At 68.0% G+C, this 40,762-nt stretch carries 32 protein-coding genes and 12 pseudogenes; 22 read left to right on the forward strand and 22 right to left on the reverse strand.

The genetic code is table 11. From position 1 onward, the window contains the following. Both ACFPZJ_RS38200 and ACFPZJ_RS38205 read right to left on the reverse strand, forming a co-directional pair. Positions 1 to 379, reverse strand: a 379-nt coding sequence (locus tag ACFPZJ_RS38200; protein WP_381031481.1) for a universal stress protein, incomplete at its 3' end; no start/stop codon positions are given. A 601-nt stretch (positions 380 to 980) separates the two neighbouring features. Beyond that, positions 981 to 1,634, reverse strand: a complete 654-nt coding sequence (locus ACFPZJ_RS38205) for a CBS domain-containing protein (protein ID WP_381031483.1) — start codon at positions 1,632 to 1,634, stop codon at positions 981 to 983. A 657-nt stretch (positions 1,635 to 2,291) separates the two neighbouring features. Between ACFPZJ_RS38205 and ACFPZJ_RS38210 the strand changes: the two genes are divergently transcribed. Next, the gene (locus ACFPZJ_RS38210; protein ID WP_381031485.1) at positions 2,292 to 3,305 is read left to right on the forward strand and encodes a TerC/Alx family metal homeostasis membrane protein; all 1,014 of its coding nucleotides are present in this window, start codon (positions 2,292 to 2,294) and stop codon (positions 3,303 to 3,305) included. Between the two features lie 136 nt (positions 3,306 to 3,441). On the opposite strand, the gene ACFPZJ_RS38215 is transcribed toward ACFPZJ_RS38210, so the two are convergent. Together ACFPZJ_RS38215 and ACFPZJ_RS38220 are read right to left on the reverse strand one after the other, a co-directional pair. Beyond that, positions 3,442 to 3,951: a gluconokinase gene (locus ACFPZJ_RS38215; protein ID WP_381031487.1), complete on the reverse strand. Its 510-nt coding sequence runs from the start codon at positions 3,949 to 3,951 to the stop codon at positions 3,442 to 3,444. A gap of 28 nt (positions 3,952 to 3,979) precedes the next feature. Beyond that, a complete protein-coding gene (locus ACFPZJ_RS38220; protein ID WP_381031489.1) occupies positions 3,980 to 5,026 on the reverse strand; it encodes a glucose 1-dehydrogenase in 1,047 nt (348 codons plus the stop codon). 264 nt (positions 5,027 to 5,290) lie between these two features. On the opposite strand from ACFPZJ_RS38220, the pseudogene ACFPZJ_RS38225 reads away from it, so the two are divergent. The 3 genes and pseudogenes from ACFPZJ_RS38225 to ACFPZJ_RS38235 form a co-directional block, all read left to right on the forward strand. Beyond that, a pseudogene (locus ACFPZJ_RS38225) lies at positions 5,291 to 6,259 on the forward strand (ISL3 family transposase); the annotation flags it as partial. After that, entirely contained in the window at positions 6,166 to 6,585 is a 420-nt protein-coding gene (locus ACFPZJ_RS38230) for a GAP family protein (RefSeq protein ID WP_381031491.1), read from the forward strand. The pseudogene ACFPZJ_RS38225 and the gene ACFPZJ_RS38230, both read left to right, overlap by 94 nt. Positions 6,586 to 7,159: 574 nt before the next feature. Further along, a pseudogene (locus tag ACFPZJ_RS38235) lies at positions 7,160 to 7,252 on the forward strand (bifunctional riboflavin kinase/FAD synthetase); the annotation flags it as partial. Positions 7,253 to 8,249: 997 nt separating this feature from the next. Here ACFPZJ_RS38235 and ACFPZJ_RS38240 read toward each other — a convergent pair. From ACFPZJ_RS38240 to ACFPZJ_RS38255, 4 genes are all read right to left on the reverse strand, one after another. Beyond that, a complete protein-coding gene (locus ACFPZJ_RS38240) occupies positions 8,250 to 8,522 on the reverse strand; it encodes a hypothetical protein (RefSeq protein ID WP_381031493.1) in 273 nt (90 codons plus the stop codon). Between the two features lie 82 nt (positions 8,523 to 8,604). Beyond that, entirely contained in the window at positions 8,605 to 8,865 is a 261-nt protein-coding gene (locus ACFPZJ_RS38245; protein WP_381031538.1) for a hypothetical protein, read from the reverse strand. A gap of 106 nt (positions 8,866 to 8,971) precedes the next feature. Beyond that, on the reverse strand, positions 8,972 to 9,196 hold the full coding sequence (locus ACFPZJ_RS38250; RefSeq protein ID WP_381031495.1) for a hypothetical protein: 225 nt from the start codon (positions 9,194 to 9,196) through the stop codon (positions 8,972 to 8,974). Between the two features lie 4 nt (positions 9,197 to 9,200). Then, on the reverse strand, positions 9,201 to 9,743 hold the full coding sequence (locus ACFPZJ_RS38255) for a DUF5994 family protein (protein ID WP_381031497.1): 543 nt from the start codon (positions 9,741 to 9,743) through the stop codon (positions 9,201 to 9,203). A 279-nt stretch (positions 9,744 to 10,022) separates the two neighbouring features. Between ACFPZJ_RS38255 and ACFPZJ_RS38260 the strand changes: the two genes are divergently transcribed. Next, positions 10,023 to 10,553: a DUF5994 family protein gene (locus tag ACFPZJ_RS38260; RefSeq protein ID WP_381031499.1), complete on the forward strand. Its 531-nt coding sequence runs from the start codon at positions 10,023 to 10,025 to the stop codon at positions 10,551 to 10,553. Positions 10,554 to 11,108: 555 nt separating this feature from the next. Here ACFPZJ_RS38260 and ACFPZJ_RS38265 read toward each other — a convergent pair. Continuing rightward, positions 11,109 to 11,354, reverse strand: a complete 246-nt coding sequence (locus ACFPZJ_RS38265; protein WP_381031501.1) for a hypothetical protein — start codon at positions 11,352 to 11,354, stop codon at positions 11,109 to 11,111. Between the two features lie 251 nt (positions 11,355 to 11,605). Between ACFPZJ_RS38265 and ACFPZJ_RS38270 the strand changes: the two are divergent. Continuing rightward, positions 11,606 to 11,830 (forward strand): annotated as a pseudogene (locus ACFPZJ_RS38270) (transposase); the annotation flags it as partial. Between the two features lie 347 nt (positions 11,831 to 12,177). Further along, positions 12,178 to 12,819 carry a permease prefix domain 1-containing protein gene (locus ACFPZJ_RS38275; protein WP_381031503.1) on the forward strand — a complete coding sequence of 214 codons (642 nt, stop codon included), beginning with the start codon at positions 12,178 to 12,180 and terminating at the stop codon, positions 12,817 to 12,819. Positions 12,820 to 12,885: 66 nt separating this feature from the next. On the opposite strand, the gene ACFPZJ_RS38280 is transcribed toward ACFPZJ_RS38275, so the two are convergent. After that, positions 12,886 to 13,206, reverse strand: a complete 321-nt coding sequence (locus ACFPZJ_RS38280; RefSeq protein ID WP_381031505.1) for a PadR family transcriptional regulator — start codon at positions 13,204 to 13,206, stop codon at positions 12,886 to 12,888. A gap of 110 nt (positions 13,207 to 13,316) precedes the next feature. On the opposite strand from ACFPZJ_RS38280, the gene ACFPZJ_RS38285 reads away from it, so the two are divergent. The 4 genes and pseudogenes from ACFPZJ_RS38285 (at position 13,317) to ACFPZJ_RS38300 (ending at position 17,174) form a co-directional block, all read left to right on the forward strand. Beyond that, on the forward strand, positions 13,317 to 13,730 hold the full coding sequence (locus tag ACFPZJ_RS38285; protein ID WP_381031507.1) for a hypothetical protein: 414 nt from the start codon (positions 13,317 to 13,319) through the stop codon (positions 13,728 to 13,730). After that, on the forward strand, positions 13,727 to 15,241 hold the full coding sequence (locus ACFPZJ_RS38290; protein WP_381031509.1) for a multicopper oxidase family protein: 1,515 nt from the start codon (positions 13,727 to 13,729) through the stop codon (positions 15,239 to 15,241). The genes ACFPZJ_RS38285 and ACFPZJ_RS38290 overlap by 4 nt, the downstream gene beginning before the upstream one ends. An 86-nt stretch (positions 15,242 to 15,327) precedes the next feature. Beyond that, a pseudogene (locus tag ACFPZJ_RS38295) lies at positions 15,328 to 16,111 on the forward strand (IS5 family transposase). Positions 16,112 to 16,739: 628 nt separating this feature from the next. Continuing rightward, complete coding sequence (locus tag ACFPZJ_RS38300; protein WP_381031511.1) at positions 16,740 to 17,174, forward strand: hypothetical protein; 435 nt, start codon at positions 16,740 to 16,742, stop codon at positions 17,172 to 17,174. Positions 17,175 to 17,599: 425 nt separating this feature from the next. Here the strand turns inward: ACFPZJ_RS38300 and ACFPZJ_RS38305 are convergent. Further along, a pseudogene (locus tag ACFPZJ_RS38305) lies at positions 17,600 to 17,793 on the reverse strand (diadenosine tetraphosphate hydrolase); the annotation flags it as partial. Between the two features lie 41 nt (positions 17,794 to 17,834). Here ACFPZJ_RS38305 and ACFPZJ_RS38310 point away from each other — a divergent pair. Beyond that, positions 17,835 to 18,178 (forward strand): annotated as a pseudogene (locus ACFPZJ_RS38310) (transposase); the annotation flags it as partial. Continuing rightward, a pseudogene (locus tag ACFPZJ_RS38315) lies at positions 18,170 to 18,481 on the forward strand (transposase); the annotation flags it as partial. The pseudogenes ACFPZJ_RS38310 and ACFPZJ_RS38315, both read left to right, overlap by 9 nt. 190 nt (positions 18,482 to 18,671) lie before the next feature. On the opposite strand, the gene ACFPZJ_RS38320 reads toward ACFPZJ_RS38315, so the two are convergent. Further along, a complete protein-coding gene (locus ACFPZJ_RS38320; RefSeq protein WP_381031513.1) occupies positions 18,672 to 20,141 on the reverse strand; it encodes a non-reducing end alpha-L-arabinofuranosidase family hydrolase in 1,470 nt (489 codons plus the stop codon). A gap of 837 nt (positions 20,142 to 20,978) precedes the next feature. Between ACFPZJ_RS38320 and ACFPZJ_RS38325 the strand changes: the two genes are divergently transcribed. Both ACFPZJ_RS38325 and ACFPZJ_RS38330 read left to right on the forward strand, forming a co-directional pair. Next, entirely contained in the window at positions 20,979 to 22,409 is a 1,431-nt protein-coding gene (locus ACFPZJ_RS38325; protein WP_381031515.1) for an endo-1,4-beta-xylanase, read from the forward strand. 126 nt (positions 22,410 to 22,535) lie between these two features. Then, a complete protein-coding gene (locus ACFPZJ_RS38330; RefSeq protein WP_381031516.1) occupies positions 22,536 to 23,810 on the forward strand; it encodes an RICIN domain-containing protein in 1,275 nt (424 codons plus the stop codon). Positions 23,811 to 23,998: 188 nt separating this feature from the next. Here the strand turns inward: ACFPZJ_RS38330 and ACFPZJ_RS38335 are convergent. Then, positions 23,999 to 24,926: pseudogene (locus ACFPZJ_RS38335) on the reverse strand (beta-galactosidase trimerization domain-containing protein); the annotation flags it as partial. On the opposite strand from ACFPZJ_RS38335, the pseudogene ACFPZJ_RS38340 reads away from it, so the two are divergent. Further along, positions 24,921 to 25,115 (forward strand): annotated as a pseudogene (locus ACFPZJ_RS38340) (GTP-binding protein); the annotation flags it as partial. The pseudogenes ACFPZJ_RS38335 and ACFPZJ_RS38340 sit on opposite strands and share 6 nt — an antisense overlap. 656 nt (positions 25,116 to 25,771) lie before the next feature. On the opposite strand, the gene ACFPZJ_RS38345 reads toward ACFPZJ_RS38340, so the two are convergent. After that, positions 25,772 to 26,601, reverse strand: a protein-coding gene (locus ACFPZJ_RS38345; protein ID WP_381031542.1) for an IS5 family transposase whose coding sequence is annotated in 2 segments (ribosomal slippage) — positions 25,772 to 26,277 and positions 26,277 to 26,601 — 831 coding nt in all. Because the reading frame shifts where the segments join, the coding sequence is not laid out codon by codon here. A 191-nt stretch (positions 26,602 to 26,792) separates the two neighbouring features. Here ACFPZJ_RS38345 and ACFPZJ_RS38350 point away from each other — a divergent pair. Both ACFPZJ_RS38350 and ACFPZJ_RS38355 read left to right on the forward strand, forming a co-directional pair. Continuing rightward, positions 26,793 to 27,747: pseudogene (locus ACFPZJ_RS38350) on the forward strand (IS481 family transposase). Between the two features lie 818 nt (positions 27,748 to 28,565). After that, a complete protein-coding gene (locus tag ACFPZJ_RS38355) occupies positions 28,566 to 28,907 on the forward strand; it encodes an SH3 domain-containing protein (RefSeq protein ID WP_381031517.1) in 342 nt (113 codons plus the stop codon). Positions 28,908 to 29,250: 343 nt separating this feature from the next. Here ACFPZJ_RS38355 and ACFPZJ_RS38360 read toward each other — a convergent pair whose 3' ends face one another. Both ACFPZJ_RS38360 and ACFPZJ_RS38365 read right to left on the reverse strand, forming a co-directional pair. Further along, a complete protein-coding gene (locus tag ACFPZJ_RS38360) occupies positions 29,251 to 29,667 on the reverse strand; it encodes a DUF4259 domain-containing protein (RefSeq protein WP_381031519.1) in 417 nt (138 codons plus the stop codon). A gap of 61 nt (positions 29,668 to 29,728) precedes the next feature. Next, a complete protein-coding gene (locus tag ACFPZJ_RS38365; protein ID WP_381031521.1) occupies positions 29,729 to 31,330 on the reverse strand; it encodes an ISL3 family transposase in 1,602 nt (533 codons plus the stop codon). 174 nt (positions 31,331 to 31,504) lie between these two features. On the opposite strand from ACFPZJ_RS38365, the gene ACFPZJ_RS38370 reads away from it, so the two are divergent. Next, on the forward strand, positions 31,505 to 31,909 hold the full coding sequence (locus tag ACFPZJ_RS38370; RefSeq protein ID WP_381031523.1) for a hypothetical protein: 405 nt from the start codon (positions 31,505 to 31,507) through the stop codon (positions 31,907 to 31,909). A 160-nt stretch (positions 31,910 to 32,069) separates the two neighbouring features. Here the strand turns inward: ACFPZJ_RS38370 and ACFPZJ_RS38375 are convergent, their stop codons facing one another. Beyond that, complete coding sequence (locus ACFPZJ_RS38375) at positions 32,070 to 32,699, reverse strand: hypothetical protein (RefSeq protein WP_381031525.1); 630 nt, start codon at positions 32,697 to 32,699, stop codon at positions 32,070 to 32,072. A 176-nt stretch (positions 32,700 to 32,875) separates the two neighbouring features. Here ACFPZJ_RS38375 and ACFPZJ_RS38380 point away from each other — a divergent pair, with 176 nt between their 5' ends. After that, positions 32,876 to 33,022, forward strand: a complete 147-nt coding sequence (locus ACFPZJ_RS38380) for a P-loop NTPase family protein (RefSeq protein ID WP_381031527.1) — start codon at positions 32,876 to 32,878, stop codon at positions 33,020 to 33,022. A gap of 576 nt (positions 33,023 to 33,598) precedes the next feature. Here ACFPZJ_RS38380 and ACFPZJ_RS38385 read toward each other — a convergent pair. Continuing rightward, positions 33,599 to 34,240: pseudogene (locus tag ACFPZJ_RS38385) on the reverse strand (ATP-binding protein); the annotation flags it as partial. Between the two features lie 498 nt (positions 34,241 to 34,738). Here ACFPZJ_RS38385 and ACFPZJ_RS38390 point away from each other — a divergent pair. Further along, positions 34,739 to 35,023: a hypothetical protein gene (locus tag ACFPZJ_RS38390; protein ID WP_381031528.1), complete on the forward strand. Its 285-nt coding sequence runs from the start codon at positions 34,739 to 34,741 to the stop codon at positions 35,021 to 35,023. A gap of 807 nt (positions 35,024 to 35,830) precedes the next feature. Here ACFPZJ_RS38390 and ACFPZJ_RS38395 read toward each other — a convergent pair. Both ACFPZJ_RS38395 and ACFPZJ_RS38400 read right to left on the reverse strand, forming a co-directional pair. Then, positions 35,831 to 36,592 (reverse strand): DUF4253 domain-containing protein, encoded by a 762-nt coding sequence (locus ACFPZJ_RS38395; RefSeq protein WP_381031530.1) that lies wholly within the window; start codon positions 36,590 to 36,592, stop codon positions 35,831 to 35,833. A gap of 531 nt (positions 36,593 to 37,123) precedes the next feature. Next, positions 37,124 to 37,549, reverse strand: coding sequence for a DUF4259 domain-containing protein (locus ACFPZJ_RS38400; protein ID WP_381031532.1), 426 nt, complete (start codon positions 37,547 to 37,549; stop codon positions 37,124 to 37,126). Between the two features lie 481 nt (positions 37,550 to 38,030). Between ACFPZJ_RS38400 and ACFPZJ_RS38405 the strand changes: the two genes are divergently transcribed. After that, positions 38,031 to 39,179: a site-specific integrase gene (locus tag ACFPZJ_RS38405; RefSeq protein ID WP_381031534.1), complete on the forward strand. Its 1,149-nt coding sequence runs from the start codon at positions 38,031 to 38,033 to the stop codon at positions 39,177 to 39,179. Here the strand turns inward: ACFPZJ_RS38405 and ACFPZJ_RS38410 are convergent. Both ACFPZJ_RS38410 and ACFPZJ_RS38415 read right to left on the reverse strand, forming a co-directional pair. Beyond that, positions 39,149 to 39,745, reverse strand: coding sequence for a hypothetical protein (locus ACFPZJ_RS38410; RefSeq protein WP_381031536.1), 597 nt, complete (start codon positions 39,743 to 39,745; stop codon positions 39,149 to 39,151). The genes ACFPZJ_RS38405 and ACFPZJ_RS38410 overlap by 31 nt on opposite strands. Before the next feature lie 899 nt (positions 39,746 to 40,644). After that, positions 40,645 to 40,762: pseudogene (locus ACFPZJ_RS38415) on the reverse strand (IS5/IS1182 family transposase); the annotation flags it as partial.

The following is a 40,762-nucleotide window of genomic DNA, read 5'->3' on the forward strand; positions in this document are numbered from 1 at the left end:
CCGCTGTCGACCCCAGCAACAGCTGCGTGAAACCACTCGTCCCGCGGTGGCCCACCACGAGGAGCTGCGCGCTGCGCGACTCCGCCTCCAGCGCAGTCACCGTCTCACCGGCGATAACACCGTGACTCGTCTCCACGTCGGGAGCCGTGGTCCGGGCCCGGGCGATGGCCTCGGCGAGGAGATGCTCGACGCTCTCGCGCACACTCCCCACCGGCGGGCCGAGTGGCGAGGCGCCGCGCGGGACGTGCATGGCGGGCCAGACGAAGGCATGCACGATATGCAGCTCCGCGTTGCGCATCAGGGCCTCGCGCGCGGCGGTCTCCACGGCGGCCAGAGCAGCGGCTGATCCGTCCACCCCGACCACTACTGTGCCGGGCATCGCTTCGCCTCCCGTCAACGGCCGCGCGCAGCGGCCCCTGCACCCTCAGCTTGACCCCCGAGGCGTTGTCCGTGCCACCACCCGCCGGTGCATCGCTGCATACTCCGACGGTGCAGCCGGCAGCCCACGCGATCCCCGCATGGCAGCAGAAAGGGAAGCGAGGCACGGGTGAGCTGGTCTCGCAAGCGAGTGAGTAACGTTGGGCGATGGCTCTGGGCAGTACTTGGCGATCAGACACCACGCCGGGGGACGTCGAGACGGCGGCAGCCGCCTTCATCAGGGCGGCTGCGGCGTAGTAACGGGGCCCAGCCGGTCCGGCGTAGAAGGATTCGACGTTGAGCAGCAAGGCAGAGAGCGCCGAGCCCCGCAGAGGGGTGCGCGCAGGGAGGCTTCGGCTCGGCACCGCAGCGGGACGGCTCACTTCGGCCAGGGACGGACCTGGGCACTGGCCACGCCGATCGCCGCCCTCACCGCCCGTTCACGTGGATGGACAGCCCTTGCCGTCGCCGAACCGCAGCTGTACCACGGGGCCAGCCGGGGCGAGCTCGGGCCCCGGCCGCGAGCACACCACCTCGTCCGGCAGGTCCTGGACGCGCAACAGCTACTCGTCTAGCCCCGCCGGGGCGGCGGCGAGGTGGGCGTCCACGGCGACGACACCGTCTACGCCCTGGCAGAGGCCCACGACCACCGGGCCCAGACGCGGTTCCGGGACGTGACCTCGCAGGGTGACGACCCCCTCCTGGACGTCGACCACGACGGTGTCGTTGTCCAGGCCGAGGATCCGCGCCAGGACGTCTTGCTCGATCTCGCCGCGGATCTCGGCGTCGGAGCGGATGAAGGCGTCGAGCAGGTCGCTGCGGGTGACGATGCCGGTGAGGAGCCCGTTGTCGTCGACCACTGGCAGCTGCTTGACGTGCCGTCGGCGGAGTTCCCGAGCGGCCTGCGGGATCGTCCAGTCGGCGCGGGCGGTGAAGACGGGGCTGCTCATGAGTGCACCCGCCGTCCGGGCCCGAGCCTTGCCCCAGGCGCGCTCGTCGTCCCCGTCCTTTCCCTGCGGATCGGGCATACCGGTCTCGTGCCGCAGCACGTCGGACGCGGACACGACGCCGACGGGGACGCCGTCATCGTCGACGACGGGGGCCGCGACGATGTCGTTCGCGTCCAGCAGGGCGGCGACCTCCTGGAACGGCGTATCGGGGCGGAGGGTGACGACCTCCTCGGTCATCACGTCACCGACCGTGCGGCGGCGAAGCATGGCATCGGCCTCCCGCTGTGCGACGGGGGCGGCCGTGGTCGGGCCGCCTGGGCGGACAACTCGCGGGGCGCCGGACTCCGCGGCTGCCGGCTCGTCCACGCAGTCTCCCCTACCCATGACAGCACCGCGCAGCTCCGGCGACCAGTGACGTTCGGCCTCGCGGGGAGGACCGGGTGCTGATCACTCCGACGGCGTTCGGCCAAAGAACGACCGTCCACATGGGCAACGTCCCTTGGCCTCTCGGGCTCGGGACCGGCGAACGTGCCCATCCGCAGGTACGTCGACAGCTTTCACAAACTTCGGCGGGGTACGCCGTCCTGCTGAACTCCGGCTTCCGCACCTCGGTCCGTCCGCCACCGGCGGCGCGCCTTTGGACCGCACGCTGCCGGAAACCCTGCCGCGCCCGTTCATCAAAGGATTCCTATTCAGCGGGGGCCCGCGAGCCCGCGGGGCGGTGGCCGAGCGCCGGTCCTGCACGGTCGCACACCGGGGCGGCGTCGCCGGAAGCAGCCCCGTGGCGGATTGGGACGCCGTTGGCGCGCAGGACCTCGCGGAGCGAGCCGCGTCTATCGCCGCGGTACACCGCCATGCCAGCGGTGGCTGGCGTCGCCGGGCGGGAAGCGATGTCCTTGAGTCCCGTGGTGCGGAGGTTTTGGGATGTCGGTTACCGCAGTCGGCTGGGTGCTGACCATCGCTGTGATTGTGGCGCTGCTCGCCGTCGATTTGGTGGTGGGTACGGTGCGCCCGCACGTCGTGGGGTTCCGGGAAGCCGCCTTGTGGTCGATTTTCTACATTGCGGTCGCGGTGGTCTTCGGTGTGGTCTTCGCCCAGGTGGTGGGGTGGGAGTACGGCGCGCAGTACTTCGCCGGCTATGTCGTGGAGAAGAGCCTGTCCGTCGACAATCTCTTCGTCTTCGTGATCATCATGTCGACGTTCGCGGTGCCGCGTGAGCATCAGCAGCGTGTACTGAGCTTCGGCATCATCGCCGCCCTCGTGCTGCGGGCTGTTTTCATCGCTCTGGGTGCGGCCCTGCTGTCGCTGTTCTCCTTCATGTTCCTCCTCTTCGGCCTGCTGCTGTTGTGGACGGCGGTGCAGCTGTACCGGCACCGTGACCAGGACCCCGATGTGGAGAACAACGTGCTGGTGCGGTCCTGCCGACGGCTCCTGCCCGTCACCGAGACCTATGAGGGCGGGCGGCTGGTGACCCGTGTCAGCGGAAGACGCGCGGTGACGCCGTTGTTCGTGGTGTTCATCGCCATCGGCGGCACGGACATCCTGTTCGCCCTGGACTCGATCCCCGCGGTTTTCGGCGTGACCGAGGAGCCCTACATCGTCTTCGTGGCGAACGCGTTCGCCCTGCTGGGCCTGCGGGCGCTGTACTTCCTGGTCACCGGGCTGCTGGATCGCCTGGTGTACCTGTCGCCGGGGCTAGCAGTCATCCTCGCGTTCATCGGCGTGAAGCTCATCCTGCACTGGGGCCATGGCATCGAATCCCGCATCCCGGAAATCACCACCGCCGTGTCGTTGGCCGTCATCGGTACCGTGCTCACGGTCACCACCGTGGCCAGCCTGATCAAGTCCAGGCGCGATCCCACAGCCCGAGCACACGCCGGTGCCGTGGTGGGCAGCCGACCCAGGCGTGCCGGAGACGGCAGCCACACCGACGGGTGAGGTACGGCTTTGCCGCACCCGCTCTGCGCCGGCATCGGGGCACCGAGGACCCGCAGGAAAACGGTGGCGCTTGAGACCGCGCCCCGACGCGACAGCGCTGCACCGGGGCTCCGGTGCTCGCCGGTTCGTCGGCAGCTCACAAGGAGGTGACGGCGGCGTGAGCGAGGTCAGCGGTCTGCCGTGGGGTCCCGTCGATCGGGATGGCCGCGCCCGCTTCGTCGTCGGCCAGCGGTTCAAGGTCGGCAAACTGCGTACGGAGCAGGTCGGGCGGCATGAAGTGGCCCCGTCGTTCGGTGATCCGTGCGGCGATCAGCTCCGGGGAGCCATCGAGGTGAACAAACACCAGGCGTGGCACCGTGGAAGCCAGCCGGTCACGGTAGCGCCGCTTCAGCGCCGAGCATGTCACCACTCCGCCGCTGTCCGCGTGGTCGGCCAGCCATTGTGCGATCTTGTCCAGCCAGGGGCGGCGGTCTTCGTCATCGAGCGGGTGGCCGGCTCGCATCTTCGCCACGTTGGGTGCGGGGTGAAAGTCGTCCCCCTCGGCGTAAGGAACACCGAGGCGCTGTGCCAGCAGCTGGCCCACCGTGGTCTTTCCCGAGCCCGACACGCCCATGACCACGACCAAGGGAGCGGTGTTGTGAGACATCCAGGGGCCTTCCTTCGGATCTCGTCGCCTACAGTTCGATGACCACCTTGACGTCGTCCGGTTGTGGGCTGAACGCCTCCAGCGCGCGCTCCAGCGGCACCCGCCGGGTGATCATGCGCTCAAGCCACGACAGGTCGGCCTTCGCCAGCGCATCGGCGGCCTGGCGGTAGTGACGCAGGTTGGCGTTGACCGAGCCCACCACCGCGTCGTTCTGCAGCACGATCTCCCTGTTGATGGCCCCCGCGTCCACCGTCATCCTGCGGCCCGCGGGCGACACCCCGGTCAGGCACACCACCCCGTAGGACCCGGTGCCCGTCAGCGAGGCCAGGACGGGCTCGTTCGCGCCAGTGGCTTCGATAATGACATCCGGGCAGACGGCGGAGATGACCTGCTCGATGTCCTCCGCGTGGTAAGTGGCGCCCAAGTCCCGTACGAGACGGGGCTTGGGCCCTTCGGTGACCCGGTCGAGCACGTGCATCTCCAGTCCGCGCTGTGTGCCCAGGAGGGCGGCCAGCAGGCCGATGGGCCCGGCGCCGGTCACCAGGGCGCGATGGGGCTCGAACCACGAACGGGCACCGATACGCGCGACCTGTTCCCATGCCTTTGCCACCACGGTGGTCGGCTCCACGAGTACGCCGACGTGCTGGAGGTGCGGCTCCAGCTTCACCGCGTAGTCGGCTTCCACGCACCACGTCTGCGCCCCGTAGCCGTCGATCTGTTTGATGCCGCGTTCGGTGTAGCGGCCGTTGCGGCACATGTCGAACTCTCCGCGTGCGCAGGCACCGCATGGTTCCGGGTCCGGTCGGCGCACCACCCCGGCCACCAGGTCACCGGCCGAGAAGCCGCTGCCGGGCGGTGCCTGCCTGACCCGCCCGAGGGACTCATGCCCCAGCACCAGCCGCTCACGGCCCGCAGGGGCCCAGCCGTACTCGCCCCGGACGATCTCCTTGTCCGTTCCGCACACCCCCACTGCCAGTCCCTGGACCAGCAGCTCGCCGGCTGCCGGGACGGGGTCGGGCACATCCCGCACCTCGACGGATTCCTTCTCACCAGGCCGCACGGTCAGTGCACGCATCGCCAACTCGTCCCTCTCGTCATGCGGCGCCTCAGGTGGGCGCGCCTCTGCTCCAGCTGGCCGTGATGGACGGGTGCCCTCGTTACCCGGTGTGCTGCATCGCTGTGACTCCCAACGCAGTCAAAGCCTCGCCGGGAAACGGCGGTGTACTGCCCCTGAGCAGCTTCCACGGCCTTCTGCGCGAGCGCATCTGTGCGGGGGGCCTGTCCGATCCTCGGCTCTGTCCCGTAATCGTGGTAACGAAGGGTGACGGTCATCGTTTGCATGCGAGACGTCAACGAGCTTGTGGGCGTGGTGTCTTCGGGACTCGCGTCGCTGGTCGTCGAGGATGTTGCGGACGAGGGCGAGTTCATCCGGGTGCGGGCCCGGACCCGGGACGATCCGGTGCAGTGCCCGGTGTGCGGGCAGCCGACGGGGCGGGTGCACGGCATCCACCGACGTAAGATCGCGGACGTGCCGACGGACGGCAGGCGGGTCGTGGTGTCGGTGCAGGTCCGGCGCCTGGTCTGCCCGGTCCTGGGCTGCCCCCGGCAGACGTTCCGTGAACAGGTCCCCGGCCTGATCGAACGCTATCAGCGGCGCACACGCCGGCTCGCTGACCAGCTCGGCTCTGTGGTGAAGGAGTTAGCGGGCCGGGCGGGCGCCCGCCTCTCCCGTGTCCTGGCTTCGGCGATATTCCGCTCGACCGCCCTGCGGCTTCTGGCCCGCCTGCCTTTGCCCGTGGTGCGGGTGCCACGCGTCCTCGGTGTCGATAACTTCGCGCTCAAGCGCCGCCACCGCTACGCGACTGTCCTGATCGATGCCGAAACCGGCGAACGCATCGACGAACTTCCGAGTCGCGCTGCTGACGCTCTGGAACGGTGGCTACGCGAGCACCCCGGCGTCGAGATCGTCTGCCGCGACGGCTCCGGCGCATACGGGGAGGCCGTGCGCCGGGCCCTGCCAGCTGCGGTGCAGGTCAGCGACCGCTGGCACCTGTGGAAGAACCTGTGGGAGAAGACGCTGGCCGAGGTCCGCTCCCACAGCGCCTGCTGGGCGACGTCGAACACGCCCCGCCCGGCCGGCGTCCACGAGCAGACCACCCGCGAACGCTGGCACGAGATCCACGACCTCCTCGGCAAGGGCGTCGGCCTGCTCGAATGCGCCCGCCGCATGAACCTGTCCCTCAACACCGTCAAGCGCTACGCGCGCACCCGCGAACCCGAGGCCCTGCGTCGGGCGCCCCGTTACCGGCCGTGGGCCTCGCCTTGGCGGCCACGGCGCTGGAGGTCGTCACCATGGTGCCCTACCTGGCGGCCGTGGGCTTACTCGCCAACGCCGATCTGGCCTGGCAGGTCATCGGCGGGGCGCTGGCCGGCTATTGCGTCGTGATGATCCTCCCGGCGGTCCTCCTCGGAGCCGTCCGGATCGCCGCGCACGACCGGGCCGAGCCAGTGCTGCAGCGGATCAACGACTGGTTCACCCGCAACAGCGCCAAGGCGCTCGGCTGGACCGTCGGGGGGATCGGCATCGGAACGGCCCTCAACGCCGTGCTCGCCCTTCTCGCCGAACCCGCCTGAACCCGCGTCAGACTCGAGCATCTCCGCTACTTCAACTTCCGGAACACGCCTCAGTCAGACGAACCCCGCGGTAGTCCGGCTCGGTCAAGCCGTGCGCGCTGATGCGGGGGAGGGGCCTTGGATGCCATCAAGGAGTTCCCCGAACGTGATCTTTTCGTCGGTGGGCCCGTAGGCGAGAACCTTGAGCAGGGCGTTCCAGCGATCCGGCTGGGTGCCGCACCGGGCGAGCAGGTGGGGCAGGGCGTGGCCGGGTTCGGTGAGGACTTGGTCGGCGGGCAGCTGGCGTGGGTGCGGCAGGATCCGCGTGAAGTCTGCCGCCAGGTGACTGGCGCACGGCAGAGAGCCATCACCGCCCTCGACACCACGTTGCTGGCACCGAGGGCCGGGGCAGCATCGTCCGGGCTACCTTCGTCCGTACAGGCGCTTCGGACGGTCGGCTGGTCCGTCTCCGTGCTCAAAAGGGATCACCGACAACCCCCGCGCCGTCGCCGACGCGGTGCAGCTGTGGCACCGCGCGCGTCTCGAGGATCGCGGCCGGCTGCGGACCCTCCAGTGCCGTGGACGCGGTCCTCACCTGCCCTTGACCCTGGCGTTCTCGCATCTGTCCCCGGCCGACTTCGCCGTCAAGGTCCTGGTCGAAAGGCTCCACGCCAAAGCCGTCGTCGAGGGGACGTCCGCTTCGGCCACAAAGCCGCGGCGACGTCGCCTACCTCGCTGTCCTTTGTCATCCAATCGAGTGAGAGCGAACCAAGTCATTTCGGCTTCTGTGACAGTGAACCTAGTCGTGCGGGGTGAGCACGTTGGGGGTGTTGGCCGTAACTGGGACAGACGAGGCCGTGCCGTACGTCGAGCCGTGCGTGGACGCCGCAGGTAGGCTTCGGCGGCGTCCCCTGCTGGACTGCGCGACGGCCAGGTTCGAGGACGTGGTTCCGGTACGGCCGTTTCGGAGGACGCAATGACTCGTGCCGGCCCGCCCTCTACCTGACCGGACCTTCATCTTCTTCTCGCTGTTCGTCAGGCATGTCCAGGATGGCCTCTCGGGTGTAGTGAGGGCTCCCTGGGGGTGGGGCCGCGCCAGGGGCCATGAGTTCGGCGAGGAGCCCGCTCAGGTCATCCGTGGATAGCGCCAGGCCCAGGGTTTGCACGATGCGCAGAGCGCAGTCCCGGATGGACTGAGCGCTCTTTTCGGGCGCCGCCGCGCTCCTGATCTCGTCACACACTCGGCTGAACTGCTCAGCGCTGATCGTTGGCCGACTAACCGGTTGCGCCATGGTGCGCTCCTCCTCGGAGAACGGGCCGGTCCACCCGCTCTTCCAGGAAGCGCTGAGCACACCCCAACGGCAACTGGAGAGAGCCAGCGCGCAGGCGCTCGATCAGAGGCGCTCAGAAGCGCCACGTCAGCCTCCAGGCGTCAACGACTGGCCCTTCGGGGCAACGACGTCGCAGCTGCGTCACTCGCGGAGATCGGCCGAGTGGATCACACCTTCTCCCTGTGCCGGTGACGCAACGGTCCCGGCGTATACACACCGGGTCCGCCCTTCCGGGTCGTTGCACGTGAGAGTGCACCGGCCCACTCACCAGAGTATGCCCAGGGTGCCATTTCGCTTATAGGGGAGGACATGGCCGCCATGCGGCCAGCCGCCGCCCTGAGCGCGGGTCGGCGGTCAGTTACTGTCCATCTCCTGGGTCTCCATGAACTGGATCCCCTTGTGCGTCAGTGTGACCATCGCGGGTGTGTTTCCTCGCGCCCAGTCGACCTGGACCAGTCCCTCGTCCGCCAGGTACGTGCAGGCGGCGGCCAGGTCATCCTCGGGCATGGCGAGGTCCTCGCGCAGCTGCGCCCCGGTGAGGCCGAGCAGGCGATTGCCTTCGATGGCCTCGTACAGGGTCTTCATGATCGCCTTGCGGTAGTGCTCCCGCTCGTGCAGTGTCGCCATGGTCGCCCGCCTCTCGTGCCGGCACCGAGGGAAACCCGTACGTCTGGGGCGGTGTCCTCCTGCCCCGCTGAGGCCCCTTCCCTCAGATTTCGTCCGGCTCTGTGTGATCGTCCCGGGAGGAACGGCTGGTCAACAGCCAGGAGCGCACCGGCTCCGCCGTGCGTCTGGTGTCCACGGTGAGGTGGAGGCGTGTTCCGCCGTCGGCACCCGCGGGGTAGCTGCGCGCCTCGGTGGCGGCGAAACAACGGCGGAGAACCTCCGCAACATGGCGAGCCGCCTCCGGGTCCGCGGCGACGATACGGACCTCCGCATGCCCGGCTGACGGCAGTTCCGGTGACTTCATGGCGACCTCTTGCTCCATCAGGGAGACGTGCATCAGGGGCGACGTGCCGATGGGTGTGACGGCCGTCCCCTCACACCCACCCCCGGCTGGAAGTAGGTCTGCGGCATCAGCGGCTCCCCTCTCGGTGCTCACGGCGTGTGCTGTCGGCCGGAGGGCCGTTCGGCGCGGTGGCGCGTGGGCTCTTACGGGTCCGCCGACGGATTCCCGGCAGGGCATCGCTGTAGTGGAACGCCCGGATCCTTTCGTCATGCTGCATTCTGAGCCGGTGGATCAGGAACATGCCCGCAATGATCAAGAAGATGATCACGGCGACGGTGACGGCTGCCTCCACGTCCTCACCTCCTCAGGGCGGAACTGAAGATCCCGATCGCGGCTCCGCCGTCGGTCTCCCATTCCTCTTCCCGGCTTTGAGTGTCCGTCGCGTCGTGGCTGACGGCCTCGTCGGCCATCAGACCGCTGGCCGTGCGGATGCCTCTCGGAACGGTTGCTGCTGCCATCAGCCGGGCGGCGGCGGCCGGGTCCGTCTCCGGAGGGATCACCAGCAGGTCCAGGCGGCCCACCGTGTAGGAGAAAAGGATCACTTTGTTCGGGTCCTGCTCGGCGGCGAACCAGCCGACACGCACCGTGTGCCCCGTGACGGGGACCTTGCGCGGGATGACGGGCCAATGGGCCGGGTTCACGGTGACGTGGGTGATCCGGCCCCAGCATGCGTCCAGCGCGTCTGTGAGCGTGGGGATCTCGCGGAGGAGATCACGGGAGCGGGGCCACCAGGCACCGTCCAGGAGACCTGAAGCCGAGCGGGTCGGGGCCAGGGACAGCCGGGCCGGCGCCGTAGGCAAGCGCTCTTCGATGATCGTGGGTTCGATGGTCGCGGTCATGACGCGGACCTGTCCCCGGGCCTCCTCTCGGAGGCCGGTGTTGTTGTTCGCCGGGAACGACACCGACATGGCGGCCGGTGTGCGAAGTACTCCCGGTTCTTTCACTCTACGCCGCTCCGAGGCCCCTGAGCGTGCGCGTGAGCAGGCGCTTTACCGAGAGGCAGCGAGTCCGGAACCACCAGCGAACGCAGCCGGTGCGGCGGCGCACGACTTACGGTGAGAGGAGGAGGGTCTCGCGTTCGGCGGTGACACCGAAGCCCGCAGACAGGCGGACACGCCATGAACGAATCCGACACCCCTCGCGCCCCCGGGCTCCTGCCGGACGCGATCCATCGGGCCGCAAAACCCGGGACGGTTCGTCTGCGGCTGGAGACGACACAATCCCGGGAAGGCAACCTCGACGGCGCGTGGTGGCCGCGTTCCCGCGACATCGGCGCGGAGTTGCCCGACCTCATCCGCGTACTGACCGGGCACCTCGGCCCCATCACACGCGTCGGCCTGGACGCCACCGCATGGGATGAACTTCCCACGCGCCTGGTCATCGACGACCAAGTCGTCCACATCGACTCCTTCCCGGTCGGTGACGACACCGTCCTGATCACTCGGGGCGACCAGGACCACTTCTCCCTTCTCGTGGTCCCGCCGCACGCGACACCCGACGCCGCCCTTGCCGCGATGGCCAGGGCCGTCCGAGCCGACAACGTGACCCATGCCGCACAGATCCTCATCGACACCGGCACCCATCAGGCACATCCGATCCCCGCGGAGGACCCTCGGACCGGCGAGAAACGCCAGGAGCCCGAAGAGTGACCTCTGGCGGTCCGGGCGCCCGTGGGGCTGTCTCTGCTGGGCGGGCGACCCCGACTTCAAGGCGATCGAAGCGGTAATCGGCGCGCTCCTCACGCTTTCCGACGTGATCGGGCTTTCCAGCGGGGGTCCGACAGTGATCGTCGACCAGCCGGGCGACTTGGGCCGTGAGATGGTCGCAAACCAGCGCCCGGTCCGCAGCCCGCTTGGGCTGGTGGGCGGCCTCATTCGCGGTACGGCCGATCCGCAGCGCATGAACGCCGTAAATGACACCGGCCAGCGCGGACACCGCGCGAGGCCATCAGCCCATCAGGACACGTCTGTCATGGCACAGCAGGCTACCGGAGGCTTAAGACGGCCACGGGCCGCACAGCAAGGCGCGACTAGGTTCGCTGTCAAATGACTCGATTGAATGGCGAGGGACACTCGCCGAGCACGGCACGACGTACGACTTCGACGTCGTCGACCCGGGGCTGCGGCGTTGCGCAGTGGCGGGTTATTCGACCCCAGGGGCCCGGGGAATCCCCGGGCCAGTAAGAACGGCCTGGCCCGGGCGGTTCAGCTGTGCCTGGTCTCCTGGGCGTCGCCGCGGGCCGGCGCCTCTGTGGTGCTCTCGCCCACCGGCTCAGCAGCGGCAGCAGCACGGCGCTTGCTCCACTTGTCATAGGCCACGGTCCCGGCGATGGCGCCGCTGGTGAGGGCGCTGCCGATGATGAAGCCCTGGCCGCGGTAGAAGTACCGCAGCGCGACGGGACCGCCGCGCTTGGCTGCTTCCTTGGCCAGTTCCGCATAGGCCCACGCCATGGTGCTACCTCAGTTCGTGTCGCTCGCTCAGAGACGGGTCGATGATCGCAGATGGGCGCGCCGCGGGTGGAGCGTTCGCGGATGCTCGTCCGGGCGCGCGCCGCTCCTCAGCCGAGGCCCGGCCCCCGCGCCCGCATGAAACGTGCCGTCCGACAGGTGATCAAGCAAGCAGAAAGTGTCTCTGACCAGCGAGAATGGATTGCTGAGGTCCTTTTGGCCGGAGGTACTTTCCAGGCGAAGCAGCCTATCGGGTCCAGACCGCTCTCGATCTGCTGGCCTGGATGCCCATGCTCGCCCTGACCGGCAAGGCCCGCCTCTGGGAACCGCGCCGCCTGCGGTTGCGCCTGTTCTCCGCAGCCGGCCAACTCGTCAGCACCGGCCGGCGCCGCATCCTCCGCCTCGCCCGCCACTGGCCCTGGACCGGCGAGCTCATAGGCGCCCTCGAACGTCTGCCACTCCTACCGAACCCCGGCTGATCAGTGGATTGACCCGTCCCCTCGAGAGAACGTTCCAGCCCGGAGCAGTGGAACCCGGCGTCCACGTGAGATGACACCCGGGCCCACGGCCTGCCCGACCGCGGTCACCGGCAACGAAATGGGCCGCCGACTCCGTCGGCGGCCCATCACAAAAGATCGAGGCTAAAGGTGATCAAACGGGATTCTCTCCGAGAGCGCACCACCGGTGGGTCGGACTGGTCCCGGACCCGGAGGCTGTGACCTGTGCCGGTCCCGCTCGGGGAACCAAGGTCGGATGGACCCCGGGGGCTGAGGATCCGGGGCATCCCTGATGCGGTCGGGAGGTCGCAACGGGCACAATGCACGCCATGGCAGATCCACGTCCGGACTACCTCGCGCGCCTCGACGCCGCGCTCGTCGGCCCTGGGCGCATCCGTCGCGGCCTGGTGCGCGAGGCGGCGGATCATTTGGATGACGCCACCGAGGCGCTCGTCGCAGCCGGTCACGACGAGGAGTCCGCCGCACGCCGGGCGGTCGTTGACTTCGGCTCGGTGGCGGACATCGCGGCATCGTTCCAGACGACGCTGGCCGTGGCCGCTTCCCGGCGTACGGCGTGGCTCCTTCTGTTCGTTCTCGGCTACCAACCACTCCTCTGGGACTCCGGTCTCAACCTGGCTTCGAACACCGCCGGGGCCCGCTCCGACACATGGGTGTTCCGCCTGCTTGACGACACGATCGAGGCAGGCAGTTGGATCGTCCTGGGCGGCGCGCTGCTCGTCCTCGTGGCCACCGGGGGCGGCAGCCCATGGTGGTTCGATGGCCGGGCCACAGCAAGATTCACTGGCGCCTTCGCACTCGCCGCTACGACGTTCGTGCCCTTGACCAGTGTCGCGATGATCGTTACTGCCGACGGCGCTGATGCCGGACTCTGGATGCTGGCGCTCACCCTGGTGGTGTTGCCGCTCGCCGGTGTCGCGGTATCTGCGCGGCATACCCTGGCGGCCAGCTGATACGTCCGTGACAGCGCGCCGGGCCGTGCTGATGCGACGCGGGTCGGCATACGCCTGTGCTGGGGGCTAGCCCGGGCGGAGCACGGCCTCGACGACACTGGCAAGGCCACGCCAGGCGGCACGTTCAGCCCGCAGGGCCCTGCGGCCGGCAGGGGTCAAGCTGTAAGTGCGGCGCTTGCGCCCACTGACCGTGCTCCACGTGCTGACGAGCAGTCCAGCGGCCTCCAGGCGCCGCAGCGCCGGGTACAGCGTCCCGGTGGCGAGATCGAGCGCGCCGTCGCTGCGCGCCGCTAGGGCCTCGGAAATGGCATAACCATGCAGGCCACCACCCTCCAAGATCGCGAGGATCAGCGCGTCCAGGTGCCCTCGTAGCGCATCAGCCTTCATGGCAGCAGCGTACGGGCTTGGTTCAACAAGTAGACAGCCTACATGTAGAGTGTTTATCTATTACTCGTTGAAATACCGATGAGCACAACGGATGCGATGGGGGACGATCGGTGGCGACCACGACTCTTTGGCTGCTCAGGGCGACTTTGTTGCTCCACGCTGCCCTGGCGCTCGCGCAGCCGGTGTCGGCCGGCGGCTATCTGTCCGGCAACTTCGACATCCTGGCGACGCACAGCAGCATCGGCGTCCTGCTGGTACCGGCCACTGCGGTATGGGGCGCCGCGGCGCTCGGGCACGTAGCGGCGAACCGTGGGGCCGGGTGGCCGATGCTCCTCTTCGTCCCGGTCGTCTTCATGGCCGAGGGGATCCAGATCGGCATGGGACACCAGCGCAACCTGGCCGTGCACATCCCCCTTGGAGTGTTGATCGTACTGACGGCGGTGCTGCTCGCCGCCTGGTCCTTCACGTCCTGGGCGCGCCCGCAGCGGCGTATGAGGCGGGTCGCACCGGGAGAGGAACGATGACGACTTCACGCCGGAGGTTCCTGGGCCTCGCTGCCGGAGCGGGCGCAGCCGTGGCCGGCTGTTCGATATCCCCGTCGACCTCGACCGGCCAGCTTTTGCCCAGCAGGATTGCGCTGCCCCGGCCGTTCACCGTGCCGTTGCCTTCGATGCCAGTACTCCGGCCGTCGACGACCGATGGGCGCGACGTGTTCGATCTCGTGCAGCGCCCGACGACGCTTGAGGTACTGCCCGGAGCCCGAACCGACCTGCTGACGTACGGAGGCACCTTTCCCGGCCCGCTGCTGGAGACGCGCAGCGGCCGGCTTGCGGTGGTGCGGCACCGCAACGCACTCGACGTACCGGTTTCGGTACACCTGCACGGGGGCCACACGCCCAGCGCGAGCGACGGCTACCCCACCGACCTGGTGCGCCCCGGCGAGAGCCGCGACTACGTCTACCCGATGAGGCAGCGGGCGGCCATGCTCTGGTACCACGACCACCGCATGGACTTCACCGGCGAGCAGGTGTATCGCGGCCTTCTGGGAGTGCACCTGGTGCGCGATGATGAGGAAGACGTTCTGCCGCTGCCCCACAGCGACCGCGAGATTGTACTGGCGATCGTGGACCGCTCCTTCGACGAGCACGGTCAGCTCCACTACCCGTCCCCTGACGCGGGCGCGGGAGAGCATGCCCACCATCACGTCGACGCCCCGGGCGTCGACGACGGCCACATCGAGGGGGTCCTCGGCGACGTGATGCTTGTGAACGGGGCTGCTTGGCCGGTACTGGAGGTGGACGCCGCGCGCTACCGACTGCGGTTGCTCAACGGCTGCAGTTCCCGACGCCTCGACCTGGCGCTCGACCCGCCGCCCACTGCCGGCGCGATGTTCACGCAGGTCGGCTCCGACGGTGGGTTGCTCGCCACGTCGGTCAAGCACGAGCACCTGGTGATGGCGCAGGCGGAACGGTTCGACGTCCTCGTGGACTTCTCTAAGTATCCCGTCGGCACCCAGGTCACACTGCGCAACCGGTTCGGCTCCGGCCCGATGGGCGCCGTGATGCGGTTCGTGGTTGCACGGCGCTCCGGCGACGACAGCGCCCCAGCGGATCGACTGCCCGATCGGTTGTCGGAAATCGAGCCGCTCGACACCACCGGCGCCCGGGTACGCGAGTGGTCGTTCACCCGTGGCGAGGTGCACGGCAAGTCAGGCTGGGTGATCAACGGTCGACCCTTCGACCCGGAAGTCATGGCAGCCACGGTGCCACTCGGCGAGACGGAGATCTGGCGTTTCCGCACCGACCTGCACCATCCCGTGCACGTGCACCTGGACCCCTTCCAGATCATCGGGCGTGGGACCTCCCAGGGCCCAGGACCGTTCGACCACGGCTGGAAGGACACTGTCGACGTCCGGCCTGCCGAGCATGTCGACGTCGCAGTGCGGTTCACCGACTACGCGGGCCGCTACGTCATCCACTGCCACAATCTTGAACACGAAGACCGCATGATGATGGCTGCGTTCGCCACCGTCTGATCTTCTCCGCGAGGGGCAGGCATGGCTAAGACGTCGTCTCATTTGGCGTGCTGGGTAGTCCGCACTGTGTGGTGATAGTCGAGCGTATGGTGCCGGACGAGCTGGGGGAGTTGTTCCAGCGGGTGGTCCCACTCGCGCCATCGCGGCCACAGGGCGGCGGCCGGCGCCGGTACGGGGATCGCGAGGTGCTGGCTGCGATCATCTTCGTCGCCACCACGGGCTGCACTGGCGGCAGTTGCCGCCGGTCTTCGGCCCATCGGGGCCAACCACACACCGCCGCTTCACCGAATGGACCGCTGCCCGGGTCTGGGCGAAGCTGCACCGCCTCATCCTCGACGAACTGGGCTCGCGCGGAGACCTGGACTGGTCGCGCTGCGCAATCGACTCGGTGAACATGCGGGCCATGAAAGGGGGGAGCTGACAGGTCCGAATCCTGTCGACCAGGGCAAGAACGGCTCGAAGATCCACTTGATCACAGAGCGGACCGGTTTCCCCTCTCCGTCGGCATCTCAGGCGCCAACCTGCACGACAGCCAGGCACTCGAACCGCTGGTGCGCGGCATCCCGCCGATCCGCTCCCGCCGCGGCCCGCGCAGGCGCCGCCCTGCCAAGCTCCATGCCGACAAGGGCTACGACTACGACCACCTGCGGAAGTGGCTGCGCACCCGCAACATAACGCCGCGCATCGCCCGCAAGGGCATCGAGTCCTCAACCCGGCTGGGCCGGCACCGCTGGACGATCGAGCGCACCATGGCCTGGCTGGGCGGCTGCCGCCGCCTGCACCGCCGCTACGAACGCAAGGCCGAGCACTTCCCGGCCTTTAACGGCCCTCGCCTGCACCCGCATCTGCTACCGCCGACCCGCCAAATGAGATGACCTCTAAAGCGCGGAGCTTGCGGAGTTGGTGCCAGGTAGCGAAGTGCTGAAGCATGCGGGCGTCGGCGGTGGTGGCGATCCGCCGGGAGAGCCATCGTTCGAACAGAAGGAGCCGCCGGTCGAGGTGAGGCAGGACGCCGCTGTCCATGAGGAGGTCGCGCAGATAGGCGGCGGTCCGCCAGTTCGGCAGGGCCTGGATGGCGTCGTGCGTGAGCGGCACGGTTTCCGGTGGAGAGGTCTCGCAGCAGAGCCGGAACCTGCGGGTTGCGGAGCCAGCGCCCTGGTGGGCGGCTGGCCGAGCGTCGGCGACGAACCGGCTTGAGGTGCTCCCGCAGTTAATGGGCTGTCATCTGCGGCAGGACCAGGCGTCACCTGCTGAGACGCGCTCCGGAGTACGCGTGAAGCAGCCCCGTTATCTGCGGCATCGCAGCGACCAGCCGTTGCCGCACGTTCCGGCGCGGTTGTTCCTCGACCCCGCGGCCGGAAGGACCGCAGAGGCCGGGATCACCCGGCGTTGCGCGGCGGTCACACTGTCACCCGTTTGGCGGTATCCGAGTGGCATGCAAAGACGGATCGCGACGCGATGGAGGAGACGGACCGATCGAGGTGCGAAGGAGAATCACATGGGTGCGAGCCTCTTGCTCCAACAGCTCTCGGGTGCCTGGGAGGAAGCACTCAAGGCGAGTGCCGAGGGACAGAAAGGTGAGTACACGCCGCTCCCAGTAATGAGTCCTAGTGGTCAGCGACCCATCGCCGATGTGATGGTCGGTACTTGGAGCGACGGTTTCGACCGAAGCTACATCATGTTGGGCGGCGGAGATACGTACCCCACCGACATCTGCTACGTGCACGACCTGATCGACACGATCGCCAGCAAGCTGGACGATGTGTTCAGCAAGGAACTCGGCGACGGCCTTCACGACAGGGACACGGTTGTGGCGTACGCCCCGCGCAAAGGTGACGACCCGACTTTCAAGGTCACTGGCATGAGGGCTGTTCAGGACGCCTACGGTGTGTGGTCCATCAACATCCAAGGGGATCCTTGGGGGAAGAGCTAGCGGGCTACGGCTCGACCCGGCCGTTCTGCTCGGAATGGGCGCACCCGGGCGCCTGGCGAAGGCGCGGGCGGTAGGCGGGCCCTTCGTGCACCGTCTCCACCCGCGCGTTGATCATCCGAGAGCCGTTTTTCGGCAAGACCTACGCCGACTACGCGGCCGCTCTGGTCGGGACGGGGGCCGCGCGGTGGCCCGCCGGGGAGAACGCAAGGTCCGTGTCCGCGCCGTTGGAGACACCGCGACCCGTAACTGTCCGCACTGCCGGCAGCCGGTCACCATCGGCGCGCTTCTGGCGACCCCCGAAGTCGCCCGCCCCTCCGTTCCCACCGCCGTCCCCGACATCGTTCCGCTGCGAAGGACTCCGTGACGCCTACCGATCCTCACTGATCACCGGGCCCGCCGACCTGACGGTCGGCGGGCCAACACCATCAGGCCACCGAACGCAACCTGTCCAGCTCGCTGCCGAGCGCATCCCGCGGCACGTCGTGCTGCGGACCGATCCTGAACCGCTCGTCACTCCACCGCTCACGCGGATACAGCCACGCCGCTACCCACTCGGATCGCTCCCACTCGAACGCGGCCAGACATGGGCATGCAACGGGTCCGTGTTCCCGGGGATCTCTTACAGGTCATCTCAATTGGCGTGTTCGATGGTCTGCCAGGGTGGGGATTGTTGAGCGGCTGGTGCGGGATGAGCTGTGGGAGTTGTTTCAGCGGGTGGTGCCGGAGGCGCCGACCCGCGGCGGTCGGCGTCGGCACGGTGACCGGGAAGTGCTGGCAGCGATCGTGTTCGTAGCCACGTCGGGCTGCACGTGGCAGCAGTTGCCTTCAGCCTCGTTCTAGCCGTCGGGAGCGACAGCGCACCGGCGCTTCACCAGTGGTCGAAGGCCCGGGTGTGGGCCAAGCTCCACCGCCTGGTCCTCGACGAGCTCGGCTCCCCAGGCGAGCTCGACTGGTCCCGCTGCGCCGTCGACTCGGTGAACATGCGGGCGCCCGGCGGCCCGATCGTGGTGGTCCGGGACAATCTCAACACCCATCTGGCGGCCGGGCTGAAACGGTACGAGGCCGACCACGACTGGCTCACCGCCGTCCGCCTCCCGCCCTATGCGCCCGACCTGAACCCCGTCGAGGCTTTCTGGTCACTGGTACACAGAGCTATGGCCAGCACCGCCTTCGGCACACCCGACCACCTCGACCGTGTGCTCCGCCGGGAGTTACGCAGGATCCAGCTCCTGCCACGCCTGATCGACGGCTGCCTCACTGTCACCGTCCTGGCCGTCCTGGCTATGAACCCACCCACCCCATCCTGAAAACCTCAGTAGCAAGCGCCATCGGCAGCGGCACCGCGTTACAGGATGGCCCTCGGGCTGGTGAGCGCTGCGCGCCCCCGCGCTCCGTCGCCGTATGAGCGCTGACGCTGTCGCCTGACCCGCGCGGGCTCGGCCTTCCGCCGAGCCCGCCACGCCGGCCCCATACCGGAGCCGGACTCGTGTCACTTCGTCAGCGCTGCAGTGTCAGCAGACCCGGCCGGTAGGGCAGGAGGCCGTAGTCGACGCCGTCGGAGTTGGGGCTGCGTCCCTGGTAGAGGAACTGCAGGTTGCAGGGATCGACGGTCATGGTCTGATCTGCGCTGGTGCGGAGCAGTTCGCCATGGCTGATGTCGTTGGTCCAGGTGGCGCCGCTGTTGGCCTTGCCGGCGAAGGGGTTGTTCTCGGTCGCGGCCTGGGGTGTCCATGAGCCGCTCAGACTGGTGGCCGTGAACGAGCGGAAGTAGCGGCCCTGCGAGCCGATCGCCTCGACGATCATGAGGTAGCGGTTCTGGCCCTGCAGCTTGTAGACCTGCGGGGCTTCGAACAGGTTGTTCCTCGTATCGCTCATGACCACTGTCGAGGTCGAGCCGAAACTGCCCGGGAAGTTCCCGATCGGCATGCTGGCCCGGTAGATCTTGCCGTTGTCCCCGGCGAAGAACAGGTACATGTTCGTCCCGTCACCGATGAGTGCCTGGTCGATGGGTCCTGTTCCGGAGTCGACGATGCTTCCGGAGAAGAGCACCTGCTCCGATGACCAGCCGTTCGGGTTGGTGGGGTCGCTCGACGTCCGGTAGGAGAAGGCGGTCCTCCCCCACTGGTAGGCGAGCACCCAGATGTTCTTCGGCGCGAAGTAGAAGAGCGTGGGCGCCACGGTGGATGTCGACATCGTGTTCTGGCGGGCCGAGGCCATCTCCGACCAATCGGTGAACAGGCCGAAGTTCATCGAACCCCAACTCGTCCCCGTGTCGTGCGTCGTCGCGTAGACGAGCTGCTTGCCGTTGTAGGGGGCGACGGTGAAGTCCTTGAGCGAGACCCACCCCGACTTGGGCTGCGCCAGCGCGCCCGTCGATGACCAGCGGTATGTCGACGGAAGATTGCACGTGCCGGGGTTGCCGGCGCCGACCTGGACGAGCTGCCACTGCTGGTTGTTGCCACCCCAGTCGTCGTACTGGACGATGTTCGCGTTGTCGGCGGTGGAGCCGCCCTGTACTTCGAGGGCCTTGTTGCTGTGGCGGGCGATCAGCCTCACGTAGCCACCTGAGCTGTCGGCCAGCCGCCACTGCTGGTTGGTGGCGTTTAGGTCGGTCCACTGGACGATCGGGCCGCCGTTGGCGGTGGACCCGTTCTGGACGTCCAGCACCTTGCCGGAGTGGCGGGACTTGATGCGGTAGTAACCGTTGCCGGCGTCGACGAACTGCCACTGCTGCTGGTTCTGATCGTTCCTGGTCCACTGGGTGATGCGCGCGCCGTCGTTGGTCGCCAGGTTGTAGACGTGCAGGGCCTTGCCGCTGTTGCGGTTGACCAGCACATACGAGGCGTTGGGGTCTACGGTCGCCGCGTCGGCTGGCTGGGCGCCGAGGAAGGTAGCCACGAGCAGCAAGGGCGCAAGGACGGCGAGTAAGCGTCTTGGACGGACCGGGGACGGGGGGCGAAACCACATCAGAGGGCCTCCTTTGAGGGCGGGAGCGAGGTGATCCCGATGAACCGGGGAGCGGATGTGCCGAGGGGGCAGGGGAATCTCGAATGTTTCGAAGAATTCCTCGGATGCTTCGACGCCACAAGCTAGGAATACGGGGCGCTCTGGTCAAGGCCTGCCGCCGATCTGTCCACAAACAACGCAACGCCCTCTGGGCTTGGCAAGCTGTCGCGCCGACCGGAACCACTCCAGGAGTTTGCGGATACAGCTCGCCAGTCCAGGGTGGTATCCGCCCACGTCGGCGCCGGGGGTTCGCCTTCCGACCCGCCGGGATTGCAGAAAGTTTCGGGCTGGGAATCGAAACTTCTTCTGCAAAGAGTATTGACGATCCATCGTCAATACCTCAATCATCCCTGTCTGAGAAACCGGGGATAGTTCGAGATATCGAACGAGGTCGGCCCTGAGCAATCTGTGCTGCACGGCAGATCCACGCACGGCTGCACGACAGATCCCGCACCAAGGCATCTGCGCCACCCTGTTTCGTTCCGGTGAGGTTCGCACCAGCGCGTCCTGGCTCTTCGCGCAGTTGGAGAGGTACGCGACGCTGCGTGGCGGTCCCCCGGCTGAGCCGCGATGGAGTACCCCCATGCCTGTGTCGAAACACCGCCGCCGCCCGCGTCCCCGAGGGCCGACCGGGTGCCGTCCGTGCCGGTTGAGATCGTCCCGGCCCCATGACCGCGGTGTCCGGTGATTCCGTGCTGCCCGGGTTCCGGCCCGCCCCGTCCGTCTGCCGAGTGGGAGCGGACGACGCGTTCCCCTGCGCTTCAGTCCTTCCGTGATTTCTACCTTGGAGGCACAGTCATGGGCTCGTATGCCCTTCCCAGATCCGTTATCCGCCGGAAGATCCGCGGCCTGCTGTTGGCGCTGGTCGTCGGTGTCCTGGGTACGGTCGCCGCACTGGTCGCGCCGCCGACCGCACACGCCGCTGAGAACACGCTCGGCGCCGCGGCGGCGCAGAGCGGCCGCTACTTCGGCACCGCCATCGCCTCAGGCAGGCTGGGCGACTCGGCGTACACGACGATCGCGGGCCGTGAATTCAACTCGGTGACGGCCGAGAACGAGATGAAGATCGACGCCACCGAACCGCAGCGGGGCCAGTTCAACTTCACCGCCGGTGACCGCGTCTACAACTGGGCGGTGCAGAACGGCAAGCAGGTGCGCGGCCACACCCTGGCCTGGCACTCCCAGCAGCCCGGCTGGATGCAGAGCCTCAGCGGCAGCGCGCTGCGCCAGGCGATGATCGACCACATCAAGGGCGTGATGGCCCACTACAAGGGCAAGATCGCCCAGTGGGACGTCGTGAACGAGGCTTTCGCCGACGGCAGTTCGGGAGCCCGGCGCGACTCCAACCTGCAGCGCACCGGCAATGACTGGATCGAGGTCGCCTTCCGCACCGCGCGCGCCGCGGACCCGGCCGCCAAGCTCTGCTACAACGACTACAACGTCGAGAACTGGACCTGGGCCAAAACCCAGGCCATGTACGCCATGGTCCGGGACTTCAAGCAGCGCGGCGTGCCGATCGACTGTGTCGGCTTCCAGGCGCACTTCAACAGCGGCAGCCCCTACAACAGCAACTTCCGCACCACCTTGCAGAACTTCGCCGCCCTCGGCGTCGACGTGGCCATCACCGAACTCGACATCCAGGGAGCCCCTGCCTCGACCTACGCCAACGTCGTCAACGACTGCCTGGCCGTCCCGCGCTGCCTCGGCATCACCGTCTGGGGTGTGCGCGACACCGACTCCTGGCGATCGGAGCAGACACCTCTGCTGTTCAACGGTGACGGCAGCAAGAAGCCCGCCTACACCGCCGTCCTCAACGCACTCAACGGCGGCTCCTCTACGCCCCCTTCGGGTTCCGGACCGATCAAGGGCGTCGGTTCAGGACGCTGCCTGGACGTGCCCGGCACCAGTACCACCGACGGTACCCAGCTCCACCTGTGGGACTGCCACAACGGCACCAACCAGCAGTGGACGTACACCGCCGCCGGCGAGCTCAGGGTCTACGGCAACAAATGCCTGGACGCCGCCGGCACCGGCAACGGCACCAAAGTCCAGATCTACAGCTGCTGGGGCGGCGACAACCAGAAATGGCGCCTCAACTCCGACGGATCCATCGTCGGCGTCCAGTCCGGCCTCTGCCTCGACGCCGTCGCAGGCGGCACCGCCAACGGCACCCTGATCCAGCTCTACTCCTGTTCGAACGGCAGCAACCAACGCTGGACCCGCACCTGAGGGGACCTGCCCAAACGAAAGGGTGAATCGATGCAGACCCAAGGTGCGGCTTCCCCCGCCCCTCCAGGAAGACATCGCTGGTGGTCCCGGGTCGCCGCCGTAGTCGCGGCGACCCTCGCGATCGGCATGCTCGCCGCGGTGAATCCGGCGCCCGCCGAGGCGGCGACGGTGGACACCAATGCCTGGTATGTCCTGGTCAATCGCAACAGCGGCAAGGCGCTGGACGTCTCTGGCGCGTCCACCGCCGACGGCGCGCGGGTCAGCCAGTGGACGCGCAGCGACGGAGCCAACCAGCAGTGGCAGTTCGTGGCCTCCGGCGGCGGTTTCTACCGCCTCAAGGCCCGGCATTCGGGCAAGGTTCTCGACGTGGCCGGCGCCTCGACCGCGGACGGTGCCGCGATCCAGCAGTGGGCCGACCACAACGGGGCCAACCAGCAGTTCCGCCTGGCCGACTCCGACGCGGGCCACGTCCGGCTGATCAACCGCACCAGCAGCAAGGCGGTGGAGGTGCAGGGCGCCTCAACCGCCGACGGCGGCACCGTCGTGCAGTACACCGACTGGGGCGGCGCCAACCAGCAATGGCAGATGATCAAACTGTCGTCCGGTGGCGGCGGCGGATGCGGCAGCGCCCCGACTCTGGCGAGCGGTACGCACACGATTCAGAGCGGCGGTAAGAGCCGCAGCTTTATCCTCAGGGTTCCCGCCAACTACGACAACAGCCACCGCTACCGGCTGATCTTCGCGTTCCACTGGCGGGGCGGAACCGCCGGCGACGTCGCCTCGGGCGGCACGAGCGGGAACGCCTGGTCCTACTACGGCCAACAGGAACAGTCGAACAACAGCGCGATCCTCGTCGCCCCCCAGGGCCTGGGAAACGGCTGGGCCAATTCGGGCGGTGAGGACATCACCTTCGTCGACGACATGATTCGGCGAATCGAGGGCGGCCTCTGTGTCAACCCGGCACAGCGTTTCGCCACGGGATTCAGCTGGGGCGGCGGTATGAGCTACGCACTCGCATGCAGCCGGGCGAACGTCTTCAGGGCCGTCGCGGTCATCTCCGGCGCTCAGATCAGCGGGTGCAGCGGCGGCACCCAGCCCATCGCCTACTTCGGAATCCACGGCATCAGCGACTCCGTCCTGAGCATCGCGCAAGGACGGTCCCTGCGCGACAGGTTCGTCAGCAACAACGGCTGCACCCCCCAGAGCCCGCGCGAGCCCGCGCCGGGCAGCCGAACGCACATCACCACCACCTACTCGGGCTGCCGTGCCGGATACCCGGTCCAATGGGCCGCGTTCGACGGAGGCCACATACCCGGTCCGGTCGACGGCTCCCCCGGCGAAAGCGGCGTCGCCACCTGGACCAAAGCAGAGATCTGGAGGTTCTTCGCACAGTTCCAGTGACACGCCGCACCACGGAGTGGAGCCAGGGTGATCCTGGCTCCACTCTGTCTTGTGGCCCGACGAGCCTCCGGCGGCGTAGGGGTGGATAGCGCGGAGGCTCTCGTACCCGTCGCTCGGGCAGTCTCCTGACGTGATCGACGTCGGGGATCCGGGTGCTCCCGCCGGGCGAGAAGACAGGCGCAGGGCCCTCAGTCGCTCACCAGGATCCGGACGTCCCAGGGACCGAGGCGGACAAGTGAGCCGACAGGGAGTGAGCTTCCGTCCAGGACGTCAGTGAGTCCCCTCGGGGACCGGGCGTCGGCGGGCTGCCAGTTCCAGTTGTGGATGATGTGGAGGCGGCGGCCGTCCGTGGTCGTGCCGGTGGCCGCGGTGACGGAGGCGGGGAGGTTCTGCCACCCGCTGCGCGGGGTGGGGGTGAGCCAGGCCGCGAGCGCGCGGGCAAGGGCACGGTCGGGGACGGTACCGATGCAGGTGATGCGGCCGGCCCCGTGACGGCGGGTGGTGATCGCGGGCCAGCGGCCGAAGTGGGGTGGTCGTAGGAGGCAAGTGCCTCGGCATCGAGGACAGTCAGGCCGTCCGCCCAGTGGGTGGCCGCAGCACCGTCCGGAAGGTCCAGCGTGCTGCCGGGGGCGGCGCGCAGCGGCAGGTCGGTGGTGAGGTTGCTGAACTCGTCGTACCAGACGCCGGCGGCTGTACTGAGGCGGGCCGGAGCGGGCTCGTGGCGGGCGCGGCCCTCGTGGTCGGCGTAGGCGGTGCGGGGGCCGAGGACGAGGTGGCCGCCGGCCTCGGCATAGGCGGCGAGCCAGTCGAGCGTTCCGTCGTGCGCGAGGTAGAGGCTGGAGACGATGAGGACGGGATGGCGTTGCGCCGCCTGCTCGGGGGAGGCACCGGGCCTCTCGCCGCGTGGGTCGTGGAGTTGGCGGGCGTGGAGGATGCGCGTCTGGCGCCCGGCGCGTCGAAGGCGCCGCGGTAGAAGGGGTCGAAGATGCGGTGGTAGGCGGCCGCGTCCGGGCCGCCGGCGGGGGTGGCCAGCGGTGGGTATTTCTGCATGAGCCACTTGCTCGGCGCCGAGTAGACCATCGCGATGTCGGCGTCCGGTTGGAGCCCGGCGGCCAGGAGGCACCGGACCTGGTGCTGCTCACCGACGGCCTGCGCGCCGAGCGCGAGCAGGGCATCACCATCGACGTCGCCTACTGGTACTCCGCGACGCCGCGGCGGCGGTTCATCCTCGCCGAGACGCCGGGCCATGTCCAGTACACGCGGAGCATGGTCACCGGAGCTTCCACGGCTGACCTAGAGCCTGTCTCTTGGAAGTGCGGTGCGCAGGGTGTTGCATGCCGGATCGATAACCTGTGTCGGCGTTGGCCGCATGATGCGAAACTTCGGGTCATGACCTCACCCGAGCTCAGCGACCTGGACTATCTCCGGGAGATCGAGCGCCTCGCCAACCGCGTCAAAGTGGAGGCATCCAACGAGGGATGGCTCTCGTTCCAGGCAGACCCGGAAGCGGCGACAGCACTCCAGCGCAGCGTGAACGTGCTTGCTCGGGCTCTGCGCCATTACCACTTCGAGGGCGATGGCTGCTTGGAGGAGGACCGGCCTCTGGTCCGACTCGTCGGGGCATCAGTGTTGAAGCCCGGGGCTATGCCGGCCGGGGTGGACGAAGCCTACGAGGAGGTGTGTGCACGGATCGGCGTCGAACCCAGATCTGAGGGTTGGGCGCTGTGGAACACCTGGGGCGACGGGGGCCTGAAGGTGACGATGGTGGTGTCCGCCGTCGAGACGACCGAGGGGCTGTTCGATAACTGGGCTCGCGGGAGGGCACTCGATCCTGTTTCACCGCTGCCCTCCCAGATCGCCCTCGTTCGCCATGGCTGGATAGGACCGATGACGTTCTCGCCTCGCGGCGTCAGCTGGACGGGCCTTGGCGGTCGACCGCTGTCCTAGGCTCTGAACCTCGGTCAGAGCCGTGTCCACATGAGAATCGCAGCGAGGTGTAGTGCGGCCTGGTAGGCGATGGCGAGTTTGTCGGTTCGCATGGCCAGCCCGCGCCACTGCTTGAGCCGGTTGATGCATCGTTCGACGGCGTTGCGCTGCTTGTATGCCTCGGCGTCGAAGCCGGGCGGGCGACCACCGGCGCGGCCTCGCCGCAGTCGGTGACCGATCTGGTCGGCGGGCTGCGGGATCACGGCGCGGATACCTCGTCGACAGAGATGTTCACGGATCGCGCGGGATGAATACGCGCGGTCCGCCAGGACGGCGTCCGGGCGGGTTCGCGGTCTTCCCGGCCTGCCTCGCGGAACACGGATGCCTGCCATGATCGCATCGAAGGCCGGCGCGTCGCCCGCTTGGCCAGCGGAGAGACGAAGGGCCAAGGGTCGTGCGTGGCTGTCGCTGACGAGATGGACTTTCGTACTTAGGCCGCCGCGGGAACGTCCGAGCGCATGGTCGTCGGGCTCAGCCCGAAGTGGCGCCCCTTTTTCCTGGCTCCGGCGGCGTGCTGGTGGGCCCGGCAGACGGTGGAGTCCACCGACACAGTCCAGCCGATGTCGTCAGCGCTGTCGGCCGCTGCCAGGAGCGCGGTGAGGATCCGTTGCCAGGTGCCGTCCACTGCCCACCTGAGCAGCCGTTTGTGAGCGGTCTGGAATGAGCCGAACTCGTCCGGCAGGTCCCGCCAGGGAGAGCCGATGCGGTACTTCCACGCGATGGCCTCCAGGGTTCGACGATGGTCGGCCCACCGCTGACCACGGACCGGATCAGCCGGCATCAACGGCTCGATCCGGTCCCACATCGCATCAGTGATCACCAACCGGACAGACACATCCGATCAACCGGCAAGCAGATCAAGGAGACACGCTCTAGGTGTGCTGTCCGGGGACGTTGGTGACAGGCGACACACCTTGAGCGGTCCGTGAACGGGGCGAGGGCCTCTGGTTTCGGTGTGGAGTGCGAGGTCTACAACCGATCGCCAGGAGGCTCTCGTTGTCCCACCGTAACGCCCCGCTGACGCCGACCAGCCGGCTGCGTCTGGCCCGGTGTGTCGTCGAGGACGGCTGGCCGCTGCGCCGGGCGGCGGAACGTTTCCAGGTCAGCCACACCACCGCTGCCCGATGGGCCAGCCGCTACCGCAGGCACGGAGCAGCGGGCATGCACGACCGCTCCAGCCGGCCTCACCACAGCCCGGGCAAGACTCCGGCCGCAGTGGAAGGACAGGTCGTCCGACTGCGGCGCGAGCACCACATCGGCCCCGCCCGGCTGGCCGCCCGATGCGGCATCGCCGCCTCCATCGCCCACCGCATCCTCGTCCGGCACGGCCTGCCCGCACTCGCAGCGACCGACCGGGCCACCGGTGAACCCGTTCGCCGCTACGAGTGCAGCCGGCCAGGCGAGCTGGTCCACATCGACGTCAAGAAACTCGGCCGCATCCCCGACGGCGGCGGACACAAGGTGCTGAGCCGGGCCGACGGCCGCCGCAACAAGACCGGCACCGGATACGCCTACCTGCACACCGCGCTGGACGACCACTCCCGCCGGGCCTACACCGAGGACCTGCCCGACGAGAAGGCCGCAACCTGCGCGGCATTCCTACGACGAGCAACCGCCTGGGTTCGCCGCTCACGGCGTCACCATCGAGCGAGTCCTGACCGACAACGCCTGGGCCTACATTAAGAACACCTGATGCCAGACCTGCCATGACCTGGGCATCAGCCCCCGCTGGACGCTGCCCTGGCGGCCTCAGACCAACGGCAAGGTCGAACGCTTCCATCGCACCCAGCTCGACGAATGGGCCTACCACCAGCCCTACACCTCAGACACCGAACGGCAAGAAGCGTTCCCCGACTGGCTGGACTGGTACAACTACCACCGACCCCACACCGGCATCAGCGGCCAAACCCCAGCCAGCCGCGTCACCAACCTGCCCGGACAGCACACCTAGATCGTCCAGGGTGGTGCCGTCGGCCCAGCGTTGGAGCTGGCGCTCGTCGAGGAGGTGGACGCCGCCCTGGCGGGAGGCCCAGAGCACGTCCGTGCGGCTGAAGCTGCCGAGGTGGATGACGACCCGGATCAGGCTGTCGACGCCGGGGCGGCCCGCTTCCCGCAGGGGTGCGGGCCCGCTCGCGCCCTCGTCGGTGGCGGCCGAGCTCGTCACCGGGCGGAACGCGACGTCGAGTTCACGGCCCCGGCGGTCCCGGGCGTACAGGCGCGGCCGCCCCTCGCGGGCGGTCAGGTCGACCACGCGCCAGCCGTCGCGTCGCAGCATCCGCGCGGCCGCCACCGCCAAACCGTGGTCATCGAGCCGGGCCAGCTCCGCCGCGGTGTAGTACCGCCATGCCGGCGGGCGACCGCCCGGTGCCAGCGCAGGCCCACCGCGGCGGCCGCCGCGAGCACGGAGTGGCCGAGGACGGCCCGCTGGAACACAGCGTTCCGAGCGGGCGGCACTCTTTGAACGAGCCGGGCGGGAGCTGCATCCACTCCACACACCGGCACGCACGAGGCCCGGATACACCACCGGACAACTCCGGACACGGTCAGGACAAGGCCCTGAGCAGGCCGGACAACCACACGGTTTCCGGGACAGTCGTGGGGCGTTGCCCTGTGCTGCTTACGCCAGCAAGGCTCTGTGCTGTGCAGCGGGCAGCGGCATGGCTCACCGATGACCAGCCGCGATCGTGTCCGCAACAACGCATGACGTCGACGAACGTGCTCGAAGTGCGTCAGCAGTTCCCTCAACCGTGTACGAACAAAGGAGCCCCTGTGCGCCTGAACTATGCCCTGACCGCTTTCGCCCTCACGGCTGGACTCACCGTAACCGGCCTGACCGGGACGGTATCTGCCTCTGCCGCGGAGGCCGCCGCCTGTGGCGTCACCCCGACCAACCGCGACAAGAGCCCTTACGGGCAGTACTTCCTGCGGGACGTCAGCCTCCGCAACGGACCTGCCTGGGAATGCAAGGTCACCGACACCGCCAGCCCCGTCAACCAGGTCGACTACTGGTGCACGACCGACGGGTTCACGTACGTGCGCACGGCGTCGACGAAGTACGGCTGGGTCTATAACGGCTACCTGAAGGGCGGCGGTTCCTCCATTCCGTGCTGAGTACGGAGGCGCTCACCCTCCTTGCCCCCGTGGTATGTGCCTCGGGCCGGCCCGCACTGCCGCCCGCTGGAACACCTGTGTTCCAGCGGGCGGCATCTTGGAATGAGCCGGTCGGTGAGCGCGGCCGGGCGTTCCGGCGCGGGAGAGGCTGGGAAGGCAAACGGGCCAGGAGGGCCCCGCGGAACGGTGGGCACGGTGAGCGATTCCAGTCCGGCGGTGCCGTGGGAGGCCCTGGCCGCCGACCCGGCGACCGTCAAGCGGTACGAGGCCAAAGGTGTACCGCGGCCCCGTGGCTGTGTCCACGAGGACGGGTTCTGGCACGACTTCCGTGAAGCGGTCACGATTAGTGATCAGTGGGTGTTTCGAGTGCTTGGAGGATCTGTCGCACTTCCTGGCGCCACTGATCGGCGTCGGCACTGTCCACCCAGCCGGTCGCCATCTCCGAGCCGTCCCGGAGGACCCGATCCAGTGCGAGTCTCGCCGACGCCCGAAGCGAGGCCGGTAGTTCGGGCAGCGGTTCCCTGGGGCCGTCATCTGGGTCAATCACAATGGGGCTGTCGGGGAGGGCGCTGGCGACGAGAGCGCCGGCGGCAACGGCTTCGGCCCCGTTTCCGCCATCGACGCGTTCTCCCGAGTCGGTGACTCGCTGGAAGGCCCGCTCCAGCACGTCGATGACCTGCTGGTGGGTGAGTCCCTCAAGTGCATCGACGAAGTCTGCGGCGAGGTCGCTGTCGAACGGACCGGTTCCCCACGTTCCCATGCATGGCTCCTGACACGGCTGTCTCTGACGAAGGCATGGTTCCAGAAGCCACTGACATCGATCACGAAGCGAGGAGAACCCGCTTGCGGAGCAATGCGAAGCCGGCGCGTCCGAACATCTGGCGCTTGAGCATCTTGATCCGGTTGACGTGTCCTTCGACGACGCCGGAGTTCCAGGGCAGGGTCAGGCCGGCGACGACCGCATCGCGGTCTCGGTCGATGCCAGCCGCGAGAGTGTGAAGGCTGGGAAGGTCGTCCTGGCGGACGGCGTCGAGCCACTGCGGGAGCCGTTCCCCCTGGCGCTCGGTGAGCATCTGGGCGAAGGACCGGACGTGACCGGTCAGGGCATCGAATTCGGGGCAGTTGGCCAGGACGGCCTTGAGCCGGAGCTGTTCGGTCTCGGTCAGCGTCTCGGGTCGGCTGAGAATCCATCTCGTCACCACGCGGGGTGCCGGCGGCTGCGCCGTGACCGGCCGTGGTGAGGTGCGCTTCTCTCGCAGGTAGGCGCTGACCCGGCCGTAGCTGCCTCGATAGCCCAAGGGAACGATCTCTTCCCAGAGCTTCCAGGCGTTGGTGCAGCCCTCGTCCCAGCGTTCGTCCAGGTAGGGCTTGTACTCGTCGAGGACGGAGGTCCGGTTGTGCTGCCACTGACCACGAAAGAGGTCTTCTGGCTTCGCAGCGTCGGCGAGGCTCTTGACGGTGCGGTGGGTCATGTTCAGCTGGCGCCCGATGGAACGGCGGCTGTGGCCGGCTTCCAACAGCGCGTGGACCGTCGCGTGCCTGGCTCGGACGCGGTTGGCGAATCGCTCGCTCCGCCATGGAGAGCCCGTCTTCTCGACGGGCGGCGCCGGTTCGTCGGCCCTCCCCTCACGATCGGGGACCAGCACGCGAAGGCACTGGCGGTGGCGGGCAACAGCCCGCTCAGCAGCCTCCCCGAGGTTGTGCCACAAATGCCAGCGGTCGGCGACCTGCGTCGCCTGGGGCGCCCCGGCTGTGGCGCCTTCCGCGAAGAACGGCGCGCGGTCCCGGCAGACGATCTCGATCCCGGGTCGCTTCGCCAGCCATGCGGCCAGGCTGGATGCCTCCCGGTCCGGCAGCAGATCCACCGGCCGACGCGTCTCGACGTCGACGAGCACCGTGCCGTAGACCCGTCCCTTGCGTGTGGCGTACTCATCGACACCGACCACCCGCGGGGCCGGGACTTCGGGTTCGGGCAATGCATCGAGCAGCCGCAACACCGCGCTGCGGCTGATGGACACCCCGAAGGCCCGTGCCATCCGGGCGCCGGCCCGGCCGGCGAGCGCGAGACCCACCGCGGCGAGAGTCGACCGCAACCGCTCCGTCCACCTGCTGTGCCGCCGGGTCAGCCCGGGCAACTGCTCAGCGAACGTCTGCCGAGCACACGAAGACTGCGGACAGAAGAACCGTCGAACTCGCAGTTGCAGGACCACCAGACGGCCCCCACTCGGCACGTCCGCAGGAAACCGCAGGTAAGAGCTGTGCACCCGGGTCGACTCGCTCCCGCAGTCCGGGCATGCCGCCCTGCTCGCGGTACTGCAGACGTCGATGCGTATCGCCTCGTGGCTCACCTCCAGCGACAGCACCGACACGTCCGCGATGGACGGTAACAGCAGGCCCTCCAGAGGAGGCGACGTCTCTTCCACGACGCCGCACTGTCGACCACACCAAGATCGGCCCTGGTCATTTTCAGGCAACTTCCCAAAGCCTGATCGGAGCAGCAGCTGTCACTCAGCGTTCGCGCTTCACGGAAAGCGAGCCAGAACCAGAACGGGAGTCGTTTGTCGACGGCTTCGGGAGTCATCTTGAGGTCTGGCCGCTTGATCCATGTCGACGAGTATGGGAGTCGCCGCGGCCTTCTCCGGGGGCTCCCGGTTCTTCCGGCTGTCGGCCTCGTTGGGTTGAAAGTGACCAGCACTGACTTCCTTGGGCGTCCTCTTGCGGAGCCGCCGGCCAACACCGTGACACCAGCTTGCCGTCTGTGCAGCTACTTGGGTCCCTCGTTCCGCGTCGGGACGCCGCTACCGGACGTGCTGGCGCCGATCGGCGTCCATGTGGGCGAACAACATCCAGACGCTGGGGACATCGAGTCGTACCCGAAGATGCTGTACGGCTACGTGCCTGGTATGACCGACGCGGTGCTGCTGCGAGTGAACGCTCGGCGGGCGGAAAACCCGTACGGCGACGGCGCGAGGTGCGAGCCGGGATGTGAGTGCGGCCAGTGAGGGGGAGCGAGGTGACTCCCAGCTATTCGCGTGAACGTGCGACTCCGGGACTCGCGTCAAAACGACGTCGCAAGGAAGAGCCAGGCTCACCACCCCACGCCAAGCCGGGCCCGCATAATCGGAACCCCCGCCGGCGTCAACAAGGTCCTGCCCCGCACACCTAGCCGTTGGTCAGGTATCCCGGCTCACGCTCGTGTTCACCCGCCCACAAGTGCGGTGCATGCTGGCGGATCGCTTCCACCAGTGCCTCCCTGTAAGGGTAGTTGCCGTTGAAGCGGTAGCGCAGCCGAGGCAGGCCGGGCCAGAAGGGTTCGTCGTCACGGACGAAGCTGCCCAGGACGGGGTCCTGGGGGTCGATGGCTACGTTCGGGCAGAGCTCGATCGAGTAGTCCTTGCCGGTGGGGTTCTCGGCCCTACTCCAGTGCAGTGCGGCTGCTGCCACTGAATCCCAGGGGACGACCTTCAGTCCTGCGCCCTGGCTGACCCAGAGGCCGGTTTCGTCAGTGGCCACGAAGAGGTTACGCATGTCGAGGCCTCGTTGGAACGCCCTGACTCCACCGCGAATACCCCACCCTGGGAGTGCCAGTGAGATGAGCGCAGCCACGATCGATGGCCAGGCCTCGGCGGACCGGCCCGCCGACCGTACGAAGATCACGACGATCGCGATGGCGAGGATTGTGCACACCACGGTGACGATCAACCCCATGCGCATCCACTTCCGGGCGGGCCCCGGCGCAACGCGGATGATCGTGGCGGTGGCAGCGGGACGGGGTGCGGGGGTAGCGGGCATGGGCAGGAGTCTAGATGCAGCTGGTCTGGGCCAGCGTCCGACCCCCGGCAGCCCAACCACTCAGTCAGCGGGTCCAGTTCGCAACCGCGGTTTTCGGCGACTTCCATGCGGCCCGGCAAAGCTCAGCTGTAACTCACAGTGGCTGCTTCACAGAAGTTGAGCCAGAACCTGTTCTCATGGACAGAGCCATCCTGGTCTACACCGACAGCGGCAGCGGCAGCACGACGGTTCTGCGCACCTTCGCCGGCCAGCTCCTGCACCACGGCTCACACCCTGGTCCTCGACGCCGAGCGGATGCCGTGAGCGCTGCGGATGCGCTGTAGCTATAGCCCGCGGTCCGCTCCAGGGCCGAGGTACCCCTCGGAGGCCCTGCGACGTGTCCGACGCGCTCGTCGACACTACCCCCAGATTGATTACGCGGGCGATCCTGGCACGGCCCGCTCCGCGGCGTTCCAAGGTCACGGTGATGGCCGTAAGCGACAGCTGCTGAGCCTCGCGGCGTCCCGATCGTGGAAATGGCCAGTTTGTCGCGGCCCCGTCAGGGGTGCTCACGCGGCGGTGGGGTGGGCGGAGCGGGTGCTGTGAGAGTCGGGCCGGTGGCCTGTCTGTGCTGGTGAGGCGGGGTGGTTGTTCCTCGGTGCTGTTGTTGCGGTGCGGCGCTCCGGGTGGCTGGGGCCTGGCCGTTCGGGGTCTCCCGCGATGGACGTCGAATGTCCTGAACTACCCGTGATTCCAGGGTAGTTGGCGGTGCATTGTCAGTGCCCGCCATCAGCATGGTGGGTGCCAGTTTTCGTGACCTAGGGGAGGTCCAGATGCCGTTTGTCGGTCCGTATGTGCGCTCGGACGGGACGCCGGTGCGGGGGCACTATCGAGCGGGTGCGGGCTGTCGGCGGCGCGGCTCAAGCGACCGCGTCCGCGTACTGCGCTTCCAGGTCCGCGCGGCCCTCGGGGCCGTCGTCCTGGTCTGCGGCCTCTTGGTCGACGTCTTCGGGGCCGCCGTGGACGGTGCAGACGATGTCCGGATCGTCGTCCATGGCGCCGGTCAGTGCCTTGTGCAGGTCGGTGACCGAGTAGACCGGGGCCCACGCCTGGCCGACGCACTCCGGGTCGACGGGGCAGGGCAGCAGGACGTCGAAGCCGAAGTCGCCCCCGCCGTCGACGTCGTCGCGGTACTACGCCAGGGTGAGGTACTGCTGCCGGAGGCGGATCTCCGCGACGCGGTCCCGGCCGGTCACCAGGTCCGAGCCCGGCCGCCACCGCCAGAGCGGCAGGATCTCTGGGCCGAAGAAGCGGCGGACCAGGAGCAGGTCGCCCAGGCACTCGCTGCCGTCGCGCCCGAGTTCGGCCTCCCGGGCCTGCGAGAGCCGCTTGAGGAACGGCTCCAGGCGGTACAGGGCGTCGGCGAAGACGATGGTGTTGAAGCCTTCGGTGGCCAGCCGCTGGTGCGAGTGGACCATGGCCTGGTGCTGGGCGCGGACGACGTCCTCGGGCACGCGCCGGTTGTCCGGCCGCGGGCCCTGACGCTCCAGGCGAACCGGCAGTTCTCTGGAGGTCGCTGAACCTGAGGCGGACTCTCCAAGGAGTCCTCGCAGCTCAGTGGCTATGAGGCGGCAAGGTACCGAGCGCAACAGCTGTGGCGCAAGACGACAGGCCAGCGGGACGTCGCAAGAGATTAGGCACCCATCAAGCCGATAGGTGCGGCCCCCTTGGAAGGACCTTGTTCATCGGAGCCAGTCTTGGCGGCTACCAGGCGGGGGTGCCGCGTCACTCCCTGGCATGATCTCGCCTGTGGGTTTGATGTATGACTACTTCTCCGCGGCATCGGACGAGTCGGCCGCCACGACCATTGACCTGCCCGGCGGGCCGGATGGTGCGGGGGCGCAGCTGCCAATGCCCGTCCCGGAGATCGTGCGGCGTTACGGGCGCGACAGCCTTCGCGAGTTCCTCAGGCCGCAGCTTCGGCTGGCCGAGACGGGGTTCCACGTCGTGGCCACCAAGGGTTCGACTCGACGACCGATCTCGGAGCGATCGAGAGGATCTTGACCGGGGTCGACTTCGACGAGTTCCTGGCACGGCCTCGGACCTCGCACGCCGTCGCCGAACGCGACGGAGGCGAGCGTCTGGTACTCACCATCAGCGATGAGCTGCAAGGCGTCCTTGCGAGGGTGGAGGCCGATGAATTGACTGCGGCGGCGCGGCGTTGGGTCGAAGAGCAGGGGTCTGGTGACACCGACGTGCTCGGCGGCCTACTGCACGAGTTGGCGGAACTCGCCCGCGGGGCTCAGTGGCGCGGGGAACGGCTGTACTGCTGGATCTGTGTCTGATTGCCCGAGTTCCGCACTACCCCAGGGGACGGACGCGTCGGCATGCTGGTGGGACCGTCTCTCCAAAGGAGCTACCCCCCAAGCCGATAGCAGCCCCATCACCAGGCGCGGTCCCGCCACTCTTCAGTGGGGATGTGGCCTTCCGTGACATCACAGCAGCGCTCGGCCCAGGTGGAGGCGACCAACACCGGCTTGCTCAGGACAACGTCTCCGGCGCGCTGGGCGCGGAGGACGACACCGAGGGTCTCGGAACCTGGGTCCGCATGCTGGGAGTACCGCAGATCGTGGCGTTCGTGGACGTGTACTCGGCGAAGGCCTCTTCGAGCTCGGACGGGACGCGGCCGACGAGCCGCAGCCCGTCCAAGGTGACCTGTGGACCGCAAAGTGCGTTGACGGCTACGCAAGCCAGGCGGCCGGCGTCGTAATAGGCCGTCACAGCCGGCGCGCTTGTTGCTCCGATGAGAAAGAATTCCGAACTCGTCACAGGGCTGCCATAGCCGCCACGAGTGGAGAGAGGGCTCAATACGTCTGCGACTGCTGCGGCCGCTTCGTCATGCGACATCCCGAAACGCAGCGTCCCAACGCGCTCACCAGAGAGCATCTCCCACTGAACTCTGTCAGCCTCGTCGACAACCGCCCAGACACTCACCTTCCGCACCGCCTCACCTTGATCACTCAGCCGCCTACAAGGCTGCACAGGTTATCGACCTCCCCGGCGCCCAGCTATTCCCAGGCGCCGGCCGGGCCGCACGGACCGCCCGAAGGTCGCTTCGCTCGGGTTGGGTTGAGCGTTTTCCGGGAAGCGGATCAGTCCCACCAGAAATCCCAGCGATGGGCACTGGTGATCCGCTCGGCATACGCGGCCAATGTGTAGGGCCTGCTGCCCTGCCAGATGTTGTCCGGGCAGAAGGCGAAGTGCTCGGCCGCGACCAGGAGAGCCTCATGCTCATTCGCCGGTGGCGCGGCGACGCTGAGGTGCAGCGTGGAAAAGCCGACCGCGATGACACGGGCGCCGAACCGGTGCTCCCAGTCGCGGACGACGGCGGAAAATTTCGCGGTGTCGTTGTCGTAGTTGCAGGGTCCGCCCCAGCCCGCGGCCGTCAGCGCCTCGGCACCGGACGCTGCGGCGACCAGCCCCAGACGTGTCTGTGGGCGGTCGGCGAGGAACGCCTGCGCGAACTCGGCAGCCAGTTGATCGGGGTTCGTTGCCGCTTTCCGGCTGGGCGCGAGGCCGGGCCAGGTCTGTCTGAAAGGGGCCGTGACGGCGAGGCGCCTGTCGGCGTCGAGCATGTCGTCGTCTTCGTCGACGACTGTGTAGGTCGCCCACCACTGTGCGAGGAGGCTGGCAGGGTCGTGGCTTGCCGGGAAGGACATCTGCTCGGGGAGGACCTCTCCGGATCCCCATGGACGGAATTCGCCGTCGTTCGGATCCAGCGAGTCGAGCAGTAGCGGCCACAGACCGGAGCGTGTGTGTTCAGCGTGTATCCGCGTCCACAGTTCGGCCGTGGCCGGCCCGTCACTGAGCCACAGAAACTGTGCGTCTCCGTCACCTTCGTCGGACGTGACCATGCGACCGGGCGGAAGGAGGCCCTCAATGCTCAAACGGGCTTCAGGGTGTGCATGGGGCGGATGCTAGGGCTTCGGCCAGGAGGCATCACTGAGAGGGTCCGACCACTCGATCGCGGAACTGCTGGAAAGTGCGCCAGCCTGACGTTTGCCCCGGAGCGATCAGGCCTCCTTCCGCGCAGTCGAACACCTTGCACCGCAGAGCCTCGGCAAGACGGAAGACGGGCGTCAGCACGTCGTCACCGGAACCCCGGATATGGAGCATGATCGATTCTACGGGGTCTTCCGAGCTGATGTTGAGCTCGATGGACCAAGTGGGGCCGGAAACTTCGCCCCAGGTGGGGTCCGAGAGATCGGCTTCGGGACATGCCCGGGTAACAGCGGCGAGCACGTCGCGTCGTCGGCCGAGCGAGTCCGGGGTGTGGTCGGCGGGGATGTCCTACACGGAGGTGAGGTCGTCGGGCAGGCGGAGGAGGAGTACGTCCCAGCTCATGGCGGCCTTCCAGGTAAGAGTCGAGGAGCGGTTGCGGTCGGTCAGATCAGGCTGAGCTGTTCTGTGGGCGGCTGTGGCAGGAGCACGTTCTGCAGGCGCCGGATGTTCGCGCGCCAGGGGCCGCCATCCGACTCGGCCCACAGGTCCATCAGCTCGGAAGGCTCGGTCATGACACGGTCGAGGGCCTGGAGAGCGAGATCGCACAGACCGGTGAGATCAGGAAGAGGCTCGTCCGTCCCGTAAACGGGATCGGCAGGCTCACCCCCAGGGCACTGCGCGGCGACAAGAGCGGCCGCAGCTACGGCTTCCTCGGACTCGGGTGCTTCGAGGTAGCCCGTGGTGTCGATCACGCGTGTGAGAGTGCTGCGGACAATGCCCTCGCGTTCGCCTACGGCTGCCTCATCGAGGTCCCCGCAGAAATCCGCTGCGGTGTCGTTGTCAAAGGGACCGACATCCCAGGTACCCATACGTCACTCCTGCATCGCCATCTCTGTCCGCGACATTCTGATGGGAGCCACTGACAACGGCGTCGCCGCTGCGCCCCGGAACCAGCACAGGACTGTTGGGGGCAGCAGCGTGTCCTTGGCTCCATCCCTCACGCTTCCGCGGGCCGCCTAGTGTTGAGTCGGCTGATCAGCTGGCGATTGGCCGCCCGTGCGGCCTCGAGGTCCTCATTGCATTCCTCAAGCTGTCCGCTTAGGTCTACGACCTGTTGTTCCAGTGCGGTTGAGATGTTCGATGTCGTCGGGGGCACCCAGGCCGGACCTCGCCATGCCCTCTCACCAAGGGCCTCGGAGAGCTTGGCCTCCTACCCATTGTGCCAGGTTCGGCCCCTGTGTGGTCGTTGCTGGTCAGGGGTGGTGGTTGCGAGGTCGGGGGTGTGGTCGGTTCTTCGGCATTCGCGAACATTTTTCGGTATTGCGGGTGGTGGGGGTTCATGGTGGGTGGATGAGTGCTGGGCTGGGGGCGGGTGGGGCGCAGTGGGTGGATGAGTTTGTGTTGGCGCTGGCGGCGCGTGGTGTGACGGACCGGTGGGTGGGCCAGCAGCGGGTGTGGGTGCGGGAGTTGCTGGCCTTTGCGGGGGTGCCGGTGTGGGCGGTGACGCCTGGGGATGTGGATGGTTGGCTGGACGCTGCCCGGGCCCGCGGGACGGGGACGCAGACCCGCGGGCAGATGGCCCACGCCGTCCACCGTTTCTACGCTTTCCTGCAGACCCGCCACGCGCAGGACATCGAGGGCCTGACGGGCCGGCCTGTGGTGCAGCCGGTCGACGAGTTCAACCGGCCCCGTCGCCTGGACCGCGTCGGGGTGCGTATTCCTCCCTCAGCCGAGGAGGTCGAGACGCTTTTCGCGGCCTGGCGGATGAGCCTGCCCGGTGTACGGGAGGGGTTCCTTGCGGCGGCGCGGGACTATGTGGCGGCGTCGTTGTGGCGGAGGGTGGGCCTGCGTATCAACGAGACCGTCCGTCTTGAGGTGCGGGACTGGTACCCGCACGCCGGTGGCTGCGGCATGCTCCACGTGCGCTGCGGCAAGGGCACGCGGGGGAGTGATCCCAGGCAGCGGCTGGTACCGGCGATCGACGAAGTGAACCGGCTGCTGGCGTGGTGGTTGTCGCAGGTGCGCGGGCAGTTCGGCGACGACCCTGCCGATCGTCACGCGGTCCTGTTGCCCAGCCGCCGCCACGATACGGACGGCGGTGGCCTGCGTCCGGCGTGTGCGGTGACTCTCCAGGGGCTCGCGGAGGCGGTCGGGCGCTGGCTGCCGGCCTGGTCGGGCCGCCTCACCCCGCACCCGCTGCACCCGGCACTGCGACTTCTGGCGCACCTACTGGCGGGGACGAGGCAGTTTCACCGTGCTGCTGAGGGTCGTCCATCACCGACTGGGAACTCGCTCTGGTCGAAGACCCCGGTTGCCCCCGGCCTTTATGCGTACCGCCTCAACTCCGACCTGCGGGCGCCCGAACTGTCAGGGACAGCAAGCCACGGCTTGGAGTCCGCAAAGAGCAATTGCCCTCGGGGCGGCGTCCAGCCGGCCGCTGCCTCGACGCCGGGGAGGGGGGTTCGCTTTCAGCCAGAGCCGTTGCCTTCGCCGCAGTGAGCGGCCTTCTTCACCGTGGGTCGCGCTATGCCCAACCAGCCCGTATCAATATGCCAAGGGCCGGCTTCAGCGGGCGACAGGAGGTAACTCTGCAGGCGAACCCAGTCCTTGCCGTAGCGATCGGTAAACTCGAGACGCTGGTTGTTGATCCACCGGGGGGCGTCGCCCAACTCCTTGACCTTTTCCTCATCATACTTTTGGTACTTTTTCAAAGTCTTGGGATCGTAAATGAGTTCGGTGCATGGAGGAATGTCGCGCAGGAATTCATTGAACACGATCATGTCTGGCGATGAGCTGTCGCGGGCAGACACCTGGAGCGTGAAGTGGGCGCTAACCGCGTTCACAGGATCAGGTGACCTGTTCATGATGTGGAGCGCGTGGCCCCCGCTGTAGCCCTCAACCCACAGCGTGACAAGGGACGCATGGGAGCGTGACTTACTGTCAGCATCCTGCCGTGACTGCTCAAGCTGGTCTTGGGCGGTCTCGGCTCCGTAGTACGTCGCGACTCCCGTAAAGATCACACTTCCGATGCCGCCGAGGACCGTGGCGACTGCGCCGATGTGCACCCACGAAACGCGCTGCCACCATCGCGGCTGAGGAGACTGTGGCGGCGCGGGAGCCTCTTGCTCCCCTTGCCGTACTGCAGCCCGGCGGACCCTGCGCGGTCCTGGCCTCCGCCCTGCTAGTCGAAGCCGGGCCCGTCGATCCTCGGGTGTCTCCCCCACATGCCCTCCTCGCCTCCTTCATATAGACGACGGACAACTCCCATTCGCTCCCGCAGAAGGTGGGTCATTTGCCGATCCTCCGCCCGTATACGGACGCTGGCCGCCCTGCTGGCCGACCATACGACCCGGCTGGTTCGGCGTCGGGGCCTTCGGCAGCGGCGGGTGGGCGATGGCGCCCTGGTTGGCCTCCGGGATCCGGCCGTACACCAGGATGGCCTCTCGTCGGCGTGGCTGCGGAAGCTCTCCAGAATGACGCCGAAGGCGGTGGCGACGTTGGTGACGTCGTAGCTGACCCGGAAGTCCAGCCACGGTGCCACTCGGCGAGACGGCCGCAGGACGGTCAGACAGGCGTGGGCGCCCGTTCACGGGCAAGCCACTCGCCGACGTGCAGGACCGTGTCTGGCTGCGCGGCATGTTCACCGACCTCGAGAACGAATGGGCGACGTGGCAGCCAACTGATCCGGAGTCGCCCGGCCGGATGAGGTGGTCCTGCTTCCGACGCCGACACCAGGCCACCGCCATGCGCTGCCATCACAAACACCACACCCGAGGTCACGAACTCCTGCCACATGACGACACGTCAGCTGAGTAAGCTCCGAAACAGCCCCTGACAGCGGCAATAGCGAAGTGCAACTGGAGTACTAGCCCGGGCGGAGCACAGCCTCGGCGACACTGGCAAGGCCCCGCCAGGCGGCACGTTCAGCCCGCAGGGCCCTGCAGGGGGCAAGCTGTAAGAGGTCCTAACAAAGGCGTTGGACGTGTCGGTGGGTGATCAGGCAGGCGGCGAGGCCGAGGAAGGCCTCGTGGATGTCGTCGCGGCGTTCCCAGCGGGTGCGCAGGCGGCGGAAGCCGTGCAGC

It is taken from the genome of Streptomyces bullii (assembly GCF_042657145.1).
Taxonomy (GTDB): domain Bacteria; phylum Actinomycetota; class Actinomycetes; order Streptomycetales; family Streptomycetaceae; genus Streptomyces; species Streptomyces bullii.

Bases quoted from the DNA above. Each gene is read 5' to 3' on its own strand.
- ACFPZJ_RS38205 (WP_381031483.1), bottom strand. From the start codon at position 1,634: ATGCTTCGCCGCCGCACGGTCGGTGACGTGATGACCGAGGAGGTCGTC.
- ACFPZJ_RS38325 (WP_381031515.1), top strand. From the start codon at position 20,979: ATGGGCTCGTATGCCCTTCCCAGATCCGTTATCCGCCGGAAGATCCGC.
- ACFPZJ_RS38300 (WP_381031511.1), top strand. From the start codon at position 16,740: ATGGGTGCGAGCCTCTTGCTCCAACAGCTCTCGGGTGCCTGGGAGGAA.
- ACFPZJ_RS38215 (WP_381031487.1), bottom strand. From the start codon at position 3,951: ATGTCTCACAACACCGCTCCCTTGGTCGTGGTCATGGGCGTGTCGGGC.
- ACFPZJ_RS38290 (WP_381031509.1), top strand. From the start codon at position 13,727: ATGACGACTTCACGCCGGAGGTTCCTGGGCCTCGCTGCCGGAGCGGGC.
- ACFPZJ_RS38320 (WP_381031513.1), bottom strand. From the start codon at position 20,141: ATGTGGTTTCGCCCCCCGTCCCCGGTCCGTCCAAGACGCTTACTCGCC.
- ACFPZJ_RS38265 (WP_381031501.1), bottom strand. From the start codon at position 11,354: ATGGCGTGGGCCTATGCGGAACTGGCCAAGGAAGCAGCCAAGCGCGGC.
- ACFPZJ_RS38210 (WP_381031485.1), top strand. From the start codon at position 2,292: ATGTCGGTTACCGCAGTCGGCTGGGTGCTGACCATCGCTGTGATTGTG.
- ACFPZJ_RS38405 (WP_381031534.1), top strand. From the start codon at position 38,031: ATGAGTGCTGGGCTGGGGGCGGGTGGGGCGCAGTGGGTGGATGAGTTT.
- ACFPZJ_RS38255 (WP_381031497.1), bottom strand. From the start codon at position 9,743: ATGACCGCGACCATCGAACCCACGATCATCGAAGAGCGCTTGCCTACG.
- ACFPZJ_RS38240 (WP_381031493.1), bottom strand. From the start codon at position 8,522: ATGGCGACACTGCACGAGCGGGAGCACTACCGCAAGGCGATCATGAAG.
- ACFPZJ_RS38220 (WP_381031489.1), bottom strand. From the start codon at position 5,026: ATGCGTGCACTGACCGTGCGGCCTGGTGAGAAGGAATCCGTCGAGGTG.
- ACFPZJ_RS38245 (WP_381031538.1), bottom strand. From the start codon at position 8,865: ATGAAGTCACCGGAACTGCCGTCAGCCGGGCATGCGGAGGTCCGTATC.
- ACFPZJ_RS38375 (WP_381031525.1), bottom strand. From the start codon at position 32,699: ATGCCCGCTACCCCCGCACCCCGTCCCGCTGCCACCGCCACGATCATC.
- ACFPZJ_RS38360 (WP_381031519.1), bottom strand. From the start codon at position 29,667: ATGGGAACGTGGGGAACCGGTCCGTTCGACAGCGACCTCGCCGCAGAC.
- ACFPZJ_RS38260 (WP_381031499.1), top strand. From the start codon at position 10,023: ATGAACGAATCCGACACCCCTCGCGCCCCCGGGCTCCTGCCGGACGCG.
- ACFPZJ_RS38395 (WP_381031530.1), bottom strand. From the start codon at position 36,592: ATGGTCACGTCCGACGAAGGTGACGGAGACGCACAGTTTCTGTGGCTC.
- ACFPZJ_RS38330 (WP_381031516.1), top strand. From the start codon at position 22,536: ATGCTCGCCGCGGTGAATCCGGCGCCCGCCGAGGCGGCGACGGTGGAC.
- ACFPZJ_RS38400 (WP_381031532.1), bottom strand. From the start codon at position 37,549: ATGGGTACCTGGGATGTCGGTCCCTTTGACAACGACACCGCAGCGGAT.
- ACFPZJ_RS38280 (WP_381031505.1), bottom strand. From the start codon at position 13,206: ATGAAGGCTGATGCGCTACGAGGGCACCTGGACGCGCTGATCCTCGCG.
- ACFPZJ_RS38275 (WP_381031503.1), top strand. From the start codon at position 12,178: ATGGCAGATCCACGTCCGGACTACCTCGCGCGCCTCGACGCCGCGCTC.
- ACFPZJ_RS38380 (WP_381031527.1), top strand. From the start codon at position 32,876: ATGGACAGAGCCATCCTGGTCTACACCGACAGCGGCAGCGGCAGCACG.
- ACFPZJ_RS38230 (WP_381031491.1), top strand. From the start codon at position 6,166: ATGCGCCCGCCGCATGAACCTGTCCCTCAACACCGTCAAGCGCTACGC.